At 41.4% G+C, this 41,065-nt stretch carries 37 protein-coding genes, 1 other RNA gene and 1 pseudogene; 24 read left to right on the top strand and 15 right to left on the bottom strand.

What is annotated here, in order from left to right:
• Positions 1–206: pseudogene (locus ACED29_RS19000) on the top strand (hypothetical protein); the annotation flags it as partial.
• Positions 207–259: 53 nt separating this feature from the next.
• Here the strand turns inward: ACED29_RS19000 and spoT are convergent.
• The 3 genes from spoT to gmk are packed head-to-tail and all read right to left on the bottom strand — an operon-like array spanning position 260 to position 3,344.
• Positions 260–2,368, bottom strand: a complete 2,109-nt coding sequence (gene spoT, locus ACED29_RS18995) for a bifunctional GTP diphosphokinase/guanosine-3',5'-bis pyrophosphate 3'-pyrophosphohydrolase (RefSeq protein ID WP_124017483.1) — start codon at positions 2,366–2,368, stop codon at positions 260–262.
• A 13-nt stretch (positions 2,369–2,381) separates the two neighbouring features.
• On the bottom strand, positions 2,382–2,660 hold the full coding sequence (rpoZ, locus tag ACED29_RS18990) for a DNA-directed RNA polymerase subunit omega (protein WP_011635854.1): 279 nt from the start codon (positions 2,658–2,660) through the stop codon (positions 2,382–2,384).
• Positions 2,661–2,720: 60 nt separating this feature from the next.
• Entirely contained in the window at positions 2,721–3,344 is a 624-nt protein-coding gene (gmk, locus tag ACED29_RS18985) for a guanylate kinase (protein WP_182742949.1), read from the bottom strand.
• A gap of 343 nt (positions 3,345–3,687) precedes the next feature.
• Here gmk and ACED29_RS18980 point away from each other — a divergent pair, with 343 nt between their 5' ends.
• The 3 genes from ACED29_RS18980 (at position 3,688) to yjjG (ending at position 6,962) form a co-directional block, all read left to right on the top strand.
• Complete coding sequence (locus ACED29_RS18980) at positions 3,688–4,974, top strand: DUF805 domain-containing protein (RefSeq protein WP_371698408.1); 1,287 nt, start codon at positions 3,688–3,690, stop codon at positions 4,972–4,974.
• Positions 4,975–5,051: 77 nt separating this feature from the next.
• The gene (locus tag ACED29_RS18975; protein WP_371698407.1) at positions 5,052–6,122 is read left to right on the top strand and encodes a phosphotransferase enzyme family protein; all 1,071 of its coding nucleotides are present in this window, start codon (positions 5,052–5,054) and stop codon (positions 6,120–6,122) included.
• A gap of 132 nt (positions 6,123–6,254) precedes the next feature.
• Positions 6,255–6,962 (top strand): pyrimidine 5'-nucleotidase, encoded by a 708-nt coding sequence (gene yjjG, locus ACED29_RS18970; RefSeq protein ID WP_347690418.1) that lies wholly within the window; start codon positions 6,255–6,257, stop codon positions 6,960–6,962.
• Positions 6,963–7,042: 80 nt separating this feature from the next.
• Here the strand turns inward: yjjG and ACED29_RS18965 are convergent, their stop codons facing one another.
• Positions 7,043–9,598: a penicillin-binding protein 1A gene (locus ACED29_RS18965; protein WP_371698405.1), complete on the bottom strand. Its 2,556-nt coding sequence runs from the start codon at positions 9,596–9,598 to the stop codon at positions 7,043–7,045.
• A 186-nt stretch (positions 9,599–9,784) separates the two neighbouring features.
• Here ACED29_RS18965 and ACED29_RS18960 point away from each other — a divergent pair, with 186 nt between their 5' ends.
• The 9 genes from ACED29_RS18960 to ACED29_RS18920 all read left to right on the top strand — a co-directional run bounded on the left by ACED29_RS18960 (position 9,785) and on the right by ACED29_RS18920 (position 19,098).
• Complete coding sequence (locus ACED29_RS18960; RefSeq protein WP_124017489.1) at positions 9,785–10,864, top strand: pilus assembly protein PilM; 1,080 nt, start codon at positions 9,785–9,787, stop codon at positions 10,862–10,864.
• Positions 10,852–11,436 (top strand): PilN domain-containing protein, encoded by a 585-nt coding sequence (locus ACED29_RS18955; protein ID WP_124017490.1) that lies wholly within the window; start codon positions 10,852–10,854, stop codon positions 11,434–11,436. Before ACED29_RS18960 ends, ACED29_RS18955 begins: the two co-directional genes overlap by 13 nt.
• A complete protein-coding gene (locus ACED29_RS18950; RefSeq protein WP_124017491.1) occupies positions 11,433–12,050 on the top strand; it encodes a type 4a pilus biogenesis protein PilO in 618 nt (205 codons plus the stop codon). Before ACED29_RS18955 ends, ACED29_RS18950 begins: the two co-directional genes overlap by 4 nt.
• Positions 12,050–12,568, top strand: a complete 519-nt coding sequence (locus ACED29_RS18945; RefSeq protein ID WP_124017492.1) for a pilus assembly protein PilP — start codon at positions 12,050–12,052, stop codon at positions 12,566–12,568. Before ACED29_RS18950 ends, ACED29_RS18945 begins: the two co-directional genes overlap by 1 nt.
• A gap of 21 nt (positions 12,569–12,589) precedes the next feature.
• Positions 12,590–14,638: a type IV pilus secretin PilQ family protein gene (gene pilQ / locus ACED29_RS18940; protein ID WP_124017493.1), complete on the top strand. Its 2,049-nt coding sequence runs from the start codon at positions 12,590–12,592 to the stop codon at positions 14,636–14,638.
• Positions 14,639–15,085: 447 nt separating this feature from the next.
• Complete coding sequence (aroK, locus tag ACED29_RS18935) at positions 15,086–15,601, top strand: shikimate kinase AroK (protein WP_011635865.1); 516 nt, start codon at positions 15,086–15,088, stop codon at positions 15,599–15,601.
• Between the two features lie 8 nt (positions 15,602–15,609).
• Entirely contained in the window at positions 15,610–16,686 is a 1,077-nt protein-coding gene (gene aroB, locus ACED29_RS18930) for a 3-dehydroquinate synthase (protein ID WP_371698404.1), read from the top strand.
• Between the two features lie 39 nt (positions 16,687–16,725).
• Positions 16,726–18,129, top strand: coding sequence for an ATP-binding protein (locus ACED29_RS18925; protein WP_182723099.1), 1,404 nt, complete (start codon positions 16,726–16,728; stop codon positions 18,127–18,129).
• A 132-nt stretch (positions 18,130–18,261) separates the two neighbouring features.
• The gene (locus ACED29_RS18920) at positions 18,262–19,098 is read left to right on the top strand and encodes a Dam family site-specific DNA-(adenine-N6)-methyltransferase (RefSeq protein WP_124017496.1); all 837 of its coding nucleotides are present in this window, start codon (positions 18,262–18,264) and stop codon (positions 19,096–19,098) included.
• A gap of 32 nt (positions 19,099–19,130) precedes the next feature.
• Here the strand turns inward: ACED29_RS18920 and ACED29_RS18915 are convergent, their stop codons facing one another.
• Complete coding sequence (locus ACED29_RS18915; RefSeq protein WP_124017497.1) at positions 19,131–19,310, bottom strand: DUF2970 domain-containing protein; 180 nt, start codon at positions 19,308–19,310, stop codon at positions 19,131–19,133.
• Positions 19,310–19,687, bottom strand: a complete 378-nt coding sequence (locus tag ACED29_RS18910; RefSeq protein WP_182697759.1) for a hypothetical protein — start codon at positions 19,685–19,687, stop codon at positions 19,310–19,312. The genes ACED29_RS18915 and ACED29_RS18910 overlap by 1 nt, the downstream gene beginning before the upstream one ends.
• 271 nt (positions 19,688–19,958) lie before the next feature.
• Here ACED29_RS18910 and rpe point away from each other — a divergent pair, with 271 nt between their 5' ends.
• Genes rpe through trpS form a run of 3 tightly spaced genes read left to right on the top strand, consistent with a single transcriptional unit; the run spans position 19,959 to position 22,388 of the window.
• Positions 19,959–20,630 (top strand): ribulose-phosphate 3-epimerase, encoded by a 672-nt coding sequence (gene rpe, locus ACED29_RS18905; protein WP_124017499.1) that lies wholly within the window; start codon positions 19,959–19,961, stop codon positions 20,628–20,630.
• Positions 20,631–20,657: 27 nt separating this feature from the next.
• Complete coding sequence (locus ACED29_RS18900; RefSeq protein ID WP_124017500.1) at positions 20,658–21,347, top strand: phosphoglycolate phosphatase; 690 nt, start codon at positions 20,658–20,660, stop codon at positions 21,345–21,347.
• A gap of 42 nt (positions 21,348–21,389) precedes the next feature.
• Positions 21,390–22,388, top strand: coding sequence for a tryptophan--tRNA ligase (trpS, locus tag ACED29_RS18895; protein ID WP_124017501.1), 999 nt, complete (start codon positions 21,390–21,392; stop codon positions 22,386–22,388).
• A gap of 45 nt (positions 22,389–22,433) precedes the next feature.
• Here the strand turns inward: trpS and ACED29_RS18890 are convergent, their stop codons facing one another.
• The gene (locus tag ACED29_RS18890) at positions 22,434–23,303 is read right to left on the bottom strand and encodes a LysR substrate-binding domain-containing protein (RefSeq protein ID WP_371698403.1); all 870 of its coding nucleotides are present in this window, start codon (positions 23,301–23,303) and stop codon (positions 22,434–22,436) included.
• Between the two features lie 141 nt (positions 23,304–23,444).
• Here ACED29_RS18890 and ACED29_RS18885 point away from each other — a divergent pair, with 141 nt between their 5' ends.
• Positions 23,445–24,320: a DMT family transporter gene (locus ACED29_RS18885; protein ID WP_371698402.1), complete on the top strand. Its 876-nt coding sequence runs from the start codon at positions 23,445–23,447 to the stop codon at positions 24,318–24,320.
• A gap of 38 nt (positions 24,321–24,358) precedes the next feature.
• On the opposite strand, the gene dolP is transcribed toward ACED29_RS18885, so the two are convergent.
• From dolP to ACED29_RS18865, 4 genes are all read right to left on the bottom strand, one after another.
• Positions 24,359–24,928, bottom strand: a complete 570-nt coding sequence (gene dolP, locus ACED29_RS18880) for a division/outer membrane stress-associated lipid-binding lipoprotein (protein WP_124017504.1) — start codon at positions 24,926–24,928, stop codon at positions 24,359–24,361.
• A complete protein-coding gene (locus tag ACED29_RS18875) occupies positions 24,925–25,518 on the bottom strand; it encodes a phosphoheptose isomerase (RefSeq protein ID WP_124017505.1) in 594 nt (197 codons plus the stop codon). The genes dolP and ACED29_RS18875 overlap by 4 nt, the downstream gene beginning before the upstream one ends.
• Before the next feature lie 129 nt (positions 25,519–25,647).
• Positions 25,648–25,974: a YraN family protein gene (locus ACED29_RS18870; RefSeq protein ID WP_182697763.1), complete on the bottom strand. Its 327-nt coding sequence runs from the start codon at positions 25,972–25,974 to the stop codon at positions 25,648–25,650.
• Complete coding sequence (locus ACED29_RS18865) at positions 25,971–27,794, bottom strand: penicillin-binding protein activator (RefSeq protein ID WP_124017507.1); 1,824 nt, start codon at positions 27,792–27,794, stop codon at positions 25,971–25,973. The genes ACED29_RS18870 and ACED29_RS18865 overlap by 4 nt, the downstream gene beginning before the upstream one ends.
• Before the next feature lie 89 nt (positions 27,795–27,883).
• On the opposite strand from ACED29_RS18865, the gene rsmI reads away from it, so the two are divergent.
• Both rsmI and rnpB read left to right on the top strand, forming a co-directional pair.
• Positions 27,884–28,726 carry a 16S rRNA (cytidine(1402)-2'-O)-methyltransferase gene (gene rsmI, locus ACED29_RS18860; protein ID WP_124017508.1) on the top strand — a complete coding sequence of 281 codons (843 nt, stop codon included), beginning with the start codon at positions 27,884–27,886 and terminating at the stop codon, positions 28,724–28,726.
• A 54-nt stretch (positions 28,727–28,780) separates the two neighbouring features.
• Positions 28,781–29,134, top strand: an RNA gene (gene rnpB, locus ACED29_RS18855) — RNase P RNA component class A.
• 58 nt (positions 29,135–29,192) lie between these two features.
• Here rnpB and ACED29_RS18850 read toward each other — a convergent pair.
• Positions 29,193–29,891 carry a dienelactone hydrolase family protein gene (locus tag ACED29_RS18850; protein ID WP_182697776.1) on the bottom strand — a complete coding sequence of 233 codons (699 nt, stop codon included), beginning with the start codon at positions 29,889–29,891 and terminating at the stop codon, positions 29,193–29,195.
• Positions 29,892–30,363: 472 nt separating this feature from the next.
• Here ACED29_RS18850 and ACED29_RS18845 point away from each other — a divergent pair, with 472 nt between their 5' ends.
• Complete coding sequence (locus tag ACED29_RS18845; RefSeq protein ID WP_371698400.1) at positions 30,364–32,493, top strand: TonB-dependent siderophore receptor; 2,130 nt, start codon at positions 30,364–30,366, stop codon at positions 32,491–32,493.
• 224 nt (positions 32,494–32,717) lie between these two features.
• Here ACED29_RS18845 and ACED29_RS18840 read toward each other — a convergent pair whose 3' ends face one another.
• Positions 32,718–34,376: a ShlB/FhaC/HecB family hemolysin secretion/activation protein gene (locus tag ACED29_RS18840; protein WP_371698412.1), complete on the bottom strand. Its 1,659-nt coding sequence runs from the start codon at positions 34,374–34,376 to the stop codon at positions 32,718–32,720.
• 262 nt (positions 34,377–34,638) lie between these two features.
• Entirely contained in the window at positions 34,639–35,859 is a 1,221-nt protein-coding gene (locus tag ACED29_RS18835) for a threonine/serine exporter ThrE family protein (protein ID WP_124017546.1), read from the bottom strand.
• Positions 35,860–36,022: 163 nt separating this feature from the next.
• On the opposite strand from ACED29_RS18835, the gene ACED29_RS18830 reads away from it, so the two are divergent.
• The 4 genes from ACED29_RS18830 to ACED29_RS18815 all read left to right on the top strand — a co-directional run bounded on the left by ACED29_RS18830 (position 36,023) and on the right by ACED29_RS18815 (position 40,365).
• Positions 36,023–36,418, top strand: coding sequence for an MAPEG family protein (locus ACED29_RS18830; RefSeq protein WP_371698399.1), 396 nt, complete (start codon positions 36,023–36,025; stop codon positions 36,416–36,418).
• 202 nt (positions 36,419–36,620) lie between these two features.
• Positions 36,621–38,942: a YgiQ family radical SAM protein gene (locus ACED29_RS18825; protein ID WP_182723107.1), complete on the top strand. Its 2,322-nt coding sequence runs from the start codon at positions 36,621–36,623 to the stop codon at positions 38,940–38,942.
• A 206-nt stretch (positions 38,943–39,148) separates the two neighbouring features.
• Positions 39,149–39,751: a hypothetical protein gene (locus ACED29_RS18820; RefSeq protein ID WP_371698398.1), complete on the top strand. Its 603-nt coding sequence runs from the start codon at positions 39,149–39,151 to the stop codon at positions 39,749–39,751.
• 281 nt (positions 39,752–40,032) lie between these two features.
• Complete coding sequence (locus tag ACED29_RS18815) at positions 40,033–40,365, top strand: hypothetical protein (RefSeq protein WP_371698396.1); 333 nt, start codon at positions 40,033–40,035, stop codon at positions 40,363–40,365.
• Between the two features lie 287 nt (positions 40,366–40,652).
• On the opposite strand, the gene ACED29_RS18810 is transcribed toward ACED29_RS18815, so the two are convergent.
• Entirely contained in the window at positions 40,653–41,045 is a 393-nt protein-coding gene (locus ACED29_RS18810; protein ID WP_371698394.1) for a helix-turn-helix domain-containing protein, read from the bottom strand.
• Positions 41,046–41,065: the final 20 nt, after the last annotated feature.

Raw genomic sequence — 41,065 nt, 5'->3', positions numbered from 1 at the left:
GCAGTCGGACAGATATGTATTGTTTAGGTTTAGATGAAGGCCATTATTTAGTGGTACGTTTTAACCACCAGGTTGACCGTTCAGATAAACACAAAAAGTGGCGCAATGCGGCCAATCAAACCCAACAACGGGTGATGGAAATGATGTCGTTAACTGATTATATTGAGGAAGAACAAAGAGTATTTTCCGCAACTATAACTGAGTAATAGCTTAAAATATGAATATTCATGAGAGGTTAACTAAACCACTCATGAAATCATTAGCGGTTACGCGAAGTGCGTAAGACTTCAGGTAAAACACGGATCCTGCGCATAACGTTTGCAAGATGAACGCGATCTTTAACTGAAATACGTAAATTAATCAGATATACACGGCCATCACGTTCTTCGGTGCTGAGGTTGTGAATGTTAGAACCAGCAGAAGCAATGATCGAAGTGATTTTTGCCAACGCACCTTGGTGGTTTACAATTTCAACGCGTAAGTTAGCTTGGTATTCAACCCCTTCTACGTTGTCCCAATGTACTGAAATGTACTTATCTGGCTCGCCTTGATAGCCGCGAATATTGGCACAGCTTTCCATGTGCACTACCAGACCTTTGCCTGGGCTCACATGAGCAATGACCGCATCGCCAGGGATTGGGCGGCAGCAATTGGCGTAAGTGACCAACATACCTTCGGCACCGCGAATTGGCATTTGTGGTCGTTCTTTATTGCTGTCTTGAGAATCAAACTGCTCACCAACCAAGCGCTGGGCAATCACAATACTCATGGCATTGCCTAAGCCAATATCTGCTAGCAGCGAGTCTAATGATGTGTGTTTGGTTTCTTTGATCACTTTCTCAAGTAATTCAGCGGGGATAGTTTCCAGCTTGGTATCACCCAAGGCATGGTTTAATAAACGTTTGCCTAATGCGATAGCATTATCGCCTTTAAGGCTCTTTAATACCTGACGGATTTTACCTCGGGCTTTACCCGTTACCACAAAATTTAGCCATGCAGCATTAGGGCGGGCACCTTTGGCGGTAATAATTTCAACGGTTTGCCCTGAAATTAATGGTTGGCTCAGCGGGTATGCTTGACGATTAACGCGTGCGCCAACACAGGTATTGCCCACATCAGTATGCACTTCGTAGGCAAAATCGACCGCCGTGGCATTGACTGGTAATTCTAAGATACGACCTTCTGGAGTAAATACGTAGATCTCTTCAGGGAATAATTCAGTTTTAACGTTTTCAACAAATTCAAATGAGCTGCTAGCACTTTGCTGTAATTCCAGCAAACTTTGCATCCATTTATGAGCGCGAACTTGAGAAGTGCTTTGTTGAGCCGCATCGGTATTGTTTTTGTACATCCAATGCGCAGCGACACCTTTGTCGGCCATTTGATCCATTTCTTCAGTACGAATTTGCACTTCAACAGGCACCGCATGGGGGCCAAATAACGAGGTATGCAGTGATTGGTAACCGTTGGCTTTTGGAATGGCGATATAATCTTTAAAACGTCCAGGGCGCGGCTTGTATAATCCGTGCATAGCACCTAATACGCGATAGCAGGTATCAATAGAGTCGACGATAACGCGGAACGCATATATATCCATAACCTCTTGAAACTGAAGTTCTTTACTGCGCATCTTTCGATAGATTGAATAGAGGTTTTTCTCACGGCCTTTGACTTTAGTAGGAATTCCAGCTTCTTCAAGGCGTGTTTCAATAGCCACTTCAATACTGTTAATCAGTTCTTTACGATTACCACGAGCTGCTTTTACGACATCGCGGATCACTCTGTGTCGCATAGGGTAATAGGCTTGAAAACCGAGATCTTCAAGTTCGATTTTAATATTATGAATACCTAATCGATTAGCAATTGGAGCATATATTTCTAACGTTTCGCGAGCAATACGACGACGCTTATCAGGGCGAAGAGCGCCTAATGTGCGCATATTGTGGGTGCGGTCGGCCAATTTGATGAGGATAACTCGAATATCTTGAGTCATTGCCATCATCATTTTACGGAAGTTTTCTGCTTGGGCTTCTTTTCTGTCACGAAACTTGATTTTATCAAGCTTTGAAACACCTTCAACCAGTTCGGCAACATCAGCACCAAATAACTCAGTGAGTTCTTCTTTGGTAACCGGTGTATCTTCAATGGTGTCATGAAGCAAGGCAGCCATAAGCGACTCATGATCGAGGCGCATGTCTGCCAAGATGCGGCTAACCGCAACGGGATGGGTGATATAAGGCTCGCCACTTGTGCGCATTTGCCCTTCGTGGGCATCACGCGCAACCAAATAGGCCTGCTTGAGTAATTCTACTTGATCCGGCTCTAGATAGCTGGATGCTGACTCTTTTAGACCTTCAAACAGATACAAGTGGCGCTACTCCTTATAAAACGCGGCCTTCTGCTATGGCTGCTACAGCGGCAATTTCAGCTGCTTCACGTTCACGAACAGTTTGGCGCTCATCAGCATCTAAAGTGTTAGAGGTGACTAAACCTAATTCGATTTCACGTAATGCGACAACCGTTGGTTTATCATTCATCTCATCAACCATAGGTTCTTTACCTTGGACGGCGATTTGGCGTGCACGACGCGCTGCAACCAGGATCATATCAAAACGGTTGCCGATTTTATTTACGGCGTCTTCTACAGTTACGCGAGCCATGTGTTGAAACTCCAGTGTTATCTATGGGGAAAAATGACGCAAAATTGTACACTATGACAATTAGTCTGCCAAGAGATCAATAAGCATATCATTGTGGGTATGCTGCTGACTAGCACAGGTTAGTCTTTGGCTGCGAATAATGGCGTTTAAATCGGTTAGGGCGTCATCAAAATCATTATTTACAATCACAAATTCATATTGTGCGTAATGTGACATTTCAGAAACCGCTTGTGCCATGCGTGAATCAATCACTTGTTGGCTGTCTTGGCCTCGACCAGTTAAACGACGCTCTAGTTCAGTTTTCGATGGCGGTAAAATAAATACCCCAATCGCATATGGCATCAGTCTTTTAACTTGTTCACCACCTTGCCAGTCGATATCTAGAAAGACGTCGATACCATTAGCCAAAGTGTGTTCAATGACGGTTTTGGAGGTGCCATAAAAATTGCCAAAGACTTCAGCCCATTCAATAAAGGCGTTTTGGTCAATTAATGCTTTAAATTGCTCAACAGTGACAAAATGATAATGTTGGCCATCGACTTCGCCAGGGCGAGGTTTACGGGTCGTGTGTGACACTGAAACCTGTTTATCAGATGGTGTATCTTTTAATAGTGCTGATATAAGTGATGATTTACCTGCGCCACTGGGGGCTGACACAATAAAAAGATTTCCACGAGTGCTCATAAATAGGGTTTCTCATCCGATTATTCATTAAGAAAGCTTAATATTATACTCGTTAACTGTAAGGTTATGCTAGCGCAATCATAGCGATTGCTACTGTGCCTTGTTGCGATAAATGGGCGACAAGCAACAGACAGGTTAGTGAATAAAAAAGTTATGTAAAACCTAGGTTGGGTCTGGCTTTATAAGATAAATTCTGTAGGCTTTGCGCTATTAATAGCGGTTGTCAGTTTTGATGGTGAAAACAATCTAATCACCTTGCCATCACTGTGTATAATTACCGATAAATTCTGTTATGTACCTAGCTGTTTTTTTGATTTTTTTCGTAAATGAATAGGAATGATTGATGTCTGTAAAAACCCTACTGTGCCGAGATGGTCGTGACACAGGCTTAAGGTTAATGGCAATTATATTCGCTGCATTTTTGTTGTTAACAGTTGTGGCTATCGTATTTCCGACGAGTGTAATTAATGTGATTGTGACGCTAGCGGTTATGCCTATTGTTGGTTTGGCTGCACTTCGTCGCTTAAATGATGCCAATAAATCGATTAAGTTAGCGATGATTTGTGTCATACCTGTATTGGCTTTTGGCATATTGACTTACTTTATGGCGCCTTTGGGCGCGTCAGCTGGCGTATTTTTATTCGGCTTAGCCTGTGGTGGCTATTTGGCATTTTTACCGCCTAGAAATATCATTAATTATGTACAAGGATATAATGGACCCAATATGGCGCCAGTATCCAATATAGGTTCGGTTTATCACAGACAAGAGCCAGTTATGAAAGGGCAGGCTATGCCTGTTCAGGCAACGCCAGAGAGTACATTTTCAGCCGTAGAATTAACTGATAATGAGGTGAACTTTAGTACATCATCTGAGCCATATTCTGGCGAAACCCAGAGCAATCAGACTATTGATGATGTTTTACCTCAGGCTGGTATTGAGCAAGATAACACGGCCCTCGATGCTGATGCTGCACTAGATGAGCAATACACTAGCTCATTTTCCACAGCGTCAGTGCGTAATAATCAACCGCTTTATGTCGATCAAGATGCATTACAATCTGGGTCGATTACCGAGCTAGCAAAATCTTGGCTTAATGTGGCCAAATTACACCAGCAAAAGCTTATTTTAATTGGTAAAATTACTGCGCTTATCTTGGCTATCTGTTTAGTCGTGTATTTGGTCTTTGCATTGGTCAATGTTTTTTCTAGCGACGAAACCGAACAAGCCGCACACCTTGATGGCATAAGTCATCAACAACAAGCTGGCACTCGAGAGATGGTAAAACTACCAGACGGATTTTGGCTGGCGTTAGAGGGTGAAATCTTGATTGTGCGCTGGTTAGGAGATAGCGGCGCTGCGCAAAATATGTGGCGTTTAGCGACAGCAACGGGTGATAAAACCTGCGCTAATCTTGAGTTTAATGACGGTAGTCGCTATCGACCTATCACCGTTGATTTACTTAATGATGGTGCCAGTGAGGCCAGATTTACACCATTAGATAAAGATGCCATTGTCAATGATGTCGCGCTCAGAGGCAGCTTTAAGTTGTGCGGCTATGAATTTAACTTAAAGGGCAGTCAAGCAACCTTGATGCAAAACCCTCAATTTGAAATGATACTGAGTCAGTAACGATTACAGAGAGAAACCGGACCAAAGTGATGTATTGGTTACCTTAGGTTTTGGTGATATTAGTGTTGGAGTGTTGATTGGTTAATTTTATCCGTAGCAATGTGTTACCTCAGTTTGGTTTTAGTACCGAGCACAGCTCCATTCATCCACTGGGTAATGGCCATATAAATCAGACTTTTTTGGTGCGAGATCAAGCTAAAACGATGGTGTTGCAGCGGATTAATACTCAAATATTTACTGATCCTAGGGTTATGATTCAAAATGCCGCTAACATTAGTCAGCATTTATTGGCTAAGCGGCAACAGCAACAATATCCCTTGCAAGTGGTGAGTCCAATCGCTACCGTTTCTGGCGCGCTTTACGTAGATTTAGCTGAGCAAGGGTTTTGGCGGGCAATAGATTATTTACCCCATAGCGATACAATTGAAGTGGTTGATACGCCCGAGCAAGCTAAGTTAGCGGCCGAGGCGTTTGGGCATTTTGCTGCGGCACTGAGTAACTTAACCCCCACTGATATTATCGATGTGATCCCCAATTTTTTAAATTTACCTCAACGTATGGCTCAATTGCATAATGCTGAGATTAACGATAGTCATGAGCGATTAGCTCAGTGTAAAAAATGGGTCGATTTTTGTTTGGCTCAAACTGATTTAGTGACAACATTGTTGCAATATGAAACCGATTTACCGATCAGGGTTTGCCATAATGATACTAAAATCAATAATATGTTATTTGATAGTCGAGACATGTCTAGTTTAGCTATTATTGATTTAGATACCTGTATGACAGGATATTTAATGTATGACTTTGGCGATATGGTTCGTGCATTTTGCTCACCTGAGGCGGAAGATTCGACTAATTTAGCCAATGTTTACGCGCGTCCTGAAATTATTATCGCCGCTGCCAACTCTTATATTGCTTCTCTTGTTGGTATAATTACTCCGCTTGAAAAGCGTAGTTTGTGGCTAGGAACCAAAGTGATGCCATTAATGCTTGGTGTTCGTTTTTTAACTGATTATTTAAATGGTGACGTTTATTTTGGGATTAAATATGAAAACCATAATCTTGATCGTGCCATCAATCAGTTAACCATTTATCAAAGTCTAGTGCAGCAAGAAACTAGGTTAATGTCTTTATTTAGCGCTTAGCCAGTATCGTAAGAATCATCTCGTTATATTGCCCATTGCTAGCCAATACCAATAGTAGACCAAAGCTCTGCTCGATAACTTTTATTATTCAAACTTAGTTAGGTTAGCGTTTTTAAAATAAGGATTTAATTGATGTCAAATATGCTCAATAAGTATAAATGGATTTTATTTGATGCAGATGAAACACTATTTCATTTCGATGCATTTGCTGGATTAAAATTAATGTTTTCGCGCTTTGATATTGATTTTAGTGCAGAAGATTTTTCTGTTTATCAGCAGGTTAATAAACCGTTATGGGTCGAATATCAGAACGGTTTAATCAGCGCAGCACATTTGCAACACACTCGATTTACTCATTGGGCTGCTAAATTATCCGTAACACCACAGCATTTAAATAGTCAGTTTTTAAGTGCTATGGCTGATATTTGTCTCCCTTTACCGGGAGCTCGTGAATTAGTTGATTCATTGTCGGGTAAGGTCAATTTAGGCATTATTACTAATGGCTTTACCGAATTACAAAATATCCGTTTAAGTCGTACCGGTTTCCAAGATGCATTTAATCCAGTGGTGATTTCTGAACAACTGGGTAAAGCAAAACCTGATGTAGCTATTTTTCAGCATGCGTTCAGCTTAATGGGAGAGCCGCAGAAGCACCAAGTGCTGATGGTCGGTGATAACCTACACTCAGATATTTTAGGGGGGATCAATGCGGGTATCGACACATGTTGGTTAAATCATCATGACCAACCTGTAAGCGATAATATTGTTCCCAGTTATCAGGTACGAAATTTAACTGAGCTACATCAACTATTGATACCGAACACATCAGTAGCAGGTTAGCTGCATTGTAATGTCATATCATCTGTTATAAAAAAGCCATTCAGTTGAATGGCTTTTTTATTAGCTAATGTAAATCGATATTACTGGAATAAATCTTCAGCAACATTGTCGATAAAGATATCTCCACTTTGCTGAGTTTCAGTGACATATTCTTTAGGTTCAGTGCCTTCAACAAAGTACTCAAACTCTGTCGTATAGTCTGTTTTTCGAGTCAATTTACCCGTGGCTAAATCAATACGCGCAGATACAATCCCTTTAGGTGGAATGACGGGCGCTTCTGGGGTGCCAGATAGGGCTTTATTCATATAGTCATTCCAACCAGGACCGGCAGTTTTTGCTCCTGCTTCAGCACCGGATATTTGATCTGGATCGCCATTAGCCATCCAGCTTGAACGGCCTAATTGACGACCATGATCATCAAAACCAACCCAGAAGGTTGCGGTTAATGTAGGATTAAAACCACTGAACCAAGTATCACGAGATTCGTTAGTTGTTCCTGTTTTACCCGCAATATCATGACGTTTAATTAATTTTGATGCTCGCCAAGCCGTACCATTCCACCCCGTTCCATGGCTCCAGTCACCGCCACCCCAAATCACGCTTTTTAAAGCTTCAGTAATCAAAAATGCTGTCTGTTCAGAGATAACTCTTTTGGCAAAATGAGCTTGTGGATTAGTACATACATTTTGCTCTGCGGTGATTGAGCTGACATTCTCTTGATCTACCTCTGTTGCCATCACAGTAAATGGGTCATCAATATCAGTAAGCTCTGTTGGCCCTGTTATAGATGGTTCTGGTTTACTGCATGCAATAGTTGGAATGGTTTGTTCAACCATGTTGTCGTATGCATCGGTGACATGATCGATAAAGTAAGGCTCAACTAAGTAGCCACCATTAGCGAAAGTATTAAATGCAGTAGCAACTTGTAATGGTGTTACCGATGCAGAACCTAAAGCTAACGATTCATTACGTGGTAAATCACTTGGGTCGAATCCGAACTTTATCAGCTCTTTTATGGTGTCGTCTAAACCGGTATGTCGCATTGCTCTAACCGACATAACGTTAATCGACTGAGCTAAACCCACACGTAAGCGTGTTGGCCCACCGTAGATATCAGGTGAGTTCTTTGGTCGCCATGCAGTACCTTGGCGGGTATCGGGTTTGTTGATTGGTGCGTTATTGATAAGCGTAGCCAAGGTGTAATCTTTTTCTAAAGCAGCGGCATAAATAAAAGGCTTAATATTAGAGCCTAATTGACGCTTAGCTTGAGTCACTCGATTGAATTGACTCTGGCTAAAGCTAAATCCGCCTACAAGCGTTTTAATTGCTCCGTCATGAGGTTCAAGCGAGACGGTTGCACTCGATACCTGAGGAATTTGTGATAATTGCCAATGCTTACCATTGTGACGGATCCAGACTTGTTGGCCGGCGGTTAATATATCGCTTGCAAGTTTCGGTGGTAAGCTCTGACGTTTATCGCTAATAAACTTACGCGCCCATTTTAAGCCATTCCATTCAAGAGTCAGCAGTTCGCCTTTTTCATCAATCACTTGTGCTTGTTGGTCTTTTACGCTTAGCACTGCTGCTGGCATAATGCCCTGTACCGAAGACGTGCTCTTTAAAATCGCCACAATCTCATCGTTGCTTAGTGGTGTATCAGTCCATAATTCAGTGACAGGGCCTCGGTAACCATGGCGTTGGTCGTAAGCAAAAACATTATCTCTTAATGACTCCTGAGCCATCAATTGTAGATCTGAAGATATAGTGGTGTAGACATTATATCCATTGGTATAGGCAGCTTCTTCACCGTACTTCTGGATCATGTAATCACGTGCCATTTCCGAAACATATGGAGCGTATAAGTCAATTTCAGCGCCATGATATTTCGCGGTAGAAGCGCTATTGATGGCCTCTTGATATTCTGCTTGAGTGATATTACGTTTTTCGAGCATGCGGCTTAGAACCCAATTTCGACGAGATATTGCCCGTTCGGTATTTCTAATAGGATTTGCTGCTGATGGTGCTTGTGGTAAACCGGCAATCATTGCCATCTCTGGTAACGTCAGTTGGTTAAGTTCTTTACCATAATAAACTTGCGCTGCAGCACCTACGCCATAGGCACGGTTACCTAAAAATGAGCGATTTAAATAAAGAGCTAAGATTTCTTTCTTAGAGAGTGCTTTTTCAATTTTTAGCGCTAGAAATATTTCTTTTACTTTACGAATGTACGTTTTCTCATTCGATAAGAAAAAACCTCGGGCAACTTGCTGGGTTATCGTACTGGCACCTTGACTTTTCTTACCCGTCGTTATCAAAATGACCGCCGCACGAATAATACCAATTGGATCAATGCCATTATGCTCAAAAAAGCGCGCATCTTCGGTATCGAGCACGGCATTAATTAACTGAGTCGGGACCTCTTCATACTCAACAGGTATACGACGTTTTTCACCAAACTGAGAAATCAGTTTGCCATCGCGGCTATAAATACGCAGCGGAGTTTGTAATTGAACCGTCTTTAGCGAATTAACATCGGGTAAATCGGGTAGCACATAAAAATAAGCGGCAGCTATAGCAGCAATGCCAAGTAGTGATAGGCTAAAAAATGCAATTAATAAACGTTTAAACCACTTCACTCTAGAATTCCAGAAAAATTACAAATAGTGACGTTAGTATATAAGCGTGAGGGTTTTTGGTGAAGTAAAACATGAAATAACTAAATAGTATTTGTAAAATGTTGAAACATTTTATACAAATACTTATAACGAGTTGATTATGTGCTAATCTCTTAGAAAATAAAAATACAATTGTGATGACGGACTATGATTTCAAAATTATGGAAGCGTCAAGCACCTCAAATGGTCGGGATCGATATTGGATCTCATGAAATCAAAGCCATATTGTTGAGCAAGACTGCGGATGGATATAAAATTCAAAACCATGCGGCGGTTCCTGTTAGAAAAGGAGCTGTAGTTGATCATGATATTCGTGATTCTGAAGCGGTACTTGAATCATTAAGACAAATTCGACGGGGATTACCTAAATCCCTCAAATTTGCTGCTGTTGCTGTTTCAGGATCTGCTGTAATGACTAAGGTCATTTATATGGATGCTGCGTTGAATGAAGAGGAAATGGAAGCTCAAATTGAGATTGAAGCTGACAATCTTATTCCTTATTCGCTCGATGAAGTCAGTATTGATTTTGAAAGACTTAATCCTAACATTACCGATCCAACGAAAGTGAATGTGCTACTGAGTGCATGTCGCACCGAAAACATTGATTCACGAGTAGATGCACTAGATGCTGTCGAGCTGGATGTAAAAGTTGTCGATGTGGAAGCCTATGCTTTAGGACGTTCTGCAGAATTAATTTATGGCCAGTTACCTGATGGTGCTAAAGATAAATCAATCGCCATGGTTGATATCGGTGCCAATATGACCACATTCTCAGTGGTTGAAAATGGTGATACTACTTTCATACGTGAACAAGCTTTTGGTGGTGAGTTATTTACTCAATCAATTTTGTCATTTTATGGAATGCCCCATGATGAGGCTGAACGAGCCAAGATAACAGGGCAATTACCCCGTAATTATATGTTCGAAGTTCTATCACCTTTTCAGACGCAATTATTACAACAAATTAAACGAACCTTACAGATATACTGTACTGCCAGTGGCCGTGAAAAAGTTGACTACATCGTTTTATGTGGTGGTACAGCTAAGTTAGAAGGAATGGTTGAATTACTTACCAACGAGTTAGGTACTCATACTATTCTTGCTGACCCCTTCCAAGGCTGTTTGCATGCAGATGATGTGATGAAAAGTCAGCTTCAACCTAATATGAGTAAATATATGGTGGCATGTGGTCTTGCGTTAAGGAGTTATGCTCAATGGCGAACATAAACTTATTACCTTGGCGTGAAGAAGCAAGAGAGAAGCAAAAACGCGACTTCATCGGTATTTTAGCATTAGTCTTTTTAGTGACTTCATTAGTCGTTTATTTATTTCTGGGTTTTCTGGAGGTGGTCACTGATGATCAACGTCAACGCAATGCCTATTTGGAATCGGAAATTAGTTTGCTTGATACCCAGATTGCCGAAATTAGAAAAATTACCGAACGTAAAAAAGACATAGAACGTCGCACTGAGATTATTCTCAATTTACAACAATCGCGTAATTTACCGACCCATGTTTTAGATGAATTAGTTCGAATTGTTCCGCCTGGTATTTATCTTTCAAGTATAGAGAAGAAAGGTAGCGTGTTATTAATTGAGGGACGAAGTGAATCGAACAATAACGTCGCTAATATGATGAGAAAGGTTAAAACTTCTGCTTATCTGAACGATCCGAGTATGCAATCGATTGTGACCCAAAATGAAGAGTTAAGGCAGTTACAACGTTTTAAATTACGTGTCACTATTCGTGATGATTCACAAGAAGCGAATGTTGATCCGAACCAAGGAGCGAGAAAATGAATCTCGACCTAGATCAATTTAACGATATCGATTTTGAAAACATTGGTGGTTGGCCTAAGCTGGTAAAAATTGTATTTGCTGGTTTCTTGTCTCTATGTGTTATTGGTGGCAGTTATTACTTGTTTATTTCCGACTCGATCAATGAGATGGAAGCTGAACAGCAAAAAGAAATTCAATTACGTGAAGATTTTGAAACTAAATATCGTTTAGCAGCTAATCTTAAATTGTACCGTGAGCAATTAGACGTGATGGAAGTGCAGTTTGCCGAATTGCTTAAAATGTTGCCTTCTGAAAATGAGATGCCTGGTTTATTAGATGATTTAACGTTTGTTGCTACTGATGCTGGCCTTAGAATTAATAGCCTAGATTGGGATGATGAAATCGAACGTGATTTTTATATTGAATTCCCAATTAAGATGTCAGTGGAAGGTGATTATCATAAAATAGGTAATATGGTGAGCGGGGTTGCAAAATTACCTCGAATTGTCAGTCTGCACGACTTTATTATAAAGCAGAACGATAGTGGTGGTTTATCAATGGATATTCTCGCTAAAACGTATCGCTTTAAAGAAGGGGCAGAATTAACGCAACAGGCCAATAAGGGACAGAAATAATGAAATTTTTGCCTTTATTCTTATCAATGGTGTTTTTATTGAGTGGTTGTATTGGCGATCGCAGCGATTTAGAGCTATTTGTTACTACTACAAAGGCACAACACGTCGCCCGTATACCGCCTTTGAAGCAAACACCAAAGTTTGAACATTTTGCATATCAAGCTGAGTTAATGCGCAGCCCGTTTGTTCCACCATCAAGGGAATTGACAGAAGAGGTGATTGATACATCTAAAGATTGTTTACAACCAGACTTAAAACGTCGCAAAAGTCGTTTAGAAACTTATGCATTAGACAATTTAAGAATGCGTGGAACATTAAGCGAAGATGGAACTATTTGGGCTTTAGTCGAATCTAGCGATGCCAATGTTTATCGCATGGGTGTAGGCGAGTATTTAGGGCTTTATCATGGCCGAATTGCTAAAGTAACGCCGCAATTTATCGAAATTATAGAATTAATCCCTGATGGTTCGGGTTGTTGGTCAGAAAGATCCAGCAATTTAGAATTATCAGGAAAATAACGTGCGAAGGATGAGAGAATAATGGAATCTTCTGCCGCGATAAAAAAAGCAATAACAAAGTTATTATTTTTTAGAGCGTTTTTAGGCGCAGTATTATTAATGGGTTTAATACCCAGTGCAATAGCTGCTAATCGTCTTATGGACGTCAAATACCATTCAATGGTTGATCATCAATTAGAATTAGAGTTGATTTTTGAATCATCAATAGTGTCACCGTCTGTCGATTTATCGGCAGATCCAGCAGAAATTATGTTGAATTTCTCTGATACTATTTCTAATTTAACTAAAAACAATATTCCGGTGAATACTGTTGGCGTAAAAGAAATTAATACACAACAACAAGGTGGCGATTTACAGATCATTGTTGCAATGAATAAAGTAAAACCGTACCAAGGTAAAATTGTTGGTAATAGTTATCGGTTAACGATTAATGATGATGTCGCTGGTCCAGTAGAAGCTAATAATCCATTTGTTAACGGTATTAGTAGTATTGATTTTCGTCGCAACAAAACTGGTGGCGGAGAAATATTATTTAATCTAAGCAATCGTTCTGTAGCCGCTAATGTTGAACAAGTTGGTTCAAAGCTCGAAATAAAACTCTATAACACCGATATTGGTAATGATTTGCTTTATGTTATGGATGTACAAGATTTTGCCACACCAGTGAATAGTTTTGAAACATTTAAAGACGACCTTACTGCCCGTATCTTGGTTGATGTTGATGGTAACTATGACTATAACTACCGCCAAGATGGTAATGTGTTTAAAGTTAGCATTGATAAAGTTGAACGCGTTTCGGTTGCTAAAGAGGCCAAAAAATATAATGGTCGCTCATTGTCACTTAACTTCCAAAATATTTCAGTCCGTACTGTTTTACAAATTATTGCTGATTACAATAACTTTAACCTTGTTACTAGCGATACCGTAGAAGGTGAAATTACCTTACGTTTAGATGACGTGCCTTGGGATCAAGCCTTGGACCTTATTTTACAAACTAAAGGTTTGGATAAACGTATTGAAGGCAATATTTTAATGGTTGCACCAAGTGAAGAGCTTGCTATTCGCGAAAGTAACGACTTGAAAAATCGCCAAGAAGTAAAAGAGTTAGCCCCGTTATATTCTGAATATTTACAAATAAACTATGCCAAAGCCGTCGATATAGCGGATTTACTTAAAACTACCGATTCCACTCTACTATCATCTCGCGGCAGTGTTGCCGTTGATGAACGTACAAATACGCTATTGGTAAAAGACACTGCGGAAATTTTAGAGAACGTACACCGATTAATAGATGTATTAGACATTCCGATTAAGCAAGTATTGATTGAAGCCCGCATGGTGACAGTGAAAGACGATGTGTCTGAAGATTTAGGCATCCGTTGGGGCATCACCGACCAGCAAGGCACAAAAGGCACCTCTGGTACCATTAATGGCGCCACTGATATTGCTAACGGTATTATCCCAAGTGTTAATGATCGTCTTAATGTAAATTTACCGGCAGCAGCAAGCTCTGCAACCAGTATTGCTTTTCATGTTGCTAAATTGGCTGACGGTACGGTACTCGATTTAGAGTTAAGCGCATTAGAGCAAGAAAACAAAGGCGAGATTATTGCCAGCCCACGTATTACGACGTCTAACCAAAAGTCGGCGTATATTGAGCAGGGTGTTGAAATTCCCTATGTTGAGTCAGCATCTAGTGGTGCAACAACGGTTACCTTTAAGAAGGCAGTGTTATCGCTTCGGGTAACCCCACAAATTACCCCAGATGACCGTGTTATCCTTGATCTTGAAATTACTCAAGACTCTCAAGGAACAACGGTTGCCACCGCAACTGGTGAAGCTGTTGCGATTGATACTCAACGTATTGGTACCCAAGTGCTGGTTGATAATGGTGAGACCATTGTGCTCGGTGGTATATACCAACAGAACTTAATTAGCCGAGTGAGTAAAGTACCGGTATTGGGTGATATTCCGTTAGTAGGCTTCTTATTTAGAAACTCAACTGACACCAACGAGCGTCAAGAATTGTTGATTTTCGTAACCCCTAAGATTGTTGCTGATAAACGATAGTTTTCTTTAGCGATAACGAGCATAAAAAGCCAGCGACGTAAGCGCTGGTTTTTTTATGGCACATGTTTATGAGCAGCAAATTACCACGTAGGATAAATACACTAGCGGTAAATATCACTCAAGTGAGTAAAATGACTGCCTATGGTGGCAATAATAGTGACTTTCTTAAAGTTTATAGCGAATGATATTAATTAGATTATGTTGTCTGCAGTAAACTATAGTCTTTGCATTAACAAACACTTAACTGTAAACATTACATTATTTAGGGTGTTTTTATCTTCGAGGTTATAATAAAATCATTATAAATAGCTGTGATGACTTGCAAGCGGTAGCCCTTAACTGAGATAATCCTTCGTCAAGTCTCAATAGAGCAAGGTTAAATTATAGGTCGGCTTGAGGTTTAAGTCGATAAGGCATTCTTCCATATAAGATTCAGACGTATACGAAATGGCTGAAAAACGCAATATTTTTCTGGTAGGCCCTATGGGCGCAGGTAAAAGCACAATTGGTCGCCATCTGGCGCAAATGCTGCATTTAGATTTCCACGATTCAGATCACGAGATTGAACAACGTACCGGTGCAGATATTGCCTGGGTGTTTGATGTTGAAGGTGAGGAGGGTTTCCGTCGTCGTGAAGCTCAAGTCATTGGTGATCTTTCAGAAAGGCAAGGTATCGTTCTCGCGACAGGTGGTGGTTCTGTTCAGAGTAAAGATATCCGCAACTATCTTTCTGCTCGAGGTATAGTGGTTTACTTAGAGACAACTATCGACAAGCAAGTTGCGCGTACTCAGCGTGATAAGCGTCGCCCGTTGTTACAAGTAGATGATCCACGTGAAGTGCTCGAAAGCTTAGCGGAAATTCGTAATCCTTTATATGAGGAAATTGCGGATGTTATCGTTAAAACGGATGAGCAAAGCGCGAAGATCGTCGCAAACCAAATTATCGAGCAACTCGGCTTTTAGGTAACAACATGCAACAGATTCAGGTTCAATTAGGTGATAGAAGTTACCCCATTTATATTGGCCAGGATTTGATGAATGATAGCGAGCTATTTGCTCGCTACCTAACAAACAAGAAAGCCTTAATTGTTTCAAATGACACCATTGCTCCGTTGTATCTTCAAAAGATACAACAAGCGATGAGCGCTTGCGCGCGTGTTGAAACGGTTATTTTGCCTGATGGCGAAAAATTTAAAGATTTACAGCACCTAGATTATATTTTTACTGAACTACTTGAGCACAATTTTGCCCGAGACTCAGTCTTAGTTGCTCTCGGTGGTGGTGTTGTTGGTGATATGACTGGTTTCGCGGCAGCGTGTTATCAGCGTGGTATTGATTTTATTCAAGTGCCGACAACATTATTGTCCCAAGTTGATTCCTCTGTCGGTGGTAAAACGGCAGTAAATCATCCTCTTGGGAAAAATATGATTGGCGCATTTTATCAACCCAAATCTGTGATTATCGATACGCTTTGCTTACAGACATTACCTGCAAATGAGTTTGCAGCAGGTATGGCAGAAGTCATTAAGTACGGTATTATTTGGGATGCAGAATTTTTTCTATGGCTGGAAGAAAATGTTAGCCAATTAAAGTCACTCCAAACTGATGCGCTTAACTATGCTATTGCAAAATGTTGTCAGATTAAAGCTGATGTTGTCGCGCAAGATGAAACTGAACATGGTGTCAGAGCGTTATTAAACCTTGGGCACACCTTCGGTCATGCTATCGAAGCCGAAATGGGCTACGGAGTTTGGTTACATGGTGAGGCTGTCGCTGCTGGTACGGTTCTTGCGGCAAAAACTGCATGTAAACTCAATCTATTAGATGATTTAAGTGTTGAACGTATTTGTCAGTTAATGCTAGCGTTTGATTTACCTATAACGGCTCCTGAGTCGATGGATTTTGAACAGTTTATTAAGCATATGCGCCGTGATAAGAAAGTTTTAGGTGGTAAGATTCGCTTAGTATTACCCACAGGTATAGGCCAAGCTGACGTCTTTAGTGATGTAGGTGAAGACTTGTTAAATCAGGTTATTAGCTGCGAATAAGTTATGCTTCCTACATCTCAATTATAGTGTGGTGAATCATTGACGACTCCAGGACTATTGTTACTCCCCACTCAAGAAGCGCTTATTCAGCGTTTACAGCATATTGCTAGCTATAGTGAACAGATGTCGGTGGTTTGTGGCGTTGATGGCTCAGGTAAATCTACGCTTACAGCTGCACTAGCCAGTGAGTTAGATGATTACAATTCAGCTTTAATTATATGCCCTCAACATGCCGATAGTGCAGAAATTCGTCGAAAAATTCTTGTTCAACTCATCTCTGCCCCCATATTTGATGACGAACGTCCTTTAATGGATACCGTTCTTAGAATTCAATCAAGTTTGAAAAAGCCATTACACATCATTATTGATGATGCCGATCTATTGCCTAAAGATATTTGGGCTGAATGCATTCTTCTGAGTCAAATCCATTGTGCTGGTAAACCTGTAGCGGTCACAGTAACGGTTAGTCCTGATTTTTGGTATACCTTAGTGGCTGATTTAACCGATGATATTCGTGCTAGATTGCTCCCGGTTACGATCGAGCCTTTATCGCTACCTGAGCGAGATGGTCTTTACCAGAGTTTATTACTTCGTAGCCAGCAAACGCCGTTTATTCCCCGTGAAATCATCCATAAACAATTAGAAAAACAGCAGGGCACGCCAGCTGAAGTGGTTAAATTATTAGCGTTAGCATTAGAAGAGCCGCAAACCAGCAAAGCATCTTGGTCCTGGTCGGCGAAAATGTTCATTGCCTTGTTTGCGATATTAGCGAGTGTGGCAATGTGGTGGGGTATTAGTCGTCAATTACCTCCAGCAATCTCTACATCGATATCGCCAACATTAACGGCTGAGCAATCAAGGTTGCGTGCCAAAGCAACAAAATATGTGATGAGTTATGCCGATAAAACATTAACCGCTTATTTTGCTCAGAGGCAATTGGTATTCACTAAGTCGAGCGCCAATGAGCAAGCACAGTTGCTTATAGAGGAGCGAGTCATTACAGATAGCCTAATTGAAGATAAAGATGCGACTGAGCTTGTTGAAGGTGTGCCTGTAGATAATTATACCGAGGTGGTGGTCAACTCATCATTAACGGGCTTGTCTTTTCAGGGGAAATTACCCAAAGCACAAGTTAATCCGGTCAATAAACCGAATGATATTGTTGAGCGAGACAATACTCCCAACCTAAAAGTTAAAGGGTTTACACTGCAACTTGCGAGTGTGAATGACAAAGATTCACTTACGCCTATATTAGTGAAATTGGCGCAAGAGCCGCAGGTTTACATTATGAGTTACAAACAACGTCACATTATATTATTGGGTGATTTTGAAACGGCTACGAGCGCTAGCTTAAAAGCGAAAAGTCTGCAGGAAAAATATGGGTTAGCGGCACCTTGGGTTAGAAAGTGGGCCGACTTAAGTGATTATAAGCGACAAGATTAGTTGCATCATATTCTGGAGCATTTAAGTCAATAACATGAAGAATCAACACAATTAATCTACTTTAGCCGATGATAATTGTCGTTAAACAGAGTACAATCTTCAGCTTTAATTTTGCTGGTATAATTCCTTTTCATGATAAAAAAGCATAGAGCCTTTCTAAAGTGGGCAGGCGGTAAATACAAGCTCGTTGATGAGCTAGCAAAACACCTTCCAGTAGGCAATCGACTCATTGAACCTTTTGTTGGCGCGGGTTCGGTATTCCTCAATACTCAGTTTGATGATTATTTGTTGTGTGACATTAATCAAGACTTAATCAATTTATACCAAATTGTTCAGCAACAGCCTGATAAATACATTCAAGCGGCAAAAGCAATGTTTGTCGATGAGATGAATGATAAAGATGCCTATTATCGTATTCGTGCAGAATTTAATCTCTGTAGCGATCCATTTATTCGGTCAGTATATTTTCTATATATGAATCGTCATGGTTTTAATGGTCTATGTCGATACAATCGTAAAGGTGGTTTTAACGTGCCGTTTGGCTCGTACAAAAAACCTTATTTTCCAGAAGCCGAAATTCGTTATTTTTCATTAAAAGCGCAAAAAGCGACCTTTAAATGTATAAGTTACGAACAAGCCTTTGATATTGCTGAAAGCGGCGATGTTATTTATTGTGATCCGCCTTATGCACCTTTATCGACAACAGCCAGTTTTACCACTTATGCCGGCCCTGGTTTTAGCCTAGACGACCAAGCATTACTTGCACGTCATTCACGGCTTATTGCTCATGAACGAAATATTCCTGTGCTGATCAGTAACCATGATATCCCGTTAACTCGAGAACTATATCGCGGTGCATCTTGCTCAACGATTTCGGTGCAACGTAATATTAGTCCTAAAGGTGGTTCACGTAATAAAGTCGACGAAATTATGGCGTTATATGACCATCATTATCGTGAAGAAGAATAATATTACAGTGGCATATCTAGCAAAGCAGGTAATTAACTTAATACTTGGTTAACAATCAAGATTATTGAAATCACTAAAGTAATTGCTAAGATAATTCCCATGATGATGAAGGGCAGAGGAGATTGAGTTTGAAAATCTTTTTGACGGTTTTGTTCTGTCTGCACGCCAAAAAAAGCCGCTACAGTACTACTAAATACTCGCCAAATAGACATTAACGCGATATCTGAGTTGGGCTGCCAGATGATGGCATATCATTTAATGGCTTATCTTTGTGGCCGTGGATCAGTTCAAGTAGATCAATGAAATGAAATTGGCTTGAGCGACTGTTGCCTGTAACCCAATTTCCCCAGCTCACATCGTTTGATTGTTCTGCACATCGATTGGTAGGATGACTACTTGGCAAGCTAGTATTGTAGTTGGTGCCGCTATTACACACGCAGGCTTTACTATTGGCAGAGTTATTTTCGGTGCTCATTAATACTTGGCTTAGCAATAGTGCCGAAGCTGATGTCGCAAAAACAGCAAAAATCTGTATTGACAATAATTTGCCATCACGACCAGAAAGCTTGCGTATTAAGTACTTAAGCATAAATTTTGCCCTATCCGTGGTGTAAAATCGATTAATACTACAACAGATGTAAGATCTTATATTGGATCATAAACATAACAACATTTTCGCATTATAGCAAAATAGCTTAGTTATTGAACACTGGTTTCTGTTTAAAAAATAACAAAGTTGACCAATGTTGGCATTTTCGACTAAATTCCAGTTTCAGAGTGGTTATTTCTCGCGTGAGACTAGAGGGTTGCGGCTGCAAAGGGTAAAATGTCGACACTTTGATCTGCCAATAGAGAAGATTATGCGCCCATTTTTAATTGCACCATCAATTTTGTCCGCCGATTTTGCCCGTTTAGGTGATGATGTTAAAGCCGTATTAGATGCGGGGTCGGATGTTGTTCACTTTGACGTAATGGACAATCACTATGTTCCTAATTTAACCATTGGCCCTATGGTATGTACTGCACTGCGTAATTACGGCATCACTGCAGATATTGATGTACATTTAATGGTAAAACCCGTCGATCGTATTATTCCTGACTTTGCTAAAGCTGGCGCTTCAATTATTACTTTTCACCCAGAAGCTTCAGAGCATGTTGATCGTACCTTACAGCTTATTAAAGAATCTGGCTGCAAAGCTGGTTTAGTCTTAAATCCCGGCACACCATTGCATTATTTAGATCACGTAATGGACAAACTTGATGTTATTTTATTGATGTCGGTTAACCCAGGTTTCGGTGGTCAGTCATTTATTCCGCATACATTAGACAAACTTCGCCAAGTTCGTGCACTCATTGATGCGAGTGGGTTTGATATTCGTTTAGAAGTCGATGGTGGCGTAAAGGTCGACAATATTGCTGAAATCGCGGCTGCCGGTGCAGATATGTTTGTCGCGGGTTCGGCAATTTTTAATCAACCAGATTATAAAGTTGTTATTGATCAAATGCGTGCAGAACTTGCTACGGTATCATAACGTCTTTTCGTATTATTAGGACTTAACATGATGCAATGGTCAAACATTAGCGCTATCGCTTTTGATTTAGATGGTACATTAATCGACAGTGTGCCTGATTTAGCTGCAGCCACCAATGCCACATTAGCACAATGCCAATATCCACCCGTAACAGAAGCGCTGGTGCTGAGTTGGGTCGGAAATGGTGCGCGTGTATTAATGCAACGTGCATTAAGTTATGCCTCTGGCATGGCAGAAAATACTCCTGAGCTACAGGCATTACTTGAGAAAACGATGCCACTATTTATGCTTTACTATAGTGAGCATTTACATACGCATAGTCGTTTGTACTCTGGGGTGATCACCACGTTACAAAAGCTAAAACAAGCTGGTTTTAAACTGGCTATCGTCACCAATAAACCTTATCGTTTTACCTTGCCGATATTAAGTGCTTTTGGTCTCGATGATGTGTTTAGCGAAGTGCTCGGCGGCGATTCATTAGCCAAAATGAAGCCGGATCCTATGCCGTTGCAGCATTTGCTTGGACAGTGGCAATTGGATGAGTCGCAATTACTGATGATTGGTGATTCAAAGAATGATATTTTAGCAGCTAAAGCTGCCAATGTTATGTCTATTGGCTTGACCTATGGCTACAACTACGGCGAAGATATCGGCCTAAGTCATCCCCATGCGGTATGCGAAAATTTTGCTGATATAGAGCAATACTTACTTTCATAATAATTTTAATTTTCAAAAAGATAATCTGGAGCAATAAAACACATGACTAAACCCATAGTACTCAGCGGTGCGCAGCCATCAGGCGAATTAACCATAGGTAATTATATGGGCGCACTTCGTCAATGGGTTGCCATGCAAGATAGTCATGATTGCCTATATTGTGTTGTTGATTTACATGCCATCACGGTTCGTCAAGATCCTAAGTTACTCCGTGAAGCCTGTTTAGATACATTAGCCTTGTACCTTGCGTGTGGTGTTGACCCTAAAAAAAGCACCGTATTTATTCAGTCGCAAGTGCCGCAGCATACTCAACTTGGTTGGGTATTAAACTGTTACACCCAAATGGGTGAGTTAAACCGCATGACCCAGTTTAAAGATAAGTCTTTAAAGCATGCTAATAACATTAACGTTGGGCTATATGGTTATCCTGTGCTCATGGCGGCAGATATTTTGCTGTATCAAGCTAATGAAATCCCAGTTGGTCAAGATCAGAAGCAGCACTTAGAGTTGACTCGCGATATTGCCACTCGTTTTAACAATGCTTATGGCGACACGTTTACTATTCCTGAGCCGTTTATTCCTGAGCATGGTGCTAAGGTCATGTCACTGCAAGACCCACTAAAGAAAATGTCCAAATCAGATGATAACCGCAATAACGTTATTGGTTTACTTGAAGATCCTAAAGCGATTTTAAAGAAAGTTAAAAAAGCCATGACTGACAGTGAAGAGCCGCCAGTGGTGCGTTTTGATATCGAACAAAAGCCGGGTGTGTCTAATCTACTGAGTTTAATGTCAGGTTGTACAGGGCAGTCGATTGCATCTTTAGAAGCAGAATTTGAAGGCAAAATGTATGGCCATTTAAAAGTGGCTACCGGTGAAGCGGTTGTTGGTATGTTAGAGCCATTACAAGCTCGCTTTAAAGAGTTCCGCGCCGATCATGCATTCCTAAGCCAAGTGATGGCGGAAGGTGCTGAAAAAGCCCAAGCGCGTGCAGAAGTGACCATTAAAAAAGTCTACGAAAAAATTGGCCTTATAGTGTAAGTAAAACTTTAGCTATTGTTACTGATAAGCCAGCAAATTGCTGGCTTATTTTTTGGTTAACCATTGCACAAACGCAGCGATAGCAGGTTCCTTTAAACGTCGTTGTTTACAGCTAAAATTGAATTCAAAGCCAGTCAACATAGCGGGTAAGTCAAGCGCGACTAATGCTCCCTTACTAATATCTCGCTCTACCATAAAATCTGACGCTAGCGCGATACCCTGACCGGCAATTGCCGCTTCAATGGCTAACAACACATGGCTAAATACATGCTGTTGTTGTGTCGCGGCTATGCTGATGTCATTAACGGATAACCAGCGCTCCCAATCGAAGCCTATTGGCCCTTCGTCAACGGTAAGTAATGCATGCTGACGTAATACACTCAGTGCCGAGAGGTCGGTATTGAGCAGCCCAGGACAAATCACTGGGATCAGTCTCTCTTGGTGTAACATGCGATGCACATAACCGGGTTGGCCACTTTGGCCAGTAATAAACATATCAGCCACACTATCACTCATCAGTGGGTCGTCGGTGATCATATCTAGGCGAATTTTAATTTGTGGATGCAATCGATGGAAATCGCTTAAGCGAGGAATGAGCCACTTAATGGCAAATGAACTGTATACCGCTAAACGGAGTTGATCATTACTGTCTCCAGTGATTTGCATGCTTAAATCATTCAGCTCATTAAATATTCGTTCTAGCTCATGATAAAGCACACTGCCTTTACTGGTTAAACAGAGTTGCCTGCCTTCGCGGCTAAATAATCGTTCACCAAAATGAGCTTCAAGCAGCCTCACTTGATGCGATACCGCACTTTGAGTAATACAAAGCTCAGTTGCCGCCCGAGAAAAGTGCGCATGCCTTGCAGCCGCTTCAAATATTTGTAGTGCCCTCAGTGGTGGTAGTTTGCGCATATGCACCTTAAATATGAGTTTATTTTAATAAAATTTACTATGTATGAATTTAACTCATGCATTGATTAAAAACATCATTATTCGATATAAATTGCTAAGGATATGATGCAGCCAATTATTGATTCTTAGGTTGTAAGTACAATGAAATCCACAATCGCCATCGGCATGATGTTATTGGTCGTCGGTAACCTTTTTAGTGCTATGTATGATGTGTCGATAAAATGGCTTCCAGAGGGCAGTAGCGCTGCAACATTTCTGTTAATTAGACAGTTAACATCAGTAATCATGTTGCTGCCTTTGTGGTTGGCGGCTAAAAAACCAACCAGCCGCCACGTCAAGGTGCATTTAGTGCGGGCTAATACCGGCGCTATTGGCGCTGTATGTTTAGTTATGGGCTTAATTGCGCTACCGATTGCTACAGTGAGTTCGTTATTTTACTCAGCGCCATTAATGATTGTATTAATGGGATTTTTGTTTTTGAAAGAAACCGTTACTGCAGCGCATTGGTTAGCATCTATTTTGGGGTTTATTGGCATTATTATTTTACTGCGCCCAAGTGAAATTAACTGGTTTGGTATTGCAGTATTAATTTCAGCATTTACGTTTGCGATTAACCAGTTGGCACTGCGCAAGTTACCTAGTACAGAAAGTCCAATCGTTACGCTAATGCTTTATAATTTGCTCAGCATGCCTTTAGTTTTTGTGATGGCCTTAGTACAAGGCATAGAGGGAATAAGTGTTTCTTTAGTGGTCATCGCAGTATTAAGTAACGTCTTTTTACTCGCATACCAGTGGTTTTGTGCCTTAGCGTATCGTCAAGCGCAAGCCAGTCAAATTGTGGTGGCAGAATATACAGGTTTGTTGTTTTGTGTTTTCTTGGGTTGGTTATTTTTTGACGAATGGCTTGATGGACTAAGTTGGTTAGGCGCTAGTTTTATTGTGTTACCGTCACTGGTTATCCCTTGGATACAAGCCAAAAGATCGCAAAAAAAATTCATCGAGCAAAATGCAGGATGAATTTTTTAAATCACGATAAGTTGTTAGCTACAGCAGGATTAAGATTCAGTGTATTCAAAAACCTTAATCACTTTGCGAACACCTGCTGTATTTCGAGCGATATCAACGGCTAAATCAGCTTGTTTGCGGTCAATTAACCCAAGCAAAAACACTTCGCCGTTTTCGGTAATGACTTTAATGCGAGTAATATCGAGCGACTTCTCATTCAGCATGCGGCCTTTTACTTTGGTGGTGACCCAAGTGTCATTGCTGCGAGTGGTAAACGAGGTTGGTGTGCCAATACGGATTTGATTATGTATTTTGCCGCCAATTTGTAAATCTTGTACGACTTTAACGGCTTTATCGCGCAGCATTGAATTAGGCGCTTGGCCTATCATCAATACATTTTTGTTCATCACAATGGCAGCGATATGGGTTTGATTGTTGAGGTCATCATGTTTTGATAATGCGCTGGCAATAACAAAGTCAGCATTGGTATCGCTGATTTGCGTGCCCATGCTGCGCTCATCGTTTGCCATCTTGGCACCGCTAACGGCGCCAACCATGACCGCACCAGCACATCCCTGCAACATCGCAAGGATCGAGATGATGAGTAACCCTCTTATCATGCTTGTTCGTCCTGTGGGAACAAGGTGCGATCGATGTTATCGCATAAACAATGAATAACCAGTAAATGAACTTCCTGAATACGTGCTGTCACGTTTGACGGTACACGGATTTCTACATCACCAGCGCTCATTAAACCTGCCATTGCGCCGCCGTCTTTACCAGTTAATGCAACAATTGTCATGTCACGGCTCAATGCTGCTTCCATGGCTTTAATAATGTTACCTGAGTTACCACTGGTAGAAATCGCTAATAAAATATCACCAGGTTGTCCTAAAGCTAAAATTTGCTTCGAGAAAATTTCATCGTAGCTATAATCGTTGGCGATAGCCGTAATGGTTGACGTGTCACAGCTTAATGCAATAGCCGGTAGAGGTGGACGTTCAATTTCATAACGGTTTAATAATTCAGCTGAGAAGTGTTGAGCATCGCCAGCACTGCCGCCATTACCACATGACAGAATTTTATTACCGCCAAGTAAACATTGCACCATCATCTCGGCCGCTTTTTCAATCGATTCAGGCAATGCTTCAGCAGCATCAATTTTAGTTTGAATCGATTCGGTGAAACTATCTTTAATACGTTCTAACATGCAACAATCCTTACGCTAAATTATGTCTACGTATGTCTCTGATTGGCCTTTTTAATATCGCTCATCAGTAAGACTTGGTGATTTGACTCTATGATGCCATAAATCAAGGTTATGGTAATCAATTGCCGCTTAAAAACAGCCTTGTAGCCAGTTTATTTCATCAATATTCATCGCAATGACATCAAAGCGACAAGGTGGATTCAATTTTTGTCTTTGTAAATAATGATCCGCGGCTAATCTTATCCGGGTGATTTGCTTATTTGTGAGTGCATTTAAGGCGCCACCAAACTGATTTGACGCTCTAAATTTGACTTCCACAAACACCCACACATCTTGCTGGCGCATAATCAAATCTATTTCACCAAATGGATAGCGGACATTAGCGGCAACAAATATCAGACCTTGTTGTTCAAGATAAGTTCGTGCACGTTGCTCAGCTAATTGTCCACTGTTCATAGTGGTGTTAATTTTCCTTGGGTATATTTACCCCAAGACAATTGACGCTCAATCACGCCATTAGGTTTCACTGATAATGCGCCGCTACGCCCCATAAATTGATAGCCAGGGAACGCACGCATTTGCGCTAAACGATTAACCAACTCAAGTGCGTCAAACCCCATGACATACAAGCGTTTTTGGCTATTATTCCAACCACTCCACAGTTCTGACACCATTTGAGTTTCGCTATTCGATTGCATTAGCCAAGGAACATCACTAATGATCAAGTTATTTAACTCTTGTGCTGATTGTGCTGACTCACTTTCAAGGCGGCTCCGGCTAGTGGTATATAAGGTTACCGGTTCAGAGAACACACTAAAGTTAACGTCTAAAAAGGGTTTTAGCAGGGCTAAATCTTGTGAGCCAGAAATCATGTAAATCGCATCAATATCTTGGCGAGAACGAAAATCTGATTCTAAGCGACTGCCTAATAAATCGCGCATTCTACTAATACGTGCTTGGCTATCTTTTACGCCCAATGCTTCTTGAACAGTCAACTTCATTTGGTCGCCAGCATCATAGAAATACACTTCGGCATCGTTACTGGTTAATGTCAGCCATGTTTGTTGAAAACTGTCGGCCATACGTTTACCAATCGGGTCATTACTGGCTAAAAGCAATGGCAGTTTGACGCCATCATTAAACAGTTTACGTGCTGCATCACTGGCTTCTTGCGCGGGTGACAATGAAAAATAAAACAGATTTGGTTGTGGTGTAAAGGTGTCTGTTTGATTCAAATACAGCTGAGGAATAGTGGTTTTTTGTTTATCATTTACTTTCTGTAATTCTTCAACTTCATTGGGTAATAATGGCCCAATGATAAATTCCGCCCCCTTGGCAACGGCTTGTTGATAAGCGGCAGCAACACCTTGCTGAGTATCATAAAAGTTAATTGATACATTGGCGTCATAGTCAGACAGGTAACTTGACATTAACCCCTGACGAATGGGCTCAGCAACCACAGCACGTGGACCACTTAATGGTAATAACACCGCAATATTTTGCGGTCTAAAAGGCTTAGCATTGAGTGCCTGTTCTAGATCTGCAGGTAATTTCATCGCCGCAGGATGATTAGGGTTATTACGCTGCCATTCACCTAAATAACGCACTAATTGAGTTGGTTCAACCGCATAATGCTTAGCAATATAGGTTAATTGTAACCAACCCGCAAAAATCGGATTAGACTGATCGCGCATAAACGACTGCACTGTTTCTTCATGTAAAGGCTGTAGAAGCTTCCAAATGACATTATTAATCGCAGAGGTTTCAGATTTTGGTAAGTAATTACTTAACAGGCTTAATTGCTTAACTTGATCAATTGGCTGTTGAGTATTCTTATACAGCTTGGCTTTAAATTGGTGATAACTCGCCATTTGCCAACGCGGTAACTGCCAATGAGGCGGATACTGTAATATATCCAGCGCAGCTTGGCTGCTATTGGTTTTCTCTGCAATGCGCGCGCGCAAGTATATATGCTCAGCTTGAAGCGAGGGAACGGTCACCATCGACTTCTGCATTGAGGTTAATACTTTAGCGGCAGAATTAAAGTTACCGTCATTGATATAAGCGTGAGCGGCGAGTAATAAATAACGATCACGCTTTTCTGGTAAACTGCTGTTCGTTGCTTGGGCTAAATAAACTTTAGCTGGATGTTCAGCGGCAACGAGCGATGCACTTGCGTCAATATTATCTTGCTGTTTATTGGCGGCACAACCGACCACCAATACAGAGAAAATCAACGCGCACACGAATTTTGTAGTATTCAGTCTTTTTAACACTTGGCTTCACTCTGGTAAGATGCTGTCACTAGTTTAACCTGCTCTTACGCTTGGCGAAAGACTCAGGTAGATTCATTATCGAGGTAATTATGGACCAAATGGTCGCGCTGTATATTGTTCCCACCCCAATTGGTAATTTTGGCGACATCAGCGCTCGGGCAATCGAGGTGCTGCAACAGGTTGATTTAATCGCCTGCGAAGACACACGCCATAGCGGAAGGCTGCTGAGTCACTTTGGTATTGAAACCCGTAAAACGGCATTACATGATCACAATGAACGTGACCGAGCGCAATGGATAGTTGAACAGTTAAATGAAGGTAAATCAATCGCACTTATTTCTGATGCGGGTACGCCATTAATTTCTGATCCTGGCTATCATTTAGTTAATCATGTTCGCCAAGCTGGCCACAGAGTCGTGCCACTGCCTGGCGCTTGTGCCGCCATTACCGCCCTAAGTGCATCAGGGTTACCGTCTGATCGCTTTAGTTTTGAAGGTTTTTTACCTTCAAAAGAAAAAGCACGTATCGATAAGCTTGAATTTCTTAAAGAAGATCCTCGTACGCTGATATTTTACGAATCTCCTCACCGTATTCTTTATAGCCTTGCTGCTATTGTTGAGGTGTTAGGCGAAGATAGACAAATAGTGATGGCTCGTGAAGTCACTAAAACCTTCGAAACCTTTTTATCGGGTACCGCTGCTGAAGTATTGGCACTGGTTGAAGCCGATGATAATCAGCAAAAAGGCGAAATGGTCATTATGTGCCATGGCTTTACATTAACTGATGAAGAAGGTATTCCAGCGGTTGCAGTTGCTACATTAAAGTTACTTTGTGAAGAATTACCGCTTAAGAAAGCCGCAGCTATAGCTGGGCAAATTCATGGTTTAAAGAAAAATGCCCTATATAAATATGGTTTAGAACTGGATTTATAAAAAGCTGGTCGCTTTGGCATTGGTTTGTTGCGCTGCTTAGGCTATAATCCGCGCCGAGTTGGCCAGACAGTTGCCGCGTACGTAAGTACGGGGAGGAAAGTCCGGGCTTCAAAGAGCGGGGTACCAGGTAACGCCTGGGCGGTGTGAACCGACGACAAGTGCAACAGAGAGGAGACCGCCATTTTGGCCTCGGCTAAGATGGTAAGGGTGAAAGGGTGCGGTAAGAGCGCACCGTGCGGCTAGCAATAGTCCGTAGCAAGGTAAACTCTACCCGAAGCAAGACCAAATAGGGTTCCGCATGGCGCTGCTCGCGTTGGAACCGGGTAGGTTGCTTGAGCCTGTGAGCGATTGCAGGCCTAGATGAATAACTGTCCACGACAGGACCCGGCTTATCGGCCAACTCACCTCTTTATAATAAAAGGCCTCACAGCAATGTGAGGCCTTTTATGTTACAGACAGCTGGGGGTTAAATGCAGAGTTGTTCGGCAAGAAACGCCAGTGAACGTCCCTGGGCTAAAGCCGCGGATGGTTGATGATACATGCCTGAACGTCCCCAACAGTTAAAACCGTGTCCTGCAGGGTAGTCAAAAAATTGTGCATGAGTGTGATGAGCAAACGTTGCTTTAATTTTAGCAACATCATCGGCTGGAATATGTTCGTCATGTGCACCGTGATGGAACATAATCGCTTGCTTAAGCTGCGGCGCAACATCTAAATAATTCGCAATACCGCCACCGTAATAACATACAGCTGCGCTGATGTCTGCACTTGCAGCCGCACTGCGATAGGCCAGTTGACCGCCAAGGCAGTAGCCAATAATACCGATTTTTCCATTGACCTCTGGGCGTGTTTTAAGGAAATCAATTGCCGTCACAACATCGCTAACAGCCTGATCGGCATCCAGAGTTTGGTAACACTCAAAGGCTTTTTGGGTACCTGCGTCATCATAGTTTAAATCCAGTCGTGGAGTGAGTCGCCAGAACACGTCAGGAGCGAAAACCACAAAACCAGCTTGCGCATAGCTGTCGGCAACGGCACGAATGTGTTCATTCACTCCCCAAATTTCTTGAAGTAAAACCAGACCTGGACCTGTGCCTGTAGGAGGTAAACTCAGGTATCCGGCAAAAGGTTGGTCAGGAATAATAGTAATCCATTGTTGTGTCATGTGAACCTCTGTTTAGGTGAATTTAGCTAGGCTATATATGTTAGCGCCAATTTAGAACAATGTGTTTATATGCTGATATCTCAGTTTATTGTTTACGACTATTGAAGGTCATTATCTATAAAAATTTCAATAAAATCATTGCTATTAACCATTTGTGTTGCAAACGAATTGGTGTGTTTATACTTCAATAATCTGATTCTGAAAAGGGTGATTATACGTCGCTAATAGCATGTTTGACCAATTAACACCTCCTCAATTTACTCTCACACCAATGCACAGAATAACAACGGCTGTTATTTACTGCTGCATACTCAACCTACTGCAATGACTTCATGCTAGCAATATTCTGTGCTGGATAATAATTAACAAAATATCACAAATGTAAATTATTGAATGAGAATGGTTGTCATTAGTGTTTGATGCTATATTGCACGCAATTTTATAGCGATAGATTGTTACTAGGTAAAGTGTCATGCATTTGAAGGTTACGAATATTGGGGTGTTAAGCCTACTATTACCAGCGTTGAGTGTCAGTGCTAATGAATCGACTGTGAATTCGAATCAGTCAATTGAGAAAATAACTGTCATGGGGCGGGCACAGACCTTTTATCGTGAATCTTCTACGTCTGTTGGTGCCAAAGTTGAAACTGATATTATGGATTTACCACAATCGGTGCAGGTGCTGAATGAACAGTTGATTGTTGACCAAGCGGCACGTGAAATCACCGACTTATATCGTTCTATTGCGGGGGTGAGCAGTTACAGTTACTCGGGAGTGACCTTTCGTGGTTTTCGCGATGACAGCAATGTGTTTTATGACGGTGTAAGAGGCGACCCTTTTTCGGGATTCGGCGTACCGCAGTTATTTAATATTGAACGAGTTGAAGTGTTAAAAGGTCCTGCTGCTGCGTTATACGGTGGTGGAGAACCTGGCGGGATGATCAATTATGTCAATAAAAAGCCGAGCTTTGTCCAAGATACTGAAGTGACATTAACCACTGGTGATAACGATCGTATGGGCGGGTCAATTGATTCTAAAGGTGGTTTAACAGATTCAGTTGCCTATCGTTTAGGTGGTTTTTATGAACAAAAAGACAGCTTTCGTAATAATGCAGACTCTGAAAACACCGAGCTGACTGGTGGGTTATTATTTCAACTTGGCGATGATACAGCGCTCACAACCACCATTGATTATATCAAACAAGACTTAGGCGGTAATCGTTTACGTGGTGTTCCCGTTGACGATGAGGGTAATTTTTTAGTGGATTCAAGCTATAACGCGAATGAAAAATCCGACTATCAAAACCTTGAAGCAACAATATTACAAGCTAACTTACAACATCACTTTAGCGATGAGTTGAGTGTTAATACCACAGTGCGTTATCTGGATAACGAGCGCGTTCAGGGGTATCACGAATCACAAAGTTGGGTTGATGTGAATGGCGATGGTAAAGCCAATATTGATGATAAAACCATTAAACGTGAATATCGTAAACAATATCGCGCTAACCAAGAAGTGAGTGTGACGTCAGATTTTGTATATCGATTAGATACTGATATTGAGCAAACCTTATTATTTGGAGCAGATTATCATCACGTAAACAGCGATTATGATTATTGGCGTGCCCGTTACGAGGCTGACGGGGTGGCTAATCTCAACATTTTTGATCTTAATTACGGTGAAACAGATCCTTCAACTTATAACTTACAAGATCAACATCGTGATGGCACTAAAACCGAACGCGCGGGTTTATATGTTCAAGATCAAATTAGTTTAAGCGAGAAATGGTTGTTGTTGATGGGACTACGTTACGATCACTTTAACGATTTTGACAAAGAAACTGGCTTTGAGTTTAGTGATAGCCATGTATCACCGCGTGGTGGTGTTGTTTATAAATACTCCACCGATACGTCGTTATATATTAACTACGCTGAAAGTTTTAATCCGACCTCCCTTGGCGATCAAGAAACTGCAAGTAAAGACGCGAGTTTAGATCCGGAAATGGGCGAGCAGGTTGAGTTCGGTATTAAAAATCAGTGGTTTGACGGTAGTATGATGACCACGGTTGCTGTGTATCAAATTACCAAAAAAGATGTTGCCATGAGTAACCCTGACTATACCGGTCTTGATGATGGTATCCCTGCCTTGGTTAGTTTAGGGCAGGTCGAAAGTAAAGGGGTTGAGTTTACTCTGGTGGGCGATATTACTACCGACTGGACCATTATGGCCAATTATGCCTACAACGATGCCCGCGTTACCCAAGGCGATGTGGGCGATACTTATGCCGATGGCACTAAGTTTATTAATGCGCCGCGACATCAAGCGGGTTTGTGGACGCGTTATGAGATTGACAGTTTGCAGTCTTCTATTGCATTAGGTGCCGACTATGTTAGTGAGCAAATCAGCGCGGATGCGCAGCGTGTTAAGCCTTATACTGTGTTTGATATGAGCTGGACAACTCGGTGGCAAGATACGCAATTTCAGTTAAATGTGAAAAACCTGTTTGATAAACAATATGCCGTGAGCGGTTTCTCTGAACGTAATGGTCATTTCCCTGGTGCACCACGAGAAGTGGTGTTGCAGATATCACATCACTTTTAAACTAAGACGGATAGTTGCAGTAGTATTTACGTGTTGTTGAATAAAAAAGGAGTGAACAATTTATTGTTTACTCCTTTTTTCGTTAAGCCGCTGCTTTACACGCTGGCTTTGTGGCCACCAGTTGAGACCGTTTTTGGTCATCAAGTCTACATTGCAGCACATAAAGCATTTAGTGCTGACTACTTTGCGAAAGTTTATCGTAACTAAACGGTCTACCTACCGCTTTAAAAATGGTCCTTAACTTGGAATCTAAATTCCCAGGCATTGATGTCATTACCTGTGGTGATAGGGACGGCAATATCAACATGGGCTACGTTACCGTAGCTTGATTTAGGGGAGTAAATGCGCGCGCCGATGCCAACACTGCCGATAGGGCCATTGACTTCATTTTGCTGATCTGTGCCGCCGCTTGCTTCGCCAATGTCAGCAAATACTGCCCAGCCTAATTCGGCCAGTTGATATAAATTAATATTAGGGTAATAACGGATCTCACCAGTAAGTAACCATTGGTTGTCACCATGTTGATAGTCATTAGGGTAACCGCGCACGCCGGTTTCATCGCCAAGGGCAAAAGTTCGGTCAAGGTAATTATTGTGCGAAGTGGCAATGCGGGCCTTTGAGTAGGCCGTCCACTTAGGGCTAATTTGATGGAAAAATTCAGCCCCTAAACCGACATTATAAAAGTCCTGTTGACCCGTTTGAATATCGGTCTGGGCATCGATAGTCATGAGCAATAATTGATTGTCTTTTTGCCAGCCACGGGTACTTAGCATGGTTAAGTGGTAGCCGAGATCGGCATTATCAGCGACGTCATTGGTTTCTAATCCTAAACTGACCCTATGATGCCAACCCAAATTAAAGTCTTCGTTTTTATTAATCAGGTGAATATTATTTAGTACTGTGAATTGATCTTGGACATATTCGTAGCTGATCCATGGATACATAAATTCACGATCATAAGGTAATGGTGACTGAGGATATAAGTCTATATTATTGAATTGATGTTGGTCTTGGGTAATACCGACACTGATACGATGCAATTGGTCCGCTTGTTTATCGACTAACCAACCATAACCTAAGTTTGCATAATCAATAACATGCTCAAACTCGTTAATGTCTTGACCATTTTGTCTAATGGTATCAATGCGGGTGTCAGTTAACCAAGACGCTGCATACATATTTTGGCTATCGAGGGTATAAAAGGGCTTATTAAAGGCAATTGAGGATGCTTGACCGTCACTGTTGTCGTAAAAATCAACCGACACATTCGCGTGTTTAAGCCATCTTACTGGAGCATCAAAAGCTAATTTATAACCGGTACGATCGGCACTTGATTGGTATTTTATTTTGGTTTTAACCCCTAATCCCAGTAGGTTATCTTCTTTCATACCAAAAGAATATTTAGTGTCGCCACCATTTTTGCTCAAGCTTACCGTGGGTAATAATGACCAGTTATCCCATGTTTCGACTAACACCACATCTTCAACATTATCGGTTGCCAATGGGTCTTTTCTGGCAATATTAATTTTAGCATCGCGAATATAAGATTCGTAACGCAACAATCGCTGCGCTTCTTGCAGATCTTTCTCGGTGATCTTATCGCCTTGTTCAAAGCTTAAGCTATTGAGAATGGTCGATTCTTTGGTGTTGATGTGCAAATAGTTAGCCCAGCGATGTAAAAATATAGCATCTGGTGCTGACTCATCAAAAATAGGGTGACTAACAATAACGATTTTAGCGACCTTATCAACAAGGTGCTTATTAGTTGTCGATTGCTCATTGATGTCAGAGTCATCGTTGGCGGTTAGCTGTGACTGAGTGGCTGCAACCTCAGCTTGAACACTCTGCGAAGTCAGCAGGATGAAGAAAATAAATGCTGCCATAAATATGATTGGCATAGCTTCGTCCTTATTTTTATTGTTATGTTTTTTAAGAGGTCAGCAACAAAGGGTAATTGTTTCTAATATGAAATTATTATGTTGCCTCTTTGTTTTGTATCATACCTGAATAACATCATAGTCAAACATGTAGCTTAAATAAATATTTCATTTAGCCACTAAAAAGATAAGGGTATTTAGATTGTTAACAACATAAGGGCTGTATTTATCATGCCCTTATGCTGTTTGAAATATAATAATCGGAGGCTTACAAGGAACGGCGAGGAGGTACTATTACGTTGGCAAAAATGAGTCCTGCGATTAAGGACATAAAAATGAGGAATATTTGTGAGCCTAAATGGGCTTGATTCAGCATCGTTTCACCTGAGATAAGTGCATTTAAGCCGATATAAGTTTTGCTACCCGGAACAAGAATAACAATACCTTGGAGTAACGCAATCGACACTGGTGCCTTCATCCAACGGGCGTATAGGTTCGAATAAATACCTACCGCGAGCGCGCCGACAAAAATGCCAATAGATTCACCTAAGTAGATACCGCCGAGCATGGCAGAGAAAAAGGCCACAATGCCAGCAAACACGCCCCAAGGAGAGTCTTTTAAGCGTGCTTTAAAGATAATCACCAGTGACATAGACAATAGCGGTACAGCAGACCAAATCGCCCAGCGCGGCAGTGGTATCGGTTCGACATAAATGGTTTCGCCAAATATCGCCTTCCCTATGGTCATGCCAAGCACTGCACCAAAATACAGTTTAAACAACTGCATGACTGCATCCATGATACGTGCAGTACCCGAGATTAAGTCGCGGGCGGCAAGCTCCGCCAAGCCAAGCGTGAGTGCAAGACCAGGAACAAAAATAATAATCCCCGATAAAATGGTCACAGGTAAATTGATACTCGGGTCAAATTGCGCAATCCCTGTCGCCAAGATAGCGCAAACGACCGCCGCCATAGGCTCAAGCATTTCTGCAATACGTTTTGAACGTTCAGCCCAAAAAACGAGGCTGTATACCAGTAAGCCTAAAATAGCCGACCAAAAAACGTCATGCCAACCAGTACCCATTAACATGGCAAAGGCACCCGCACTTGAGCCAAAAGCTAATAAGGTGAGTTTATGGCCATAAGGATTGGGTTTATTAGCGATTTCTTCTAGGCGCTCTAACGCTTCTTGCAGAGTGCGCTGGCCAGAACTAAGCTCTTCCACTAACTCAAAAGTGCGTGCTAATGAACCTAAATCGAGGTCACCAGGTTTGACGCGAGCGACATGGTTATACTCTTGTTCAGTATCGTGTTGCAGTACAAAAGTCATCGAAGTCGGTGATATTAAAAAGTAACCTTCAATACCGAGCGTGCTACATACCGTTTGCAAGTGGGATTCTAAGCGATACGCAGGCGTACCAAACTTATGTAAGTATTTTCCTAACTTAATAATAAATCGGCGTTTTTCTAAAAAATCCTGATTATCCACTGGGCGATAGTCACTCTTGTTAGGGTGTTGAGCTAGTTTTGGCGCGAATATTAACCGATTAAGGCGTGTGTTTACAGCCAAACTGATCCAAAATGTTGGTATAGCATCAATATGTTAAAGATTGATGTAATAACAATAATATAGTCGACTCAAGGAATAACACATGACATTGATGATATCGGGTTTATACGCGGGTTTAACGGCGGTATTGGTTTTAGCATTATCGTACAGAGTGGTTAAATTTCGTCGCGCAAATAAAATAGGTATCGGTGATGGTGGTCACCAAGGATTATCGATTGCGATTCGAGCGCATGGCAATTTAATTGAAAATGCACCCATAGTACTTATTTTGTTAGCGTTGGCTGAATTAAATGGCATGCCAGTTTACTTGATACATTGTTTGGGCACCGCTTGGATTGTGGCGCGCTTATTACATGCTATTGGGTTAAATCAAGGTCAAGGTGGCTATCATTTTGGCCGTTTTTGGGGCGTATTAATCACGTGGATTGTGCTATTAACCTTAGCGGTCGCTAATATTGGCTTCTTTCTTGGGTTATAACATTGAAAGCATAAGGGAATAGCAATATTCCCATGTGTTTTACAAGGTTATAAAAGGATAAAAATATTTCACTTTTGATGTTTTTTTAGTCACACTTAGTGTCGCTGTACTGCTATACTCCGCGTCCGTTAAATTCAGCTGTAGGCTGATGTTGTCATCGGATCAGTTAGACTGGTTTTCCCCATTTATGTAGGTCATATACATGCAAGTTGAGTCAACGTTATTTAATTATCCAAAGTTTTGGGCTGAATGCTACGGAACTGCACCTTTTTTACCTATGTCTCGCAAAGAGATGGATATTTTAGGTTGGGATAGTTGCGATATTATTGTCGTGACTGGCGACGCGTATGTTGACCATCCTAGCTTTGGTATGGCGGTGATTGGGCGAATGTTAGAAGCTCAAGGTTATCGTGTGGGTATTATTTCGCAGCCAGACTGGTCAAACAAAGAAGACTTTATGCAGCTAGGTCGCCCAAATCTGTTTTTTGGGGTAACCGCTGGCAACATGGATTCGATGATTAACCGTTACACAGCAGACCGCAAGTTACGTCATGATGATGCCTATACTGCCGGAGATATTGGTGGTAAACGCCCAGATCGTGCGGTAACCGTGTACACCCAGCGTTGTAAAGAAGCCTTTAAAGATGTACCGGTTGTGATTGGCGGCATTGAAGCCAGCTTACGCCGTATTGCTCATTACGATTATTGGTCAGATAAAGTCCGTCGCAGTGTGATTTTTGACGCCAAAGCCGATATTTTAATTTACGGCAATGCTGAACGACCATTAATGGAAGTTGCACGTCGTATTGCTGCGGGTGAAGCCATTGGCGATATTGACGATGTTCGTGGTACCGCAACAATGCGTAAAGAACCTATGCCCGGTTGGCGCGGCATGGATTCACGCAAAATTGACCAACTACATAAAATTGAGCCATTACCTAGCCCATATGGTGCTGATGATGTTGGTTGCAGTAATTTATCTGGTCCAACAGACGAAAAGATTTTTGATAACGATGCGCCCAAAGCCATTAGCGTGCAACCGCCACGTCCAAAGCCATGGGAAAAAACCTATGTGCTGCTTCCTGCCTATAACAAGGTCAGCGAAGATAAGTATTTGTATGCCCATGCCTCGCGTATTTTGCACCAAGAGCAAAATCCGGGTTGTGCCCGTGCCTTGTTTCAACCACATGATGCCAACCGTGGTGTATGGGTAAACCCACCAGCGTGGCCATTAAACACTGACGAGATGGATGCGGTATTCGATTTACCGTATCAACGCATCCCGCATCCGATGTATGGCAAAGAAAAAATCCCAGCTTACGATATGATTAAGACGTCAATCAATATCATGCGTGGTTGTTTTGGTGGTTGTTCATTCTGTTCGATTACCGAGCATGAAGGGCGAATTATTCAAAGTCGCTCGCAAGAGTCGATCATCAAAGAAATTAAAGACATTCAAGAAAAAGTGCCAGGTTTTACCGGTGTTATTTCTGACTTGGGTGGCCCAACGGCGAACATGTACCGTTTAGGTTGTACCAGTGAGAAAGCGGAGAAAACCTGCCGACGTTTATCGTGTGTGTTCCCGTCTATTTGTGGCCATCTGGGCACCGACCATAAACATACCATCGACTTATACAAAGCGGCGCGTGAAGTACCTGGCATTAAAAAAGTGCTAATCGCTTCGGGTGTACGTTACGATTTGGCTATCGAAAACCCAGAATATATTCGAGAGTTAGCTAAACATCATGTGGGTGGTTATTTAAAAATTGCCCCAGAACATACCGAAGAAGGCCCACTCAGTAAAATGATGAAGCCAGGTATGGGAACCTATGACAAGTTTAAAGAGCTGTTTGATAAGTTTTCTAAAGAGGCCGGTAAAGAGCAGTTTTTAATTCCGTACTTTATTTCGGCGCATCCTGGTACTACCGATGAAGACATGGTCAATTTGGCATTATGGTTGAAAGGCCAGAAGTTTAAATTGGATCAAGTACAAAATTTTTATCCATCGCCGATGGCCAATGCGACCACGATTTATCATACCGAACTTAACTCACTGAAAAACATTAAACATGACAGTGAACAAGTGACAGTGCCGAAAAAAGGCCGCCAGCGTAAATTGCATAAATTTTTGTTACGTTACCACGACCCTGTCGGCTGGCCGATGATCCGTGAAGCGTTAGTGGCTATGGGTAAAGAGTCGTTAATTGGTAATGGTCCAAATCATTTGGTACCACCAGAAACGCGTAACGAGCAAACTAAAGTGAAGTGGGGCCAAAAGCCGTCGCTTAAAGCAAAAGAACAAGGCGGCCAAAAGGCGATGACCCGTTTTTCTGCCGATCAGTTTGAAGACCGTAAAGGTAACACTAAAGCGGATAAAGGCAGTGCTAAGCCAGTAGGGCAGAAACCAAAGTCTCCAGCTAAGGCTTCGGGTCAAGCGGCAAATGGGCAAGCACCCAAAAGCCAGGGCGCTAAGCGTCCAGCTAAAGCGACCACTTGGGCGACTAAGTCTAAATACGCTAAGTAAGCTAACACGTTAACTTATTGTCATAAAACCCGCATTAACATTTGCGGGTTTTGTTTTTCTAGCAGCAATAGATTCAATAACAAGGTAATGTGGGCTAATACTGTCGCTAATACTGTAGCGAATAGTGATAAGTGTTTTACACTATGACTCTTTATCGATTTAATCGTTTTAAAATCTAATTATTTGATAAACAAGGAATGATCATTATGCCAACGTTAATTAGGCTGAGCGGATACCTTAGTGGGGTATTACTGTGTGGTAGCACTATGTTGGTTAATCCTGCTTATGCCGCAAACTCGGTACAGCAACAGCAATTTTTTGAAGCGATTAGCGCTCTTTGTGGTAAATCTTTTGCCGGTAAGATCACTGCTGGTGGCAGTGAAGGAGATGGCTTTAGTGGCAAACCATTAGTTATGCATGTAAGAGAATGCACCGATCATCAGCTGCGTATTCCATTTCATGTTGGCGATGATCACTCTCGCACTTGGGTGATAACTCAAACCGATACCGGATTGCGCTTAAAGCATGATCATCGCCATAAAGATGGCAGCGATGACAAAGTGACTATGTATGGTGGAGAGACCCGTGATACTGGCACAGCCAACTTGCAAACGTTTCCAGTAGACGATGAATCTATTGCCAACTTTAAGCAACATGGCTTAACGAAATCGGTCACTAACGAGTGGCAAATGATGATTGAAGCCAATACTTTTACTTATCGGTTAACCAGGGAAAATCGCGACTTTAAAGTTGAGTTTGATTTATCTCAACCAGTTGCATTACCGCCAGCCCCTTGGGGATATAAATAGGTTTTTGATCGGGCACTAATTAAAGTTAAAAATATGTCTTCGACTAAGTGATAAATTTAACAGGTAACACCTTGAAGGTAGAGGTTTTCAATACCGATGTGTATAAAGGTTTTACTGGTTTTTATTCAGAAGCTCTTGAAGAAGGAAGTTCACTTGTTTATTACCCAAACACCTAACAAACTGCTCATGTTCGCAGCAAAAAACGCAGCGGGATTGTTACTCGCTGGTTTCGCCAACAACACTCGCAACCGCTCCTTAGCAAGGCGTTATGTGTAAATTATATGAATTCATTCTTTATCCGTCCGGGTTATAAATCAGATCATGATTTAATCGAGTTTAGCGGTGATCATAGATCTGATGATTTTCCTGATGTCTTTTACATATTGAAAAATGCTCTCAAGCCTTCAATAATTATAATGGAAGACTATGTAACTGATGATTATGTTTGGGTATTCGAATTTGAGAGCGGGATATTTGAATTAAATGATGATTGGGGTGGTTTGTTTATTATCCCTAAAACCAATCATAAAAAAGTAATCAACCAGATTTCAAAAACACTAGTTTCTTCAGGCTCTTTTAAGGATATTCAAGTTGATACAAGCAAATACACATAACAAGTTTAGGCATGCTCACCTTTAGCAACCGTCACTTTTTATGCAAAAGGCCGCACAAAATCCACCAGTTACCTACGGCCCATACTAACGGTGTTAACAACTCTCGTAATCATACATTTTCCTAATGGCAGTAGATTAAAACTCTAAAACATTTCTGTCCAGAAATGAGCCTCGACGAGTAAATCATTTATGCCCCTTTGCTTCTTGGGATAAATTGACCACTCATTTCAACAAAACATCATTTATATCTCTTTACGTAATGCCAGTAGCCTGTCTACTTGATTAGTTTAATTCAATTTAACAGTATTACTTTTCATAAAGCTTAACGGTGTCTGCCCCGTTTGTTTCTTAAAGAAGGCGATAAACGCACTGTCAGAAGAAAAGCCTAGCCAATGAGAAACATCATTCACTTGCATTTCTCTAGACAGTAACTCAATCGCCTTAAGTAAGCGCCATTGATGCCTCCAATCTTGGTATGACATACCGGTTTCTGCTTTAAATAGCCGAGTAACGGTTTTGGTGCTTGCACCAACGGAATCGGCAACCGAAGTAAGGTCTGGCACTAAAAAAGATTCTTGCATCAGTTGCTCACGAAATGTTTTAAACCGACGATTTGATGGCAAAGGTAGTTGGAAAGAGTGGCGTTTAGCGTAATGCCGTTCACTTAAGGTGAGCGGCATTTTTTCTTTTTGCTACAGGA

It is taken from the genome of Shewanella sp. 5S214, from assembly GCF_041439795.1.
GTDB classification, from domain to species: domain Bacteria; phylum Pseudomonadota; class Gammaproteobacteria; order Enterobacterales; family Shewanellaceae; genus Shewanella; species Shewanella vesiculosa.
This window is presented reverse-complemented; position numbering and strand designations above follow the sequence as displayed.

Coding starts and splice junctions, on each gene's coding strand:
- ACED29_RS18875 (WP_124017505.1), bottom strand. CDS start 25,518: ATGTTAGAACGTATTAAAGATAGTTTCACCGAATCGATTCAAACTAAA.
- ACED29_RS18870 (WP_182697763.1), bottom strand. CDS start 25,974: ATGAACAGTGGACAATTAGCTGAGCAACGTGCACGAACTTATCTTGAA.
- aroB (WP_371698404.1), top strand. CDS start 15,610: ATGCAACAGATTCAGGTTCAATTAGGTGATAGAAGTTACCCCATTTAT.
- yjjG (WP_347690418.1), top strand. CDS start 6,255: ATGTCAAATATGCTCAATAAGTATAAATGGATTTTATTTGATGCAGAT.
- ACED29_RS18910 (WP_182697759.1), bottom strand. CDS start 19,687: ATGCTTAAGTACTTAATACGCAAGCTTTCTGGTCGTGATGGCAAATTA.
- ACED29_RS18830 (WP_371698399.1), top strand. CDS start 36,023: ATGACATTGATGATATCGGGTTTATACGCGGGTTTAACGGCGGTATTG.
- ACED29_RS18845 (WP_371698400.1), top strand. CDS start 30,364: ATGCATTTGAAGGTTACGAATATTGGGGTGTTAAGCCTACTATTACCA.
- aroK (WP_011635865.1), top strand. CDS start 15,086: ATGGCTGAAAAACGCAATATTTTTCTGGTAGGCCCTATGGGCGCAGGT.
- ACED29_RS18960 (WP_124017489.1), top strand. CDS start 9,785: ATGATTTCAAAATTATGGAAGCGTCAAGCACCTCAAATGGTCGGGATC.
- rsmI (WP_124017508.1), top strand. CDS start 27,884: ATGGACCAAATGGTCGCGCTGTATATTGTTCCCACCCCAATTGGTAAT.
- dolP (WP_124017504.1), bottom strand. CDS start 24,928: ATGATAAGAGGGTTACTCATCATCTCGATCCTTGCGATGTTGCAGGGA.
- ACED29_RS18955 (WP_124017490.1), top strand. CDS start 10,852: ATGGCGAACATAAACTTATTACCTTGGCGTGAAGAAGCAAGAGAGAAG.
- ACED29_RS18825 (WP_182723107.1), top strand. CDS start 36,621: ATGCAAGTTGAGTCAACGTTATTTAATTATCCAAAGTTTTGGGCTGAA.
- ACED29_RS18850 (WP_182697776.1), bottom strand. CDS start 29,891: ATGACACAACAATGGATTACTATTATTCCTGACCAACCTTTTGCCGGA.
- ACED29_RS18810 (WP_371698394.1), bottom strand. CDS start 41,045: ATGCCGCTCACCTTAAGTGAACGGCATTACGCTAAACGCCACTCTTTC.
- ACED29_RS18980 (WP_371698408.1), top strand. CDS start 3,688: ATGTCTGTAAAAACCCTACTGTGCCGAGATGGTCGTGACACAGGCTTA.
- rpe (WP_124017499.1), top strand. CDS start 19,959: ATGCGCCCATTTTTAATTGCACCATCAATTTTGTCCGCCGATTTTGCC.
- ACED29_RS18890 (WP_371698403.1), bottom strand. CDS start 23,303: ATGCGCAAACTACCACCACTGAGGGCACTACAAATATTTGAAGCGGCT.
- ACED29_RS18915 (WP_124017497.1), bottom strand. CDS start 19,310: ATGTCTATTTGGCGAGTATTTAGTAGTACTGTAGCGGCTTTTTTTGGC.
- rpoZ (WP_011635854.1), bottom strand. CDS start 2,660: ATGGCTCGCGTAACTGTAGAAGACGCCGTAAATAAAATCGGCAACCGT.
- ACED29_RS18815 (WP_371698396.1), top strand. CDS start 40,033: ATGAATTCATTCTTTATCCGTCCGGGTTATAAATCAGATCATGATTTA.
- pilQ (WP_124017493.1), top strand. CDS start 12,590: ATGGAATCTTCTGCCGCGATAAAAAAAGCAATAACAAAGTTATTATTT.
- ACED29_RS18950 (WP_124017491.1), top strand. CDS start 11,433: ATGAATCTCGACCTAGATCAATTTAACGATATCGATTTTGAAAACATT.
- ACED29_RS18885 (WP_371698402.1), top strand. CDS start 23,445: ATGAAATCCACAATCGCCATCGGCATGATGTTATTGGTCGTCGGTAAC.
- ACED29_RS18900 (WP_124017500.1), top strand. CDS start 20,658: ATGATGCAATGGTCAAACATTAGCGCTATCGCTTTTGATTTAGATGGT.
- ACED29_RS18840 (WP_371698412.1), bottom strand. CDS start 34,376: ATGGCAGCATTTATTTTCTTCATCCTGCTGACTTCGCAGAGTGTTCAA.
- ACED29_RS18920 (WP_124017496.1), top strand. CDS start 18,262: ATGATAAAAAAGCATAGAGCCTTTCTAAAGTGGGCAGGCGGTAAATAC.
- ACED29_RS18945 (WP_124017492.1), top strand. CDS start 12,050: ATGAAATTTTTGCCTTTATTCTTATCAATGGTGTTTTTATTGAGTGGT.
- gmk (WP_182742949.1), bottom strand. CDS start 3,344: ATGAGCACTCGTGGAAATCTTTTTATTGTGTCAGCCCCCAGTGGCGCA.
- trpS (WP_124017501.1), top strand. CDS start 21,390: ATGACTAAACCCATAGTACTCAGCGGTGCGCAGCCATCAGGCGAATTA.
- ACED29_RS18820 (WP_371698398.1), top strand. CDS start 39,149: ATGCCAACGTTAATTAGGCTGAGCGGATACCTTAGTGGGGTATTACTG.